Below are 41,012 nucleotides of genomic sequence, written 5' to 3' on the forward strand. Positions count from 1 at the left end.
GAAGCTATCGATCAGGATGCGGCCATCGGGCATCACATGCTCCGCGCCATGTGCGAACCGCGCCTTGGGCAACCGACCGCCGAGCATCTTCACCGCCGACTGATGCGCGATATGCCCCAGTGCCACGAACACCCGCGCGGTCGGCACCGCATCCGCCTGCGTCTCAAGGAACGGCCGGCAGGTGCGGATTTCTTCCGGCGTCGGCTTGTTCTCGGGCGGCAGGCACTTCACCGCGTTGAGCATGATCGCGCCGTCCAGCGCCAGCCCGTCCTCGGCTTTGGCGCCATACGTCCCCGTCGCAAGCCCGAACCGCCCGAGCGTCTCGTACAGGAACTGCCCCGAATAATCGCCGGTGAACGCGCGGCCCGTGCGGTTCGCGCCATGCTTCCCCGGCGCGAGGCCGATGATGCCGAGCCACGCCGCCGGATCGCCGAACGCGGGCACCGGCGCGTTCCACCAGGTCGGGAACTCGGTCCGCAACTGCTCGCGCACGGCGACGAGGCGAGGGCAGAGCGGGCAGTCATGCGGCGGCTCGGTCTCGGGCAGCGCGGAGACAGGCGCAAAGACCGTCGTGACGTCGACTTCGCCGGTCTCGTCGACGGTTTCGGGAAGCTCGGAGGTGTAAGGTGTGGAATCCATGGGATTGCGCTAGGCGGACCAAATGTCGCCTGCAACCCCGCTCCCGCCGATCGCGCAGGCCGCGACCACCTACGCGATCGCGCTCGGCTCCAACCGGCGCGGCCGCCACGGCGCCCCAGAACGCGAGATCGCCGCCGCTTTGAAAACCCTCGGCACTGTCGTCGCACGATCGTCGACCGTCGCCAGCGCACCATTAGGCCCCTCGAACCGCCGCTACGCCAACGCCGTCGCGCTGATCGAAACGCAGGAGGATCCCGCCGCGCTGCTCGTCCGCCTCAAACGAATCGAGCGCACGTTCGGCCGTCGCCCCGGCCGCCGCTGGGGAAGCCGCGTGCTCGACCTCGACATCGTACTTTGGTCGGGCGGCGCATGGTGGTCACGCGGGCTCACCGTTCCGCACGCCGCGTTCCGCACCCGCAGCTTCGTCCTCGGCCCCCTCGCAGGGTTGATCCCGAACTGGCGCGATCCGCTGACCGGGCGAACGATCCGGCAATTGGCGCAATCGGTTGACCGAAAGCGGCCACGCGATTAGGTGCGCGGTCCACGATGGCGGGGGTCCGTAGCTCAGTTGGTAGAGCAAGCGACTTTTAATCGAGAGGTCCCGGGTTCGAGCCCCGGCGGACCCACCATCGATGCCTCGGGCGATGCGCCGAGCAGGCGGAGGCATGTCCCGGCGATTCTCACGGGCGCATCGGTCGCAGCTATCGGGCTTGCCCTCATCCTCCTCGTCGGTCTCGCGGTCGATCACTGGCCGTTCGCGTTCGACCGGTCGATCATCCTCGGTCTGCGCGCGTGGGGCGGGCCGTCATGGCTGCCCAAGGTCGCGGCCGACGTCACCGCACTTGGCGGCGGCATCGTCCTGACGATCGTCGTGGTGGTCGCCGCTGGCCTGCTGATCGTCCAGCGCCTCTGGCTGACCGCCGCCGCCATGGTCGCGGCCAGCGTCACCGGCAATATCGTGGTCGAACTCGTCAAGCTGCAGGTCGCCCGCCCGCGCCCCGACATCGTCGCGCACCTCGTCACGGTTACGCATATGAGCTTCCCGAGTGGGCATTCCGCGAACAGCGCGATCGTCTATCTCACGCTCGCCGGCCTCGCCTCGCAGGTGACTCGAGATCGTGCGACCCGAGCGTATCTGCTGGTCGTCGCGATCCTGCTGGTCGGCGCGATCGGCTGCAGCCGCGTGTATCTGGGCGTCCACTGGCCGAGCGACGTGCTGGCCGGGTGGAGCTTCGGCACGCTCTGGGCGCTCGCCTGGTGGCTCGCTACCGCCCGCGTGCGCGAATCAATCGGCGGCGAGCGCTAGCAGGGCCTTCGCCGCCTTCAAATGCGGCGCGTCGACCATCCTGCCCTCCAACTGGAGCGCACCCGCACCCGGATTGGCGGCGAACAGGTCGACGATCGCTTGTGCCTTGCCACGCTCTTCAGCCGACAGCGTGAAGGCGGCGTTGATCACCGCGACCTGGCTCGGATGGATCGCCATCATCCCCGTAAACCCGTCACGCCGCCCGCGCGCGGCATAGGCGGTCAGCCCGTCCAGATCGCGAAAGTCGGGATAGACCGTCTCGATCGCCGCCACCCCCGCCGCATGCGCGCCGAACAAGGTCAGCGACCGGGCGAGCTGATACGGCGCGGTGTACGATCCGTCAGCCTCGCGCGAGGTCGCCGCGCCGATCGCCGCAGGCAGGTCCTCCGCACCCCAGGTCAGCCCGACCAGCCGGTCCGTCACGCTGCCATAGCTGCCGAGCGAGAAGATCGCCGCCGGCGTCTCGGTCGCGATCGGCAGGATCGCGATGTCGCCGCTCAGCCGAGCATCGAGCGAGGCTAGCGATGCGCCGCCCTCTGCCTTTGGCAGCATGATACCGTCGGGCTTGCCGGGGAGGATCGCCGCGAGATCATCGTCTGCGAGCCCGGAGTCGAGCGGATTGATCCGCACGAACAGCGGCACCGTCCGAGGCTCGGCGAGGAACGTCGCCACATGTCCGCGTGCCGCCACCTTGCCGGCAGGCGCCACCGAGTCCTCAAGGTCGAGGATCAGCGCGTCCGCCCCGAGCCCGAGCGCCTTGACCATTCGCTCGGGCCGGTCGCCCGGCACGAACAGCAGCGAGCGGAGTCTCATCGGCCCTTCTCGGCCAGCGCGCGCTCCCACGCCAGCGCATCGCGGACGATGCCGTCGAGATCGGCGTGGCGCGGGGTCCAGTCGAGCGTCTCGAGGATTGCGCGATTGTCCGAGATCAGCATCGCCGGATCGCCTGCGCGCCGCCCTTCCAAGCGACGCTCGATTGTCCGGTTGGTAACCTTGTCGACCGCATCGAGCACCTCGAGCACCGAGAAGCCCTTGCCATAGCCCGCGTTGAGCGTGTGGCTTTTGGCAGGGTCCGCGACCAGGACTTCCAGCGCGGCGACATGCGCGGCGGCGAGGTCGGTGACGTGGATGTAGTCGCGCACGCCGGTGCCGTCGGGGGTGTCGAAATCGGTGCCGTAGACGCCTACCGCGTCGCGCTTGCCGGTCGCGGCCTCGACCGCGATCTTGATCAGGTGCGTGGCGCCGACCGTCGATTGGCCGCTGCGTCCCTGCGGATCGGCGCCGGCGACGTTGAAGTAGCGCAGCGCCGCATAGTTCATCGGGTGCGCCGCGGCGACGTCGCGCAGCATCGCCTCGGTCATCAGCTTCGACATGCCGTACGGGTTGATCGGCACGGTCGGATCGCCCTCCGCGACGGGCACCTTCTCGGGCGTGCCATAGGTCGCGGCGGTCGACGAGAAGATGAAGTGGGCCACGCCCTCGACGACCGCGCTCTCGATCAGCGCACGGCTGGCGGCGGTGTTGTTGCGGTAATATTTGAGCGGGTCGCTAACCGATTCGGGGACCACCACCGAGCCCGCGAAATGCATGATAGCCTTGACGTTGTGCTCGCGTATCGCCGCGCGGACCTTCGCGTCGTCGGCGACGTTCGCCTCGACGAGTGCGGCGCGAGGATCGACCGCCCAGTCGAACCCGGTGACCAGATTGTCGAGCACGACGACGTCATACCCCGCATCGAGCAACGCCAGCACCGCGTGGCTGCCGATATAGCCGGCCCCGCCAGTCACCATAACCTTACCGTCAATCACGGGCGTCTCCTCTTTGTTGCGGGGTAGCGACTTCCTACATTGGCGGAAAGGAGATCGTTATGACAGATTATGTAACGCTGGCCGGCGGCTGCTTCTGGTGCACCGAGGCTGTGTTCAAGGACGTGATCGGCGTCGAGTCGGCCGAGAGCGGGTATATCGGCGGGCATGTCCCTGATCCGACGTACAAACAGGTGTGCGGCGGCGACACCGGCCATGCCGAGGCGATCCGCATCGGCTTCGATCCGGAGCAACTGAAGCTCGGCGACCTGCTCGACATCTTCTTCGCGACGCATGACGCGACGACGCTGAACCGGCAGGGCAACGACGTCGGCACGCAATACCGCTCGGCGATGTTCCCCGCGGACGATGCACAGAAGGCTGAGATGGAAGCGGCGTTGCAGCGCGCGCAGGCCGACTCGCCCAAGCCGATCGTCACCACCATCGAGCCGATGGATACTTGGTACGAGGCCGAGGGCTATCACCAGGATTACTGGGAAACGTCGGGCCGTTCGAACCCGTATTGCATGGCGGTGATCCCGCCGAAGCTGCAGAAGCTGCGCAAGAGCTTTGCGGCGCGGTCGAAGGCGGCGGTGAGCGCGTAAGACAGAATGGGTTCACGCGAAGGCGCGAAGGCGCAAAGATGATGAGCTTAGGTATGCCGGTCTTGGCTTATCGAAATGCTTGAACCTCTTCGCGCCTTTGCGCCTTCGCGTGAACCACTCTTCTTTCAACGATGTGCAGCGCGGCGGAGGCGGTCGTTGATCGCTTCGCCGATGCCGTCGAGCGGGATCGGCGCGATGGCGATCTTGGGACGGTCGTTCGCGTCTGCTGCGTGAAGCAGATCGAACAGCTTGGCGGCGGCCTCTATAGGATCGCCAGATGCAGAGAGCGTCACGTTGCCCGTCACTTCGTCAAACCCGATCAGCCACTCACCCGCAGCAGCCTCGGTCGCATTCAACCGAAGTGGTTTGCTTGGCGCATAATGGCTCTCAAGCTGCCCCGGTGCCGTCACCCCACTTCCAATCCCCCCCGGCGAAGGCCGGGGTCCAATTGGGGGACGGTCATGACGCACGTCGTGCCCGGCTACATCCGACGTTCCAATTGGGCCCCGGCCTTCGCCGGGGGGGTGTTGGAGGTGGGTTAGCAGCGCTTCTACGGTAATCGGCCCCGGCCGCAACACCGTCCGCCCGGCCACGATCGTCGACTCCAATCCCGCCTCGGTAGCCCCATCGTCGAGGATCAGCGGCACGTTCCCCCCCAAGCTCCCTGCAACATGCGAAGCGGTAGTCGGACTGATCCCCCCGCTCGCATTGGCCGAAGGCGCCGCCAACGGCCGCCCCGACGCCGCGATCAACCCCTGCATAGCTCGATGCCGCGGCACCCGGATCGCGATCGTATCCAACCCCGCCGTCACCAGCGCAGCGATCCCCGAATCCCCCCTTACCGGCAGCACGAGCGTCAAAGGCCCCGGCCAGAACGCCGCCGCCAACGCACGAGCATCCGCATCGAACACCGCAATCCGCTCCGCCGCCGCCAGATCCGCCACATGCACGATCAGCGGATTGAAACTCGGGCGGCCCTTCGCAGCGTAAATCCGCGCCACCGCCTCCGCATTCGTCGCGTCCGCCGCCAGCCCATACACCGTCTCGGTCGGCACCGCGACGATCCCGCCATCGCGAATCAGCGCGGCGGCTTCGGCGATCGCGGCTGTGCCGTAGGGTAAAATCCGAGGGTGTGGACGGGTCATTCCACAGGCGTATAGCGGGTCCAAACCGTAGCGATAAGAGGATGCGATGGCCTTCACTCCAGCAACCACCGAACAGCGTTTCGTGCTCGACCATGTCGTGCGGATCGGCGAGATCGCCGCGACCGAACGCTATGCCGCCGCCAGCGACGACGTCGTCGACGCAGTGCTCGAAGGCGTCGGGCAACTCGCGGCCGGCGAATGGGCCCCGCTCAATCGCACCGGCGACACCGTCGGCGCGAAATGGACCCCCGACGGCGTCGTCATGCCCGACGGCTTCGCGCAGGCGTACAAGGATTATGTCGAGGGCGGCTGGGGCGGAATCGGCGTCGAGGAGGAATGGGGCGGGCAGGGCCTGCCGTTCGCGATCCAGACCGCGGTGCTCGACACGCTCGGCTCGGCCAACATGGGCTTCGCGCTCTGTCCCACGCTGACCGTCGGCGCGATCGAGGCGCTCCAGCATCACGGCTCCCCCGAGCAGCAGGCGCTGTATCTCCCCCATCTCGCGACCGGCGAATGGACCGGGACGATGAACCTCACCGAGCCGCAGGCCGGCTCCGACGTCGGCGCATTGCGCGCGACGGCTACCCCGCTCGGCGACGGCAAATGGTCGATCAAGGGCACCAAGATCTACATCTCGTTCGGCGATCACGACATGGCGCCGAACATCGTCCACCTCGTCCTCGCGCGGACCCCCGGCGCACCGGCGGGCACGAAGGGCATCTCGCTGTTCCTCGTCCCCAAGTTCCGCCTCCAGGAAGACGGCACGCCGGGCGAGTTCAACGACGTCCGCGTCGTCTCGATCGAGCACAAGATGGGCCTCCACGCCTCGCCGACGTGCGTGCTGAGCTTCGGCGACAATGACGACTGCATCGGCGAGCTGATCGGCGCGGAGTTGGGCGGCATTCGCGCGATGTTCACGATGATGAACAACGCCCGTCTCAACGTCGGCCTCCAGGGCGTCCAGGTCGCCGAAGGCGCCACCCAAGGCGCCGTCGCCTATGCACTCGACCGCGTTCAGTCGGCCCGCGCAGGCTCGCCTAACAAGGACTCTGTCAAGATCGTCGAGCATCCCGACGTCCGCCGCATGCTGATGCGGATGAAGGCACAGACGCAGGCGGCACGCGCGCTGGTCTATTACGCAGCGGGGCAGGTCGATCGCGCCAACCTCGGCGACCGCGCCGCGCGCAACCGCCTCGAACTCGTCACGCCGCTTGCCAAGGCGCACGGCACCGATCTCGGCAACGAAGTCGCATCGCTCGGCATCCAGGTCCACGGCGGCATGGGTTACGTCGAGGAAACCGGCGCCGCACAGTATTTCCGCGATGCCCGCATCACGCCGATCTACGAGGGCACCAACGGCATCCAGGCGGCGGATCTGGTCGGGCGGAAACTCGGTCTCGACAATGGTGGCGCGTTCGCGACGCTAATCGCCGACATCCGCGCGGAGGCGAAGGACGAGCGCCTGCTAGCCCTGGTCGACGCCTGCGAAGCGGTCGGCCGTAAGCTCGCCACCGCGGACGCCGACGACAAGCTGGCGGCGAGCTACCCCTTCCTCACCATGCTATCGGTCGCCACCTGCGGCTGGCTGATGGAGCGGCAGGGCGGGGTGGCCGGCAGCGATGATTTCGGCCGGATGAAGGCGGCGGCAGTGCGTTTCTACCTCGACCAGATCGTCCCCGAGGCGATGGGCCTGAACGCGGCGGCGAATGCGAGCGCGGCGGTGCTCTACTCGATCGAAGCGGACCTGTTCGCGGCCTGAGCCCCCCGTCATCCTGACGAAAGTCAGGATCCAGAGCCAAGCACGTTAGCCCCTTTGGCTCTGGATCCTGGGTCGAGCCCAGGATGACGGGATGACAATGGCGACGTTCTCCCTCCCGTCCGTGTCGACAGGACGACCTTCGCAATCCTCCCCCGCAAGGGGGAGGTGGCACCGAAGGTGACGGAGGGGGAGGAACACGCAACGAAAGTGGCCCTTCCGCCCCCTCCGTCTGGCAAGCGCCAGCCACCTCCCCCTTGCGGGGGAGGATCGCGAGGGGCTCCCCCGGTCGCGACAGTCCCAAACCACATCGTCACGCCGGGCTCGTTCCGGCATCCACCGTTCCGCAGATCCGAGAGAAAGGAGAATGCGGAACGGTGGCCCCCGGAACAAGCCCGGGGTGACGAAGCGAGCAGGGGTGGCACCCCATATCCCGTCCGCCCTGAGCGCAGCAGAAGGGCATGCCCAACGCGCAGGTGCTTCGACTTCGCACAGCACGAACGGGGGAGGGAGCACTGCGTCACGTACAGCATCCGGTGCCCACTACTCGACGCCCCCGCCCAACGGACGGTATGGGGAAACAGAAAATCTCTGAAAGCCCGACCGATGTTCGACCTCGAAGCCTATCTCCTCCGTGTCGCGATGCCCGCGCGGCCCACGCTCGACTCGATCGGCCTCGGCCGCCTGCAGCACGCGCACCGTCTCTCGATCCCGTTCGAAGACCTCGACGTTGTCCTCGGCCGCGGCATCGCAATCGACACCGATTCAGTCTTCGCCAAGCTCGTGACCGCCCGCCGCGGCGGCTATTGCTTCGAGCATAACCAGCTGTTTCTCGACGCCCTCGCGGAACTCGGCTTCACCGTCCGCTCGTTGCTGGCCCGCGTGTGGATCGCCGCGACCGACGTACCGCCGCTCACCCACACCTTCGCGCTGGTGACGATCGACGGCCAGGACTGGATCGCCGACACCGGCTTCGGCGGCAGCTACACGCCGGTCCTCCCGCTGGCCGACGGCGCCCAGGCAACCGCTCCCGACGGCGCCCGCTTCCGCCTCGAAGCGACCGAACAAGGCTGGATGCTGCTCCGCGACGGCGATCCGATGACCACCGACGGACGTGGCGATACGGGAGGATTCCAGCCGCAATACAGCTTCACGCTCGCGCAAGTGTTCGATGCGGATCTCGCACTGTCGAACCACTGGACCTCGACCGCGCCGTCCAGTCGCTTCACACAGACCCCGATCGCCAGCATCGTCCTCCCGAACGGCTTCGCGTCGCTGATCGGCCGCAACTACCGCCGGCGTTCGGGCACCGACACCACGGTCGGCGAGATCACCGATCCGCGCGTGTACCGTATCCGCATGAGCCTGTTGTTCGGGATCGACCTGAGCGTCGAGGACGTCGCGGCGCTGGGATTGTTCTGAAGCAGCACCCCGCTTCCGTTCGTGCTGAGTAGCGACCGAGTAGCTGCGTCAGCAGCGTATCGAGGGCGCGTATCGAAGCATTGGTTCCCCGCGCCAACCTGTCCTTCGATACGTCCTCTCGATACGCCGCTTCGCGCCTACTCGATGACTACTCAGGACGAACGGGGGAGGGGGAGCACGAACGGGACAGGGTGCAGACAAACGCAAGGGGGCAGGGGAGGCGAAGGAAATCGCTCGCAGCGGCTCAGGCCCGCTCGCGCTCCAAAAGATCATGCGCATCCAACCCCAGCAGGTCGATATGCCCCAGAATCCGCGGCCACTGCGTCGTCACGAAGTTCTCGCGCTCCGCCACCCGCAAAGCCTCCGCCGCACCCGGCATCACGAACATCCCGACCCCGCGCCGCACCTCGACATACCCGTCGTCCTGGAAGCTCTGATACGCCTTGGCGACCGTCAGCGGGTTCGCACCCTGCTCGGCGGCAAACGCGCGCACCGACGGCAATTGGTCCCCCGCACGATAGTCGCCTCGCAAGATCCCCGCGGCGATCGTGCTGCGAAGGCGGATATATACCGGGCTGTCGTCGCTGCTGAGCGCTGTCATGCTGTTCTAATACAGCAATCTGGCGGAAAGTCGAGGCTCAGGATTCCCAATGGCTTACGAGCCGTGCCATATCCGAGCGAGGCCGTTCGTCGAGCGCGCGCGACGGCGTGCCGATGAACATGAACCCTGCGATCCGCTCCGCCGCCGTCCCGAACGCATCGCGCACCAAGTCCGAATAGGCCGGCCATCCCGTCAGCCAGCCGCCCGCAAACCCCTCCGCATGCACTGCGTGAAGCAGGTTCATGCACGCCGCCCCCGCCGAAAGCTCCTGTTCCCAAAGCGGGATCTTGCTCTCCTTAGGCGACGACAGCACGACCACCAGCGTCGGCGCCTGGTGCGCGAACTGGTCAAGCGATTCGAGTTCCGTCCGCGACGCCGAAGGCCGTTCCGCGAGGTACGCATCCGTAATCAGCGACGACAGCGCCGCGCGGTGGTCGTCACCCACGACGACGAACCGCCACGGCGCCAGCTTGCCGTGGTCGGGCGTCCGTGCCGCGATCTCGAGGATCGTCGCCAGCTGGTAGGAATCGGGGCCGGGCGCGATCAGGTCGCGCGGCTTTCCCGAGCGGCGGGTGGCGAGCAGCGAGAGCGGCGTGGAGCGGTCGTTGAGCATGTCCCGGAAGATAAGCCCTGATGTGCGATATTTACAGGCCGAGCTTTGCCGCTAGGTTGCGCGCCATAACGGCCCCGCGTTCGACGGCGGCCAAGACGAGTATCAGGGAGCGTAAGAATGGTGGACACCCCGACCGCGGATACCCCGCGAGAGCCGGATATCACCCATATCAACCCGGCCTCCGGCGAAACCTGGTTCGGGCACCCCCGCCAGCTCGCGCGGCTGTTCACCACCGAAGCGTGGGAACGGTTCGGCTATTACGGCATGCGCGCGCTGCTCACGCTGTACCTCACCAAGCATTTCGTGTTCGGCGATCGCGAGGCGACCGGCCTGTACGGCGGCTACACCGCATTGGTATATCTGACCCCGCTCGTCGGCGGCTATCTCGCGGACCAATATCTCGGCTCCAAGCGCGCGGTGAAGTTCGGCGCGATCATCATGGCGCTCGGCTATCTGCTGCTCTGCTTCGGCGGCGAGACCGCCAAGCCCTACGCGACGATCGCCAACCAGCGTTACGCGATCGAAGTCGTCGACCAGGCCGACAGCGAAGTCCGCTATCTCGTCGACGGCGCGAACAAGCTGAAGATCAAGGGCAACGACGACGGCACCGTCTCGCTGCTCGCCCCCGACGGCTCGACCGCACGCGCGGTCGAGAAGGGCGGCTTCGAATCGGGCGCGGAACGCAGCAGCTTCTACGTCACCATCATGCTGCTCGCGCTCTGCATGATCTCGGTCGGCAACGGCTTCTTCAAGCCCAACATCTCGACGATGGTCGGGGAGCTCTACGCGCAGGGCGACAAGCGCCGCGATGCCGGGTTCACGATCTTCTACATGGGGATCAATCTCGGCTCGCTGTTCTCGCAGCTGCTCTGTCCGTTCCTCGCGGTCGCAGTCGGCTGGTGGGCGGGCTTCGGTCTCGCCGCGATCGGCATGCTCGCGTCATGGACGCTGATCCAGTTCGATGGCGGTAAGCTCAACGGCTACGGCGAGCCCCCGGTCCGCTCCGGTCCCGACCGCGCGCTCGGCATCTACGCGCTCGCCCTGCTCGGCATCCCGATCTTCTACCTGCTGTTCGTCAACCTCATGAACGCCGTGCCGCCGGTGCCGGGCTCCGGGATCGTCGGCTACATCGCCTCGCTGTCGCTGATGGGCAAATTGCTGTTCGGCACGTTCCTGATCGCGGTGCCCGGCATCCTGATCTGGTCGTTCGTCAACGGCGAACGTCGCGAGTTCCAGATGATGCTCGCTGCCATGGTGCTGATCGTGTTCAACGTCGTGTTCTGGACGCTGTTCGAGCAGGCCGGCTCCTCGCTGACGCTGTTCGCGGATCGCAACACCGATCTCAGCGTGTTCGGGCTGTTCAGCATCTCGGCCGGCCAGACCCAGTTCTTCAACGCGTTCTTCATCGTCGCGCTGGCGCCGGTGATGTCGATCCTGTGGACCAAGCTCGCCGCCAAGGGCCTGGAGCCGTCGATCCCCGTCAAGTTCGGCATCGCGCTGATCGGCGTCGGCGTCGGTTTCCTGTTCCTCGTCTGGGGCGCGAGCATGGTCGGGCCTTCGTTCAAGGTCGCGATCTGGTGGCTCGCCGGGCTGTACTTCATCCACTCGTTCGCCGAGCTCTGCATCTCGCCGGTCGGCCTCAGCATGATCACGAAGCTGTCGATCGCGCGCGTCGTCGGGCTGATGATGGGCGTCTGGTTCCTGTCGATCTCGGTCGCGCAGTATGTCGCCGGCGTCGTCGCGCAGGTGGCAAGCGTCGAGACAGTCGGCGGCCAGGTGACCAATTTGAAGGTGAGTCTGGATACCTATGCCGGCGTGTTCTGGACCATCGGGCTCGTGTCCGCCGGCATCGGCGTCGTGCTGCTGCTGATCTCGCCGCTGATCAAGAAGTGGATGCACGGGGTTCAGTGAGCGGGCTAGTTCCCCTCCCGGTTGCGGGAGGGGCTAGGGGAGGGCGCGACGTACGTACTGGCGTCCGGTTTACCGGTCGACCCCTCCCGCAAGCGGGAGGGGAGTTAGGTGTCAGATCCGCGTCATCGACATCGCTTTCTCGCCGTAGCGCGGCCCAGCAGTCCCACCCCTCGGCGCCGCCGCATCCAGCTTCGCCAGATCGTCCGCGCTCAGCGCAATATCCGCCGCCTTCATGCTGTCTTCCAGCGTAACCCGACGCTTCGACCCCGGGATCGGCACGATGTCGTCCCCCTGCGCCAGCAACCAAGCCAGCGCGATCTGCGCCGGTGAAGCGCCATGCGCATCGGCGATGGTCTTCACCACCGCGACCATCTCCATGTTCTTGGCGAAGTTCTCTTCCGAATACCGCGGATCGTTCCGCCGGTAATCGCCCTCGGGCAGATCCGACCGCGCGGTAATCTGTCCAGTCAAAAACCCGCGCCCCAGCGGCGAATACGGCACGAACCCGATCCCGAGTTCACGACACAGTGGCAGGATTTCATCCTCCACGTCGCGCTCCCAAAGCGAATACTCACTCTGCAAAGCCGCGATCGGATGCGTCGCCGCAGCCCGCCGGATCGTGTCGAGCCCAGCCTCCGACAGCCCGAGATGCCGCACCTTGCCCTCGCGCACGAGGTCGCCCATCGCGCCGACCGTATCCTCGATAGGCACGCCCGGATCGACCCGGTGCTGGTACAACAGGTCGATCGTCTCGACCCCGAGCCGCTTCAGCGATCCCTCGCACGCCCGCCGTACATTGGCCGGCGTGGAATCGACCCCCGTCATCCCGTTCTCGTCGTAGCGAAACCCGAACTTGGTCGCGATCACGACGCCATCGCGCTTGCCCCGGATCGCCTTGCCGATCAGCTCCTCGTTGACCAGCGGACCATAAATCTCGGCGGTATCTAACAGCGTCACGCCCAGCTCGATCGCGCGGTGGATCGTCGCGATGCTCTCGTCGGCGTTCGCCTCGCCGTACATGCCCTTGCCGATGCCGGCCATCGGCATGCAGCCGAGACCCAGCGCGGAAACCTCGAAATCAGGGCCGAGCGTGCGATACTTCATGCGGAATCTCCTGTGAGCCACTGCGGGCTGAAACGGAGATGGTAACGGCGGTGTCCATCGTCACGTTCCCGACGGTACGAAACAGGTCGGGCACGGTCTCTACCGCGATGAACAGCCCCAGAGCCTCGATCGGCACCCCCATCGCGATCGCGACCGGCGCGACCGAGGCGATGAAGCTTATTGTGCCCGGCAGCGACACCGACCCCATCGTCGTGATCGCCGCGGTCGCGATCCCTGCCGCCAACTGCCCCGGCCCAATCGGCACGCCGACGAGATGGGCGACGTACAGCGCGACCGCGAGGTTCATCGCCGGGCTGGTCGCGCGGAATACCGCGACTGCCAGCGGCAGCACGATCCCGGCGGTGGCAGGAGAGGCGCCGAGCTCGACCGATCCCTTCAACATCGCCGGCAGCGAGGCGAGTGACGACTGCGTGCTGATCGCCACCGCCTGTGCGGGCGCGACCGCGCGCGCAAAGCGCCCGAACCGCACGCGTCCGCCGATCATCCCGACCGGATACGCCGCGATCAGCACAACGACGCCGATCGCCGAGACACAGACGATGTAATGCACCAGTGCACCGAACGCCGCGGTGCCGGTCCGCGCGCCGACCCCGTAGGCGAGCGCGAAGATGCCGATCGGCGCGAGCTTCAACACCCAGCCGATCACGATCAGCAAGGCGTCGACCACCGCCTGGAAAAACCCGGTCAGGATGCTGCGCTGCGCTTCGGGCAATTGCGTGACCGCAAACGCGAACGCCAGCGCGAACACGGTCAAAGGCAGGAACGCGTCCCCCGCCGCCGCCGCGACGACGTTGGTCGGCACGATCGTATCGAAGAACGCACCGATCCCCGGCACCGACCCGACCGGAGCGGTGGTCGTCAGCGCGGTGCGCAGTGCGGTCGCGAGTCCAGCGGGCAACGGCCACGCTTCGAGCAGCAACGGCGTCACTAGTGCGGACATGATCGTCACCGCCCACAGGATCGCGACCATCATGACCAGCGCGCGGATCGTGATCCGTCCCGCGCGTGCTGCCTCGGCCGTCGCGCCGATTCCCGTGACGAGCAGCGAGACGATCAACGGCACGATCACCATCTGCAGTCCGTGCAGCCACGCCGAGCCGATCGGCTGCGTCACCGCGGTGACCGCGATCGCCTGTGACGGCGCGAGTGCGGCGGCGAGGATGCCGATCGCGATGCCGCCGATGAGGGCGATCAGGATCCGTGTAGCCTGCGACATGCTCGCCCTTCGTGGTTTACCGCGCTATCAACGGTGCAAACCCCGATACCGGACGGAAAGCACGTGTGATGGCAAGGAAATATTTCGGCACCGATGGCATTCGTGGCGCCACCAACGTCTCGCCGATGACCGCAGAGATGGCGATGAAGGTCGGCATGGCCGCCGGCGCATACTTCCTGCGCGGCGATCACCGCCACCGCGTCGTGATCGGCAAGGACACGCGGTTGTCGGGCTATATGCTCGAATCGGCGTTGGTCGCGGGCTTCACCAGCGTCGGCATGGACGTCGTCATGGTCGGGCCGATGCCGACGCCCGCGGTGGCGATGCTCACCCATTCGATGCGCGCCGATATCGGTGTCATGATCTCCGCTAGTCATAACGCCTACGCGGACAACGGCATCAAGCTGTTCGGTCCAGACGGCTACAAGCTGTCGGACGAAGCGGAGGAAGCGATCGAGGCGCTGATCGACGGCGACATCCCGCTCGTGCCGTCCAGCCAGATCGGCCGCGCGCGCCGTATCGACGATGCGCAGGGTCGCTACATCCACTTCGCCAAGTCGACCTTCCCCGAGAATCTTCGCCTCGACGGCATGCGGGTCGTGATCGATTGCGCGAACGGCGCCGCCTACAAGGTCGCACCGTCGGCGCTTTGGGAACTCGGCGCGGACGTCGTCGCGATCGGCGTTACCCCCAACGGTACCAACATCAACGACGGCGTCGGCTCGACCGCCCCGCAGACGCTCGCCGAGACGGTGGTCGCGAGCGGCGCGGACATCGGCATCGCGCTCGACGGCGACGCGGATCGCCTGATCGTCGTCGATGAGACCGGCACCATCGTCGACGGCGACCAGCTGATGGCGACGATCGCGGCAAGCTGGGCGCGGCAGGGGCGGCTTGCGGGCGGTGGCCTCGTCGCGACGGTGATGTCGAACCTGGGCCTGGAGCGCCACCTTGCGGCGCAGGGCCTCGGCCTCGTCCGGACCAAGGTCGGCGACCGCCACGTGCTCGAGAAGATGCGCTCGAGCGGCTACAATGTCGGTGGCGAGCAGTCGGGCCACATCATCCTGTCGGACTATGCGACGACCGGTGACGGATTGGTCGCGGCGCTGCAGATCCTGGCGGAGGTCAAGCGTTCGGGCGCATTGGCGAGCGAAGTGCTGCACCGGTTCGAGCCGCTGCCGCAGTTGCTTAAGAACGTCCGCTTCGCCGGCGGCAAGCCACTCGATGACGATGCCGTAAAGGCGGTGATCGCGCAGGCCGAGGCCGAACTGGCCGGCAACGGACGTCTGGTCATTCGGCCATCGGGCACCGAACCGGTCATCCGTGTGATGGCGGAAGGCGACGACCCGGCACAGGTCGAGCGCGTCGTCAACCGCATCTGCGACGCCGTCCGGAAGGCCGCCGCCTGATGCTCGAGATGCGCCCCGCCTGCGAACGCTGCACCACCGACCTTCCCGCCGACGCGCCGGGCGCATTCATCTGCTCGTTCGAATGCACCTTCTGCGCGGAATGCGCGGACGCACTCGACGAGCGCTGCCCGAACTGCGGCGGCGAATTGCTGGATCGCCCGACGAGGCTAGGTGAAGCGCCGCCACAAAAGCCGGCCGACGCGCGGCGGCACTAGGGGCTGCTTCGTTCAGCCCGCCACCTATCCACTTCTACCACCCCGGCGAAGGCCGGGGCCCAATTGGGAAGGCCGAAGTAACGGAACGCAAACATCAGTCAGCGACGTCTCCCAATTGGGCCCCGGCCTCCGCCGGGGTGGTGAAGAGAGGCACACCCCTGTCCTACATCCGACCGATCATGCCATAGCCGATCCCATGACCGCCAACCGCGCCAAACCCAGTCCGCCATCCCCAGTCCAACCCCACCTCCGGCAAAGTACAGACCCGCGCCAGCGTCTGCACTTCGTGCACTTCGCCCCGATTTGGGACACTTTATGACAGCGCGGGTTCTCATAATAGCCGGCTCCGACTCGGGCGGCGGCGCAGGAATTCAGGCGGATATCAAGACGGTAACCATGCTCGGCGGCCACGCGATGACGGCCGTTACCGCGATCACCGCACAGAACACGCTCGGCGTGCAGGCGGTCCACCAGGTCCCCACCGAGATCGTCCTCGCGCAGATAGACTCCGTCGTCTCGGACATCGGCATAGACGCCGTAAAGATCGGCATGATCGGCTCGGCTGACACCGCGAATGCGGTCGCTGACCGGTTGGAGACGTTCGACGTGCCGATCGTTTTCGATCCTGTGATGATCGCGACAAGCGGTGCTGTTCTTGCCGATGCGCACACGATCAAGGCGTTCGAACGGCTAATGGCCATAGCGTCGGTCGTCACGCCGAACCTACCGGAACTAGCGGCATTGGGCGGCGCGGACGCAATCCTCAAATTCGGTTGCCATCTGCTCGTAAAAGGAGGGCACGGCGACGGTCCGTATATTACCGACAGGCTGTATTCGCCGACGGGGCTGATCCGAGAACTGAGCGGCAAACGAATCGATACGACCAGCACGCATGGTACGGGATGTACTCTTGCCAGCGCACTCTCTTGTGGACTGGGTGCAGGGTTGCCGATCGAAAAGGCGTTCGAACACGCCGCGTCGTTCGTACGCATCGCCTTGATCGAAGCGCCCGGTCTCGGGCAAGGACACGGTCCGATGGGTCAGCAGTTCGTGACCGATTTTCAAACTCAAGACGATGAAGACCTCTGATGCCCGGCATGAAACACGAAAAGCTTTGCGTCGGCCCCGTCGCCGGTGTCGACGAAGCCGGTCGCGGCCCCCTCGCCGGACCGGTCGTAGCCGCCGCCGTGATCCTCCCCGCAAAAGGCGTCCCTCGCGGCATTGATGATTCGAAGAAGCTCTCCGCGTCCGAGCGAGAACGGCTCTGCGCCCGCCTCAAAGGCTGCGCGATCGTCGGCATCGGCATCGTCCAGCCCGACGAGATCGACACGCTCAACATCTACTGGGCGACGATGAAGGCGATGACGCTCGCAGTGGACGCGCTGTCGGTCGAGCTCGGCCAGGCCCCCGGCCACGTCCTGGTCGACGGCAACCGCTTGCCCCGCTGGACCTACCCCGCAACCCCGCTCGTCGGCGGCGACGCGAAATCGCTGTCGATCGCCGCCGCTTCGATCGTCGCCAAGCACACGCGCGACCTCATCATGATCGCCGCCGCCGACGTGCATCCCGAATATAACTGGCATTCGAACAAGGGTTACGGCTGCGCCCACCACATGAAGGCGCTCCGCGATCACGGCCCCACGCCGATTCACCGCCGCAGTTTCGCCCCCGTCGCCGCCGCCTATCTGGCGCGCGAGGGACTTTTCGCACAGGAAACGACGAGCTGAGTCTTTCGCGCCACACCCCAAGGGCTTGAGCCGCGAGTCTCCCACGACTCAACATCTGGGCAACGGCGACTCGATTGGTCGCAGCCACGGAATCGCACCGAAACGCCGTTAACGAATGTTTGCTTGACGGAGTCGGACAATTCCGCCGCTATGGGCGTCGACAAGGGGCGGAAAACATGGGTTTGATCGATACGATCGCACGGCCGCGTGCGAAAAAGGCAGTGGAGCCGGCGGTTCAAGCCGTCCTTCCGCTCGACCAGATCCTGCGTGGCGACTGCATCGAGCACATGAAGGCGCTCCCGTCGAATTCCATCGACATGATCTTCGCCGACCCGCCTTACAACCTCCAGCTCGGCGGTGAACTCTATCGCCCCGACGGCAGCCATGTCGACGCGGTCACCGATGACTGGGACAAGTTCGACACCTTCGCCGCGTACGACCGCTTCACCCGCGCCTGGCTCAAGGAAGCGCGCCGCATCCTCAAGGACGACGGCGCGCTCTGGGTCATCGGCAGCTACCACAACATTTTTCGCGTCGGTGCCGCCGTCCAGGATCTCGGCTACTGGATCCTCAACGACATCGTCTGGCGCAAGACCAACCCGATGCCCAACTTCCGCGGCACCCGCTTCACCAACGCGCATGAAACGCTGATCTGGGCGTCGAAGGGCGAAAAGGCGAAATACCACTTCAACTATCGCGCGATGAAGACGCTCAACGACGAACTCCAGATGCGCAGCGACTGGGAATTCCCGACCTGCGGAGGCGCCGAGCGGCTCAAGAAAAACGGCACCAAGGTGCATCCGACGCAGAAGCCCGAGGCGCTGCTCTACCGCATCCTGCTGGCGTGCACGAAGCCCGGCGACGTGGTGCTCGATCCGTTCTTCGGCACCGGCACCACCGGCGCAGTGGCCAAGCGCCTCGGCCGCAGCTGGATCGGCATCGACCGCGAAGGCGACTACATCGAAGCCGCGCAGGAGCGGATCGAGGCCGCACTGCCGCTCGACGAATCGGCGCTCGCCACGATGATGAGCCCCCGCACGCAGCCCAAGGTCGCGTTCGGCGTGCTGGTCGAGAACGCGTACCTCGCTCCCGGCGCGCTGCTCACGGATTCCAAACGCCGCTGGCGCGCCACGGTCCGCGCCGACGGCTCGCTGCTCAGCGACTGCGGCACGATCGGCTCGATCCACAAACTCGGCTCGACCCTCCAGAACGCCCCCGCCTGCAACGGCTGGAGCTTCTGGCACTACGAAAGCGACAAGGGCCTGAAACCGATCGACGACCTCCGCCAGACGTATCTGCTGGCGACGACTGTCTGAGCAAAGTTCCGTTCGTGCCGAGTAGAGACCGAGCGTAGTCGAGGGCTCGTATCGAGGTACAGGTCCCTCGATACGCCATCTCGACAAGCTCGATGCCTACTCGGGACGAACGGGGTGGGTTTGAACGTACGGTGGATTTGAGGAAAAGAGGATCATGACCCGCCTCCATCTCCGCCCTGTACAATTCGTAGACACCCCGATCGGCCACGAAGACAACAGCGTCGCACGCCTGGCGGGCGGCCTGCAATGGTTCGCCGCCTACGAAGTGATCGAAGGCCGCACCCGCCGCACCATCCCCGTCGCCGATGTCGCGACGCTGGGCGAACGCGCCGCGCACCTCCACGCCGCCATCACCGCCGTTCGCCCCCCCCTCCAGCTCGGCGAACGCACGCTCCGCTTCGACCAGCCGATCGTCGCCGGCATCCTCAACGTCACCCCCGACAGCTTCTCCGACGGCGGCAAGCATGTCGACGACCTCGCCGCCGCTGCCGCGGCCGGCATCGACATGGCCGCAGCCGGCGCGACGGTGATCGACGTCGGCGGCGAATCGACTCGCCCCGGCGCGCCCGCGGTCTGGGAAGGCGACGAGATCGCGCGGCTCGTCCCCGTCGTCGAACGCCTCGCGCGCGCCGGTGCCATCGTCTCGGTCGACACCCGCAAGGCCGCCGTCATGGAGGCCGCGCTCGCCGCTGGCGCGCACATCGTCAACGACGTCGCCGCGCTCCTCTGGGACGACCGCGCGCTGGACGTCGTCGCAAAAAGCGGCTGCCCGGTCGTCCTGATGCATTCGCCCGACCCCAAGAAAGGCGGGCACGGCAACGGTGGCTACACCAACGTCCTGACCGACGTGTTCGACTGGCTCGAAACCCGCATCGCCGCTGTAGTCGCCGGCGGCGTCGAGTGGTCGCGGATCATGGTCGATCCAGGGATCGGCTTCGGCAAGACGCTCGCCGAGAACCTCGCGTTGCTCAACGGCCTCGCGATCTTCCACGGTCTCGGCTGCCCGATCATGCTCGGCGCCAGCCGCAAGCGTCTGATCGGCGCGCTCTCGAACGAGGCACCCGTCGACCAGCGCCTCGCCGGTTCGCTCGCGCTCGCACTCAAGGGCGCCGAGGCCGGCGTCCAGATCTTGCGCGTCCACGACGTCGCAGAGACGGTGCAGGCGGTAAAGATCTGGCGCGGTCTGCGCGATCAGTCGCTCGTTGGCAGCTAAGCGGGGCGGCTGATCGTCGCTGCATTGCAGCGAAACGTCTCTTCGCGCATTAAACGCCCAGTAAACAAGGGAGCTTTCGTTTGATCGTCACCGCAACACCACGCCTCAGTCAAATCTTGAGCGAGGTCTGGCGCCCGCTGCTGGGTCTTTTCGTCTGGGACGTCGTCGTCACGATCACCTATTATGTCCTGCCGTTTCATGCGCCGGCCCTGCCCCTGACGCTGTTCGGTACCGCGCTGGCGCTGTTCCTCGGCTTCCGCGACAACTCCGCGTATCAGCGCTGGTGGGAAAGCCGCGGGCTGTGGGGCCTGATGATCAACGCCTCGCGCAATTTGGCGCGAATGGCGCGCAACATGCTGCCAGAGCCCGAGGGCCACGATATGAAGCGGACGATCGTCCTCCGCCAGATCGCGTATGTGAACGCATTGCGCTGCCAGTTGCGCAAGCAGCCAGCGCCTCCCGAAGTGTTGCGCTTCCTGTCGAAGGAAGAGGCGTCGTTCGCGCTCGATCGCACCAATATCGCCAACGGCCTGCTCGACGGCACCGGCCGCCGAATCGACATCGCGCGGCGCAACGGCTGGATCGACACCATCCAGCAGACGCAGTTCGAGGCGATCCTCGTCGATATCGCCAATGCGCAGGGTGGCATGGAGCGCATCAAGAACACGCCGCTGCCAAACCAGTACCGGTTCTTCCCCAGCATCTTCACGCGGCTGTTCTGCATCCTGCTGCCAATCGGTCTGGTCGAGACGCTCGGGTTCGCGACGCCGATCGGCTCGACGATTGCCGGGTTGATGTTTCTCGCCGTGCTCCAGATCGGCGACGATCTGGTCGATCCGTTCGCGGATACGATTCACGATGTCCCGCTGAACGCAATGTGCCGGACGATTGAGATCGACCTGCTCCAGGCGATCGGTGACCAAGCGCCGGAGCCGCTGCAGCCGGTGCATGGTGTGCTGTGGTAGGTCTGCAAAGGCGGACGAAAGATAGAAAGAGCTAAACCGTTGTGGCGCTGCGGTTAGGAGGCGCTAAAGGATGTGATGATCCCTGCGATGCATCAGAAATTTGATTGGGCGCTTGTCGTAACCGCCCAAAATTTAGCCGTTCGGGTTAGTCGAAGCGGCTACTGATTGCGGTAAACGATCAATAATAGCATCTTCTCGCCATGACAGTTGAGCAGAGCCAAGCCAAGTAAAGCGAATGGCAGATGACATTGACTGAAACGTTGAGAAGCTACTCACCGAATCTACGCACGTAGCCAGACGAACTCATGGCCAAAACGGCCGGTGCTTGGAGAAGCGAATCACACTGGCCACCAAATTTCAAGATAGATGCTTTTACATGGTCGATATTACGTCGGCGCTGCAGCAGGCTGGAGCGAATTATGTCGCTATGCAGCGGGCAACAAGTTCGGCCATAAGCCAGCTTTTCCGGCTCTTCGCATCGACGCGGACAGACCGCTAACTTTCGGGAGTTCGACGCTCGAGTTAAGCCGCGTTGTCGATCCCGAGTTCGCCAAGCTTGCGGTACAGGGTCGAGCGGCCGATGCCGAGGCGGCGGGCGACTTCGGTCATGCGGCCGCGGTAGTGGCCGATCGCGAGGCGGATGACGTCGGCTTCGATCTCCTCGAGCGCGCGGAGGTTGCCGTCGGGGCGGAACAGCGTGACGCCGCCGCCGCCGACCGCTGCCGGCGCGGCTGGCCGCTCGCGCGTGCCGAGCGCGGCGATCTCGGGAAAATCCTCTTCGGTCAGCGCGGTGTCCTCGCACAGCACGGCGGCGCGGAAGAGCGCGTTCTGCAACTGGCGGACGTTGCCGGGCCAGTCGTACTGGACCAGCAGCGCGAGCGCGGAATCGGTGATGCCGAGCGGTCGCAATCCCGGCTGCTCGGCGATCCGCGCGAGCAGATGGCGGGCGAGCGCGGGAATGTCGCCGGTGCGTTCGCGTAAAGGGGGGATCGTCACCTGGACGGCGTTGAGGCGGTAATACAGGTCTTCGCGGAAACGCCCCGCTTCGACCTCGTCCAGCAGTTTGGTATTGGTCGCGGCGATCACGCGGACGTCGACTTCGCGCGGATGGCGGGCACCGATCGCGAGGACCTCGCCGGTTTGCAGGACGTGCAGGAGCTTCGCCTGCGCTTCGAGCGGCATCTCGCCGACCTCGTCGAGGAACAGCGTGCCGCCGTCCGCATCGTGGAACCGGCCGATCTTGCGCTCGAACGCGCCGGTGAACGCGCCCTTCTCGTGCCCGAACACTTCCGATTCGATCAGGTTCGCGGGGATCGCGCCGCAATTGACGCTGATCATCGGCTTCTTCGCGCGCGGGGAGGCGGCATGGATCGCCTCGGCGATGACGTCCTTGCCGACGCCGATCTCACCTTCGAGCAGGATCGCGACGCGGGCACGGGCGGCCTTCGCGGCGATCGCGAGGGCGGCGCGGAAATCGGGGGAGGAGCCGACGATCTCGTCGAAGGCGAGCAGGGCGGGGATCTTCTCGGTCAGCGGGCGGAGCTCGCCCGACGATTTGCCGACCACCGCCGAGTCCAGCGCGGCGAGCAGGCGATCGGGTGCGAGCGGCTTGACCAGGAAATCGGTGGCGCCGGCGCGCATCGCGCTGACCGCGTGCGCGACCGAACCGTTCGCCGTGATGACCAGGATCGGCAGCGCCGGACGCCGCTCGCGCAGCGTCGCGATCAGGGTGGTCGCATCCTCGTCGGGCGCCCAGTGATCGATCACGATCGCATCGAGCTGCATGCCGTCCTGCGTACCGAGCGTGGCGATCGCGGTCTCGTCGTCCGCCGCGAAGACCGCGCGCCAGCCGCCGCGCGCCGCGAGGGCAGCCACTAGCCGCCGCTGCGTGGGCTCGTCGTCGATCAGCAATAATAGGCGCTGGCCATTGCGCGTCATGGCGAATCCTGTCCCGTTCCGGCACGTGCAATAGCTAGCGCAAGTAAAGAGCGACTTAAATGTCCTGCTTGGCGATCCTGGATACGCGCGATAAGGTCTCGGCCATAGAGGATGGCACTGACAGGATTGGGGCACGAACCATGGCCGGCAACGGAGACATGAAGGCGCACGTCGCGACCTATTCGAGCGTGACGGGAATGATGAAATGGGGCGCGGTCGGGTGTGCGCTGGTCGTCGCGCTCGTCATCTGGCTGATCTCGTAACGCCATGAAGATCGCCGTCCTGAAAGAGCAAGCGGACGGCGAGCGGCGGGTTTCCGCGACGCCGGAAACGGTCAAGAAATTCATTGCGCTGGGGGCGACGCTGGCCGTGGAAGCGGGCGCGGGTGAGACCGCCTCGATCGCCAGTGCCGCATATTCGGATGCGGGCGCTTCGGTAGGCGACCGCGCGGCGACGTTGGCGGGGGCAGATATCGTGCTCGGCGTGCAGGGGCCTGATCCTGCTTCGCTGGAAGGCGTGACGCCGGGGGCGTGGATCGTCGCCAGCCTCAATCCCTTTGCGGAGCGTGCGCGAGTCGAGGCTTATGCTGCGGCGGGCTACGAAGCGCTCGCGATGGAGTTCATGCCGCGCATCACGCGCGCGCAGTCGATGGACATCCTGTCGTCGCAGTCGAACCTGTCGGGGTACAAGGCGGTGCTCGACGCGGCGGCCGAATATGGCCGCGCGTTTCCGATGATGATGACCGCGGCGGGGACGATCTCGGCGGCCAAGGCGTTCATGATGGGCGTCGGCGTGGCGGGGCTCCAGGCGATCGCGACCGCGCGGCGGCTTGGCGCGCAGGTGTCGGCGACCGACGTGCGCGCCGCGACTCGCGAGCAGATCCAGTCTCTGGGCGCGAAGCCGATCTTTGTTGAGAACGTCGCGGGAATCGAAGGCGAGGGGACGGGCGGGTACGCTGGCGAGATGTCGCCCGAATACCAGGCGGCGCAGGCCGAGCTCGTCTCGGGGCATATCGCCAAGCAGGATATCGTCATCACGACGGCGCTGATCCCGGGGCGTGCCGCACCGCGGCTGATCTCGGCGGCGCAGGTTGCGAGCATGAAGCCGGGGTCGGTGATCGTCGATCTCGCGGTCGAGCAGGGCGGCAACGTCGAGGGTTCGGTCGCGGGCGAAGTGGTCGTGGTGAACGGCGTGAAGATCGTCGGCCACCGCAACGTGCCGTCGCGGTTGGCGGCGGACGCCAGCGCGCTGTTCTCGCGCAACCTGTTCAATTTTCTCAACGCCTTCTGGGACAAGGATGCCGGGCGACCCGTGCTCGACGCGGAGATCGGCGACGCGATCCGCCTGACGCAGGGCGGCAAGATCGTGAATCCAAGGCTGCTGGCATGATCCGGGGAGCGTGACCCGTGGCGATCGGCTTCTTGATGCGATGCGGGCCAATCCGCGGGACTGGCGGATCCAGGATGTCGTCGCCGCGTGTACGGCGGCGGGGATATCTTGCAGCCCGCCTCGCAACGGCTCACACTACAAGGTGAAGCATGCAAGCCAGATCGAAATCCTGACGATCCCAGCGCACCGGCCGATCAAGCCGGTCTATATTCGCGATCTCGTCAGGTTCATCGATGCGGTGCGGAGAACGGAACGATGAACCCGCTAGATTATGAGGTCGTGATCCGGCCGCTGTCGCCTTCAGATGGTGGGGGATATCTTGCGATTGTCCCGGCACTCCCTGGCTGCAAGTCCGACGGCGACACGCCGCAGGACGCGCTGGCCAATGCCTATGATGCGATCGCCTGCTGGATTGAAGCCGCCGAAGACATGGGACGTACCGTCCCCGCCGCTGCGCGCGCGGCAGCCTGAGAGGATCGGAGACCGAACAATGGACTTTATCACGATCCTGTCGATCTTCGTGCTGGCGTGTTTCGTCGGGTATTTTGTCGTCTGGGCGGTGACGCCGGCGTTGCATACGCCGTTGATGGCGGTGACCAATGCGATCTCTTCGGTGATCATCGTCGGCGCGCTGATTGCTGCGGCTGCCGCTGGCATCGGCACCGGATCGGGCGTGGCCAAGGCGCTCGGGTTGCTGGCGGTGGTGCTGGCGAGCATCAATATCTTCGGCGGCTTCGCGGTCACCGCGCGGATGCTGGCGATGTACAAGAAAAAGGAACGGCCGGTCGCGCCTGCCACGAGCAAGTGAGCGATACGGACGTGAAGGGGACGCGCGATGCATGAACTGACGGTCAGCCCCTGGGCATCGCTCGCCTATCTGGTCGCGGGGGTGTGCTTCATCCTCGCCCTGCGTGGGCTGTCGAGCCCGGCGTCGAGCCAGCGCGGCAATCGGTTCGGCATCATCGGCATGACGATCGCGGTCGTGACGACGCTGGTGACGCATGTCCCCGTCATGGCGCATGTTGTCGAGTTCGACGTGCACGACCCCGCCGGCAAGCTTTTCCGATTTCCGATTATGGCGCGGTACATCGACTGGCTGACCGTCATCGAAATTCTCGCCGCGATCGGCGTCGGCGCCGTAATTGGTCTCGTCACAGCGCGGCGGATCGCGATGACCGCGATGCCGCAGCTCGTCGCCGCATTCCACTCACTAGTCGGGCTCGCCGCGGTACTGGTCGGCGTCGCGGCCTATCTCAACCCGCAGGCGTTCGGGATTTCCGACCTCGTCATCCCGCTGATCGGCCAGCCGTTCGCGGTGATCCACCCCGTCAGCCGGATCGAACTCGGGCTCGGCGTCGCGATCGGTGCGATCACCTTTTCGGGCTCGGTCATCGCGTTCCTGAAGCTCAACGGCAACATGGGCGGCAAGCCGATCATGCTGCCCGGCCGCCACGTCATCAACCTCGCGCTGCTCGCCGGCATCCTCGGCTTGATCGCGTATTTCGTCACCGACCAGGCCCCGTGGATCTTCTGGACGGTCGTGATCCTGAGCTTCGTCATCGGCTTCCTGCTGATCGTCCCGATCGGCGGCGCGGACATGCCGGTGGTGGTCAGCATGCTCAATTCCTATTCGGGCTGGGCGGCCGCGGCGATGGGCTTCACGCTGCACAACAGCGCGATGATCATCACCGGCGCGTTGGTCGGCAGCTCGGGCGCGATCCTCAGCTACATCATGTGCCGCGCGATGAATCGCAGCTTCATCAGCGTGATCGCCGGCGGCTTCGGTACGGTCGCGGACACCAGCGGCGGCGCGGTCGCGAGCGATCGGCCGTGGAAACGCGGCTCGGCGGAGGACGCCGCATTCCTCATGAGCCAGGCCGAACAGGTCATCATCGTCCCCGGCTACGGCATGGCGGTCGCGCAGGCGCAGCACGTCCTGCGCGAAATGGGCGACAAGCTGAAGGCCGAGGGCGTCCGCGTGAAATACGCGATCCACCCCGTCGCGGGGCGCATGCCGGGGCACATGAACGTGCTGCTAGCGGAGGCGAACGTGCCGTATGACGATGTGTTCGAGCTGGAGGACATCAACAGTGAGTTCGCGCAGACCGACGTCGCGTTCGTGATCGGCGCGAACGACGTGACCAACCCCGCCGCCAAGACTGACAAGTCCTCGCCGATCTACGGCATGCCCGTGCTCGATGTCGAGAAGGCCAAGACCGTGCTGTTCATCAAGCGATCGATGGGCGGCGTCGGCTATGCCGGTGTCGATAACGAGCTGTTCTACCGCGACAATACGATGATGCTGCTGGCCGACGCGAAGAAGATGGTCGAGGATATCGTCAAGGCGCTCGACTAAGTTGTTTGCATAGGGTTCCCAACTGCAACGGAACTCGATCCAGTTCGGGTGTAACTCCTCACCTGACGCAGGTTAGTCTCCCCATTACAGCGGAGACCTTGATGACCCGACCGGACGGACTGCCTGACGCGGCGAATTACGACACGGGGATCGACGCGGTCCTCATCGCCGCGCCCGGCGCGCCGGACCGGCTGACCGTTGCCCTCGCCGCGCTGAACGGTCGGATCGTTGCCCGACTCGATTGGCCGGCAGGCTTCGGCGATCATGCGACGCCGCAAGTCATCGTCGTCGAGGCCGGCGGAGTCGATCCAGCGATAATAGCCGAACACCTGCCAGGTATCGTCGATCAGGCCGTCAGAATGCAGGCGGGACTGGTCGTCGCCATGGGCGTCGACGAGATCGACGTCGTGGCCGCGGCGACGCTGGGTGGCAGCACGCGGCTGCTGGTCGATCCCACCGTCGGCGATTGCGTCGCGGCTATCGTGGTCGCTGCCGAGGCTGCGCGCATGCCGGCGGGCGTGTTCGATTTCCACCGCGAGACCGACGGCACGCGGCTCGAACGACTGAACACCGAGGTCGCGCGGATCGCCGAGGCGCTCGCCCGTCTGACGCGAGCCGAGATCGAGGGCGACGCACCCGCCGCGCCGATCGTCGGCGACCGCACCAATCGCTACGGCGCGCCGCCTGCCTTGGTAGAGCCCAGCGCGGCGGATGTCCGTCGGGCGATCCGCGCGCGGCGATTGCGCGACCAGTTCTTCGGCGCGACGCTGTTCGAGGATCCCGGCTGGGACATGCTGCTTGATCTCTACGCCGCCGAGCTGGAGCGAGGCCGCGTCTCGGTGTCGAGCCTGTGCATTGCCGCCGCGGTCGCACCGACGACCGCGCTGCGTTGGATCGCGCGAATGACCGACACCGGATTGTTCGAGCGCCGCCCCGACCTGCTCGACCGACGCCGCGCCTTCATGGTGCTGTCCGATCGCGCGAGCGAGGCGATGCGCGGGTATATCGTGGCCACCAGGGGCGCCGACCTCCGCATTCCGTGATTTTAGCTTGCCCCGGCCGCCCGGCTTTGGCATCGGACGTCCACCCGAGAGGGGCGATTAGCTCAGTTGGTAGAGCGTCTCGTTTACACCGAGAATGTCGGCGGTTCGAGCCCGTCATCGCCCACCAAATTATTGAGTAAAAACAATGATTTGGCGGGTATTGCGGGCTAGCTTGGGTTTAAGAAATTTGCTGGTGGACAGCAAGTGGTCAGCAAAACGGACCGGCGATTGAATGAGTCGCGTAGATCGCGAACTGGATTTCGCGTCCCGACGTCGCGAAGCTGCTAACCCTTTCTCGACATTTGGATAGCCGTCGGACCGCCTTCGGGAATGATTACGATGGCTGCTGGTCGATGACGTCCACAAGAATGACCGCCACCGGCTCGTTCCCGATCTTTACGACGCGATGTTCCGCGGACCAGCGCTGCGCACTCTTGTTCACCTCCATCAGCAGTGCCTGCAGCGCGGCGACTGCTTCAGCGAGGTAGTGTGGGTCGTACTTGGCGTAGACGGCAGTCATACGTTCCATACCGGCCGGTCGATGACCGAGAAGAACCGACATCTGTTCCGGCGGCACACCTCTGCGCCGCAGCTCTGTGGCCACGGTATGCCGTACCGTTTTCGGAATGTACTGGTCCGGCAGCTCCAATGCCCGTCGCATGGTCCGCCAAGCCCTGCCTCTCGATTTCGGCGGCGGCGTATTATCACGTTCGGCCAGACTCTGTTGGCGCCAGTCGTCGAGCATCTTTGCAAGTGCGGGCGCGGCGGCGACAACGGGATTCTGCTTCTTCGTTCGAGGTGCACCCTTTGGATGTGTATCTATGAGTCCGTCTTTCCACTGGACGAGTGGATCGAAAGCCAGTGCCGCCTGTGGACGGCAAGCGGTGCCGATCATGAGCCAGAGCCACCGGCCGAAGCCCTTGTCGTCGGAGTCCGACGACACCTGCGAAGCGTACCCGGCAATGGCGCCCAACTCATCGAGCGACATCGTTACGTCTCTCGGAGGCGAGCGATGTTCCTTCGCTACGCTGGGCACTTTTGGCGCGGACGGTATCCGCTCCATCTCCACGGCGTGGTTCAAGGCGGCTCGAACGTCGTCGATGTTTCGCTGAGCGCTCTCGCCCTTAACGCCCTCCGATACGAGTGGCATCTCTCGCCCCAGCCAGGGAACGGTGAAGGAGTGGGGCTTCATTCGCCAATCGATGAAGCGCCTGAAGACAGCGCGCGTGAGTTTCGAGAAGCGTACCCGCGCGCTTACCGGGTCCTGTAAAAGGAAACCGATAAATGCCCGAAGGCTTCCGGCGATTGTGGCCGGATTTCGTGTGTGTTGGCCGTGTTCCTTCCAGTACAGGAACAGGTGAGGTAGAACCTCGGCATCCTCGCCGCTCTGAAGCTTAAAGGCGCGTTTGTTCGCGACGAACGCGTCGATCGCTGCCTTGGCGGCCTCTAGGTCGCTCGTCCGAGTGCTTCTATATACGACCGATCGTCCATTACCGGACTTTGTGGCGATCTGCCAGATGCCGATGGCCTTACCGTCGCGGCGCTGGTCGAGCCAGTGTTCCCCGACGATGTATGGGCTAGTATCTCGTGCCACTTGGTAAGCTCCTCATTCTCTGCTCGGGTTACGGTATTCAGGACGTCCAGTTGCGCGAGCAACTGGAGTTCGGCGAGGGTCAGGTGAGCGCCGGTTCCGTTCTTCAGTGCGCGCCGATACTTGTTCGCTATCGTCGAGGCGGTTGCTTGACTGGACGCAGGCCCGGCTGACGCTTGCAGCGTGCCGGCCTCCTTGCTTCTCCGATCTTTCATCGATCCTGTTTCCATGCCCACACCTTCCAGACCACGCCTCGGCGGGTGCATCCTTCTAGCAACAAGGGTTGGCTTCCTCGGACCTTGTGTAAGAAAGTCCTGTCTGATATTTCGTTTTTTGGGGTTGAGCGATCTGCTCTAACCATCGACGGCAGGGCGCTATGATGCTGAAAGCGGAGAAGAGCGTATGTTCCGCGGTATCCAGCGGCACGGCAGTAGTTGATTCAAGGACCAATTTTGCCGACCGCGTAGCCGAGGCAAGATCGCGCCTCGGTCTGACAAAGAGCGAGCTAGCGTCGAAGGCTGGCTTGGCGCCCCGTACCGTGACGAGAGTCGAGGCGGGTTCTCCCCTATCGTCGGAAAGCAAGCTGGCGCTGGAGCATGCGCTGGGGCTTCTGCCGCCAACCGCCGAAGGCAGTGACGACGCAGGTCGCGACATGAGCGACGTCGCAATTGGCCGACGACTGCGCGATCTGCGTCGCGCCCGCGGATCGCTTCCTCTGACCCATCTGGGTCACGCCCGTGAGCCACTAAGTCTAGCCCGTCTGGCCTGGATGCTCGGGAATGTCACCGAAGCAACGCTCTCGCGTATCGAACGCGGCCTCTGCCGTCCCCGAGGAGGATGGCCCGACTTTATTACCGACGACTATGCGTTAGCTCTGGGGTTCGCCTGTGCGAAGGATCTTGGCGACGAAATCGGCGTCGAAACCTGAACGGCTGTGCAGAGAAAGTAACCTTCGACAGGCGGATATGCCCGTTGATGATAAGACTGTTTTACCACAGCAACCGGCGGCTTTCGCATGCCTAGGCCGCGGACCTTGACATTAGGCGTCTTAGGTTCGGCTCCGGCTAAATGCGCAATGACGCCCTGAGTGCTGCCATATAAACCATCGATGCCGACCCTGGACCAAGTGAGACGGAATATTGAGCGATGCCCAATCGCCCGCCCGCAGCGCGGTCATCTTGCGGGGCGGCGGGTACAATCCCTACGAGGCCGAGTTCATCTGGGGCTACGAAGATGCGGCGATCGGGTGGGCGCAGGCATCCTCCGACGAGGCCTTTGCCCGGATCTCATACGATGCCGGCTTCGCCGCGACTAAATGATCGCGACGGTGAAGCCGAAGCCGAAGCTTCGCCACCTGCCGTGTTACATCGAGGAGAAATGTATCAGAACTCGGTGGTCGGGCAAGATCAGCGCGAAGCCGGTCGAATACAGGTCGGACGCGAACGGCTTGCCGGTTGAGACGGCTTGGTCGAAGACATAATCCGATCCGTGCCGGAACCGGGCTAGGTCCACGTCAGCCAACACCCAGGCTGGCGGCGCACCTACCGTAATTGGTCGTGGCGCACCGTCTGCGGTTAGCGCGCGCGAAACCGCGATGAAATCGGCGTCGGAATAGCGCACCATCGCCCACAACGTCGTGTCCGATGGCCCGAGACCGCCGTCCGTGCCGATCTTGTCGACCGACCATTTCGCATCAACCGGTGAGGGTTGCAGCGTCACGAACTTGCGCAAGGTGGCGATGTCGGTCTGCGGTTCTTCGACAATGTCCGCCTTGCTTCCTGAACAGCTGATTGCACCTACCATCGCCAACGCGCCAATAACCACAGAACGCGCGAACGTGTTCACAGCCGGTTCCGCAAGCGGCGGTTATCGTCGGTATGTCGCTGCCGTGCCCACGGGACCATGGACACCGTGAACGACATCGCGGGCGGACCCGACCATGCAACACGCCGTGTGAGAGTGGCGTAGTTCATATATTGTTTCGCAAGTCCGGTTATCTCGAACACCCCATTCTCATCGTTGGGTATGCCGGTGGCGATGTCAGCGGCGCCAGGATTAAAGTTGTAGCGGTCCTCGGCGTGGATGACGAGTGTTAGCGTAAAATGCGGCGTTCCAGACTGCGCATCTGGCTTCTCCACGACATCGCCGCTGATCCAGATCGAATAGGCACCGATCGCCTTCTGCCAGTTCTCGGTCGCGGGGTAGGGAAAGCCGCCGGTCGTACTGCCGCAGCTGATCGCGCCTCCGGTGAAGCTGAAGCGGCCGCTGTCAGCTGGCACCGCGCTGCCGTGGAGAGCGTAGGCCGCGCGCGTTCGGTTCTCCGACGACCTCACGACCGGCGACATTCCCTGGCTATCCGCGAGGGCCGGGAACACGCGGATATGGTCGCCGCCCTTTATAAAACCATCGATACCGACCTCTGAGTCAGGTGAGACGGAAGCCATTGAGCATGGCGCGGAATACTGGTTCTGCCATGTCATAATCGGCACGTGCTGCGGTGCCAGTGGCGATCATCATGCTGCCGTCCGGAGCATTGGCATAGGTGATCCACTGCCGGATCGGGATACCATTCGATATCCAGTCGAGTCGAAGTTCGGGGGCTGAGCCGGGGATATCGGCTCGGCGTCGTTGGACATCGACCGGAGCAGGGAGCGTGTCGCGCATCTGTTCGGCCTGCGCGTCGGCAAAGGCTTCAAGCCGCGTCGCGGGATCGGCGGGCAAATCGCCGGGCGCGACCTCACGCGTCACAACGAAGCTCGGTGCGACGCCCAGCGTGCCCGGGCCAGCCGATAGGACGAGCATTGACTTGTCCTGCCATCCCTCCGGGCAGTCGATGGTCATACCTTGCACGCGGGTCATCGGCGCGCGTCCACAGGCGGCCACTTGCCCGCCTTGTCGAGCGCGAGCACGGTATCTGCGTCGGGCGGCGGGAACGGATATCCGCGTGCCTTGAGCTTCTCGATCACACGCAACCGTGCCTTGTCCTCGTCCGACCCGCGCAGGATGCGGCTGGTGATCGTGCGCTGTGCGGAGGTGATCCCGAACTCGTCATGCGCCCAGACATCCGCGCCATGATCGATCAGGATCTCTACTACCGGCCATTGATCCGTGTCCGAGGCGGCTATCATCGGAGTAGCTTGGTTTTCCGGGGCACGTTCGTTGAGGCCGATGCCTTTGGCGGCAAGCTCGCGGACTTTTTCGGTTCTGGAATTCATGACGGCACCCAGCACGGGAACGTCGGGATAGTTGCTCACTTTGCGTTCCTCTTGATTGCAGCCGGTAGCGGCTAGACAGAGGGTGAGCATCAGGACTGGAGCGCGCATCGGCCGCATCCACTTTCTGCGAGGGACTGTTCGATCTCGCACCTTCCCTGGCTCAGCGGCGCCTCGACATTGTCCATCAGATGCAGGACCGCATCGTTCAGCGTCACATCAGCGCCAATTCACAGCGAGCACAGCGGTCGCCATGCCGCCGAAACCTTCCCCCGCGGGTCGCTGGCCGCATTTCTCAAGCTCGGCAGTTCGAGGGACCAGGTCGGTGTTGCCACGGCATCGGGTGCAAGGGGCAGCGTATTCAATCCGTGCAATGGTTTGCCTTTCAGGGGCGGTCCCGGCTGAGGGTGAAAATGACACCCTAAGTGCTGCTATATAAAACCATTGATACCGATCCCCAGATCAGGTGAGACGGAAGCTATTGAGCATGGCGCGGAATACTGGCTCTGCCATGTCATAATCGGCACGTGCGGCGGTGCCAGTGGCGATCATCATGCTGCCGTCCGGAGCATTGGCATAGGTGATCCACTGCCGGATCGGGATACCATTCGATATCCAGTCGAGGCGAAGTTCGGGGGCTGAGCCGGGGATATCGGCTCGGCGTCGTTGGACATCGACCGGAGCAGGGAGCGTGTCGCGCATCTGTTCGGCCTGCCCGTCGGCAAAGGCTTCAAGCCGCGTCGCGGGATCGGCGGGCAGGTCGCCGGGCGCGACCTCACGCGTCACAACGAAGCTGGGCGCGATGCCCAGCGTGCCCGGGCCAGCCAATAGGACGAGCATTGACTTATCCTGCCATCCCTCCGGGCAGTCGATAGTCATACCTTGCACGCGGGTCACCGGCGCGCGTCCACAGGCGGCCACTTGCCCGCCTTGTCGAGCGCGAGAATTTCATCACGGCCGGGCGGCGGGAACGGATATCCGCGTGTCTTGAGCTTCTCGATCACACGCAACCGTGCCTTGTCCTCGTCCGACCCGCGCAGGATGCGGCTGGTGATCGTGCGCTGGGCGGTAGTGATCCCGAACTCGTCATGCGCCCATATATCTGCGCCATGATCGATCAGGATTTCCACCACCGGCCATTGATCTGTGTCCGAGGCGGCTATCATCGGAGTAGCTTGGTTTTCCGGGGCACGTTCGTTGAGGCCGATGCCTTTGGCTGCAAGCTCGCGGACTTTCTCGGTTCTGGAATTCATCACGGCACCCAGCATGGGCACATCGGGATAGTTGCTCACTTTGGGTTCCTTCCGGTTGCAACCGGTAGCGATAAGGCACAGGGCTAGCATCAGAGCGGCAGTACGCATCATCCGCATCCGTTCTTCGCGAGGGACTTTTCTATCTCTCGCCTCTGCTGGCTAAGCGACGCATCGACGTTGTCCATCATGTGTAATAACACATCGTTCAGCGCCACGTCGGCGCCGATCCATTGCGAGCGCAGCGGTCGCCATGCCGCCCAAACTTTCCACCGCGGGTCGCTGGCCGCACTTCTCAAGCTCGGCGGTTCAAGGGGCCAGGTCCGTGTTGCCGCGGCATCAGGCGCAAGGGGCAGCTTATTCAATCCGTGCAACGGTTCGCCTTTCACATAAATCGCATCGATGTTGCTGGCTACCGGATGAGGCACGGTCTTCGCGTTCAAGCCGGCTGCATTGAAGGTCGTCGCGGGTAATCCAGATGCCCTTGCCCCGGCAGATGCCATTCCGCCGCCCAGCGAATGACCGGTCAGGTGTGCGTTCTTGCCAGTAGGCGATTCCGCAACACGGGATGCGATCTGCTGCGCCTGATCATAATAGAATGTCCGGTTTCCCAAACCTTGACCGAGGTTCGTTTTCCAGTCCTCGCCGCTCGTTGTGCCCTTATAGGCTACGAGCGGCGCACCGGTTCGATCATCGATGAAGACGGCAGCGCGAAAGTCGGTCGGCTGCTTTGTCTCCGGATTTATCGGATGCTCCAGCATGTCGGGCTTTAAACCCAGCTTGCGCAAATCCTCCGTCGTGGCGTTACGATAGCCCTCTGGTGGCTTGCGGGTCTCCGGCGGATCATACGCTGCACTCGCAGCTTGAGCATCGATTCGAAAGCGCTCGAACGTTGCCTCTTCGCCACGAAGGGCGGCGCATACCGGCGACTGGCGCGGCCCACCGATGAACACGTTGCGTGACCCGGTTAGGATCACCGCTCCACAGTCCATTGTCTCCGAGACGCGGGCAGCAGGCTTTCCGTTGATAAGGACCGTGGACGATCCGGTCGCGACCCGACGCGGGCTGCCGGTATCCTTGTGGCAGTCGCCGCTCGCCAGCTCGACGATCGCAGCGGGCAGGGCGTTGATGACCACGTTGATCGAGCCTGCCGTTAGTATGCCCGTCGCAGGTCCCATCAGTTGTTTGCCGATTGCCGCTCCGGCGAATGCGGCAGTGCCGCCTGTGGCTAACGCTGCTCCGACCGCGATCGCGCCAAGGCCACCGGTCGCGATCACGCCTGCCGCGAGCAACGCGCCCACTGCGATCCCGACGGCAAGGCCTTCCAGCTTCGCATCGTGGCCGAACGGGTCGGTGACGCGTGCGGCAGGATGATCGCTCATGCGGTCGCTCCTTCCCGATTGGCCCGCGGCGAGCGGTTGGCCTTCATGCCTGACGCAGTTTCCCGAACCACCTCGACCACGTCATAGCTGCCACGCTCGGTCCAGACGCGGGCGTATATGGCGGCGCGTTGTTCCAATTGAACCTTCCTGAAATCGGGCATCGAAAACCCGTGATCTGCGTGTGGTCAGTGTTGTCCAAAACAGACTTCTGTTCAACCGGAACACTCGCTGATGCCGAGATGCCGTATTCTGGGCGTCCGGCAGCGGTTAGCGTTGATCGATCTGCCAACCGACGAGGCGTCGCGGCTGCGGTATTGCATCCTGACGGACGACCTGATCCATATCGACCGGCGACGTCGGCCGGAAAACCGGATCGGTTTCGCACACCTACTCGGCGCCTTGCCTCACGTTTCGATCCGGTGCCTGTACGGGGCTGGACCGGTTCGGTATCGTTCAAGCCAGCGGCGAGAAGCGGTGGCGGCGGAAGTGGTGTACGGCATCTTTGACGCCGACGGGGGATCGTCATCGCGGCATTCTGGCTCTGCGATGACAGGACGCTTGCGTATTCGGCCATGTTTCCCTAACCGCAGCGCTGTCGGGGAGTGGCGCAGGCTGGTAGCGCACCTGGTTTGGGACCAGGGGGTCGCAGGTTCGAATCCTGTCTCCCCGACCATCATTCGCTAAGGGATTGATTCCTCGTCGCCAACATGTCGATCGGGAATTGCTGTGCCCATGGCAGCGCCGCGGCCGCTCTCTCCGACCACGGCGACGGGTCGTTGTCGCGATGCCAGGATAGATATTCGACCGGGTTCGTTTCCCAAATGGGCGCCACGTTTTGCAGGAGGTTGTCGCTGTTGATGGCGAAGGTCATGTCGCCCTCGTCGCGGCCCGACGCCAGTATCCGCTTCGCCTCGTCTTCGCTGATGGGCGTATTGCTCCACACTGACTGGTGCGCGCCGTCATCGCCTTGCCGGAACAGCGATCCGCCTTCCCGGAATAGAAAAGACCCGTGGAAGGTGCCGAGATAGCGCACCGTCATTCGTGCGGCGCCTTGTCACCGGTTTGAAGCGCCGCCAGCGCGGCGGCCGCCCGTTCCGACCAGGGCGACGGATCATTGTTGCGGTGCCACATGAGATATTCCACAAAGTTTGTATCCCAGAAAGGATAGTCGACGACCGGTGGGATGTTGGCGTCGTTCAGCCCGAAGACCATGTCACCTTCGACCCGTTCCACGCTCATGATCTCCTGCGCGACCTTCTTCGTGATGCGGAATTCGCGCCATTTTGGCCCCAGCGCTCCGTCGTCGCTCTGTTGGAACCACGCGCTATCCCGGCGCAGCAGCAGTGCGCCGTGCCACGTGCCGAGATATTCCACTATGCTACGGCGGCCGTTGCTCGGCCGTTGCTCGTCAGTCGGGATCGCCATCTTCTAGCTTCTGCAACGCCTGCGCTGCCAGATCCGAAAAGGGCAGCGGATCATGGTCGCGGTGCCAGGTAAGATACTCGATCGAATGCGTCTCCCACACCGGTTTCACGCCGGGGGGGACGTTCCGGCTCGTCGTCTGCAGCGCCATGTCATACTGGTCGCGGCCGCGTGAGCGGATCTTGTCGGCCTCGGCGGGCGTGATCGACTGTTCGCGCCAGGTTTCCTGAAAGCCGTAATCGTTGAACTGCTTGTACAGCTGCCCGTCGCGCTCGAACAGGAACTTGCCCCGCCACGCCCCAAGATAGCGGACGGTCATCCGCGCGCCGGCTCGCCATACGGCGCCACTACCCTTGTCAGGTCTCTGCGATCCTCAATCCCGAAAACTATCCTGCTCCAGGTAATGGAGGCTCGCGGCGGCGATATCGTCGACGCTGGTCCGCGATGCTTCGCGCTCAGTCGCGATGACGGCGCGGAACGTGGGTATCTCGAGAAAGTTGGCATGCGTATCAAGCAGTTCGTCCTCTTCCTCCTCGTTATCGGCGACGATGAACGTCGCATCGGCAAGGCTGGCGGCATTGTCGAGGCTATCCCTGCTCTTGAGCAGGATCCAACCCTCAGCTTCCCTGTCGCTATACTGATCGATCAGCGGGGCAAGTCCATCATAGGTCTTCATACCGTCACCTCATACCCTGCAGAGCGTTCCGCCGAACCACTTGGCGTGCCCGCCCTTTCCGTCGGGAGAATAGATCTTGTGATAGCCATTGTCGTTGGCCCGATCAGTAAGCTGCAAGGACCCCGGCCTATCACCGTTGTGTCAGGTCATGTCCGACGGGGAGCGTCCGCTGAAGCGAGCGTTCCAGTTCGGTTGGACATGCTCCACGACGTTCGGATATTTGGTATGCATCGTGCATCGGAACTCGAGGTTGCTCTGCAGGCAAATATAGTCGGATTCGTTAGCTCGGCAGAAATGCTCCGCTTAGGTCATCTTAGATTCACTTCGCGCGAGACTATGGTCGTGGAAGACATGGTATTTGCCGAGATCACGGGTCCCTCGCCCTAGTACAGGGTTAGTTCATCCGCAACTTGTTGGGTCGGGCCCATAGGTGTGGGGTGGTTCCTCCTCCAGTCCGATCGGATCAGGCGCGGTGTAGCGGGCACAGGGGGATTATGATAGCGATGGTGGTTGTAGACGAGGCTGGTCAGCCATCCTCATACTGCCGAGGGGAACCGCAGCGGGTTCGCGATGTCCGCCTCCGCCGGAAGGACGACCGCCCCCCCAAGGCGGACAGGTCCGCGCAGCAGGTGACGAGGCCGTTGTCGTTGATCAGTTACTGCGGGGTGCCGAGCCGGTTCAGTTGGTAGTGTGCAGCATCCGGGCGCATCGCCGCGCTCGCGCTGGGCGACCGCTAGCGGACGGAAGCTGCCGGGCTCGTACAGGTATCTGCCGATAACGCTGCGCGGCTCGCCGTGGCTAGGCCGTCACAGCAGTAAACGCTCCGTGCTTCAGCTAAGGCCCTTCTCCTGATCGTAGCGCCGTAGCATGCGGTGCACGAGCCAGCTGCGCGTATGTTGGACCTCTTTTACACTTGGATATCGATGAATGCCGCTTGCCGGGCGTAACAGTCCGTCCGTAAGGCCTAGCTGATCTAGGGAGATACCTTATGCGCGTTCTCGTTACCGGCGCAGCCGGGTTTATTGGCTTTCACGTCAGTCGCTACCTACTGGATCGCGGTGATAATGTACTCGGCATAGATAGCCTGAATGCATATTACGATGTTACGCTGAAGCATGCACGACTGGCCGAGCTGGGCAAGCTTGGCAGTGAGTTCAGTTTCAAGCAGGTTGATTTCTCCGATCACCTTGCGCTCGATGCAGCGCTTGATGGAGAGCACTTCGACAGCATCGTCCATCTGGGCGCGCAGGCCGGCGTTCGCTATTCCATCCAGAACCCACGCGCCTACCTTCAGGCCAACCTTGCCGGTCATCTCAACGTGATCGAGATCGGACGGAATCGGCAGGTCGCGCACCTTGTCTATGCGTCCTCCTCCTCGGTCTATGGCGGCAACGAGACGCTACCCTTCCGCGTAGAAGATCGCGTCGATCAGCCTCTGTCGCTGTACGCTGCCACCAAGAAGGCCGACGAACTGATGAGCGAGACCTACGCGCATCTTTACCGCCTGCCACAGACTGGCCTACGATTCTTCACCGTCTATGGCCCTTGGGGGCGGCCCGATATGGCAATGTGGCTGTTTACCAAGGCGATTCTCGACGGCCAACCGATAGAGGTTTTTGGCGAGGGGCAGATGCGGCGTGACTTCACGTATATCGACGACATCGTTGCTGGTGTCATCGCGTGCCTGGACAATCCACCCGCCGACGACGGCGTTGTTAAGGCTGGCGGCAGTATCAGCCCGCACCGAATCTATAATATTGGCAATAGTCGCTCCGAAGAGCTCGGTGAAATGATATCTGTGATAGAGCATGCTTGCGGCCATGCTGCAAATCGTCGCCTATTACCAATGCAGCCGGGTGATGTACGGGAAACCTTCGCAGACATTGCGCCGATCCAGTATGACTTAGGTTTCGAGCCGCGAACAACCATGTCAGAAGGCGTGCCACGTTTCGTCAAATGGTATCGGAGCTACTATAACAAGTAATCGGCATAGTGAGGCAAATTAATATAAAACAGAGTAGGGAAGGCAAATAATTGCAGAACGCTATTGGTATAATTGTGTAAACGAGATGATGGTGACTATCGTGGGACTGATTAATATGGATGCAAGGACATTAAGCTGATCCAGTCAGTGATCCATCTACCTCGTAACAAAGCGCAGTATCAACTACGGCGCTACGCATCTTGGATTGGAAAGCTCTAGGCACCCCACTTAAAGCTTTTTCCCCTGGAACTGGTCTTTTCCAGATTGTATGTAGGGCGGCGGAATTGCTTTTTATCAATCGTCAGTACCTATTTAAGTTGTGTAAAATAGCGACGCTTGAGTGGTTCGTAGGCTAAAAATAGACGTTGCGGATAGACTAATTTGAAGCACCGCAATGTTTGAACTAATCGATATTGTTACATCCGTCGCTCCATTGTCGATTGCTACGCGTTCTATTCTGAAAACGCTAGCTCTACAACAGTGGGCGGATCGCCGCCAACAACGTCATAAGCGCGTAGCGAGAATCTGGTGGGTATCGATAAAATAAATTGATACCAAGGCTTCACTGCAGGTCTTTAATCATAAGGATGTTATCACGCGCCGTGAACTGCGTTCAAAATGGCACGACCATAGTTCGTTTTCTTAAAACGCTCGCCAGCTTCGCGCGCTTGATCGGCGGTGATGAAGCCCTGGTAAAATGCGATTTCTTCCAAGCACGCGACCTGGATGCCCTGCCGATGTTGGATCGTCCGGACGAATTCACTGGCCTCGAGCAGGCTGTCGTGCGTGCCGGTATCGAGCCAGGCGTAACCGCGGCCCATCTGTTCGACGAACAGGTCGCCAGCGTCCATGTAGAGCCGGTTGAGATCGGTGATCTCGAGCTCGCCGCGGGCCGACGGCTTGAGGTCGCGGGCGAGTTGCACGACGCGGTTGTCGTAGAAATACAAACCGGTGACCGCGTGGTTCGACTTGGGGACGTCGGGCTTTTCCTCGAGGCTGATCGCCTTGCCGCCTTCGCCGAACTCGACCACGCCGTAGCGCTCGGGGTCCTCGACGCGGTAGGAGAACACCGTCGCGCCGCTCTTGCGCTCGACCGCGCTCGCCAGCAGGTCGGTGAGGTGCGCGCCGAAGAAGATGTTGTCGCCGAGCACTAGCGCGACATTGTCGCCGCCGATGAAGTCCGCGCCGATCGTGAACGCCTGGGCGAGACCCTCGGGCTTGGGCTGTTCGGCATATGCGATCGTCAGGCCGAGCGCCGAGCCATCACCGAACAGGTTCTTGTAATTGCCGATATATTCGGGGCTCGAGATGATCAGGATGTCGCGGATGCCGGCAAGCATCAGCACCGACAGCGGGTAATAGATCATCGGCTTGTCGTAGACCGGCAGCAGCTGCTTGTTGACCGCCAGCGTTGCCGGATGGAGGCGCGTGCCCGAACCGCCTGCGAGAATGATGCCCTTCACGCGCGTGTCTCCTTGTTGGGTGCCCCGAGCAGTTCGTCGAGGATATTGCCGAGCGCAGTCTGCCACGCTGGCGGATGGATGCCGTAGTCGCGGGTGATCGCGTCATGGCTGAGCAGCGAATTGGCAGGCCGCGTCGCTGGCGTCGGGTATTCGGCGGTCGTGATGCCATGCACCTCGGCACTGGCCCCGCCACGTGCGGAGCTCTGCGCGAAGATCTCGCGGGCGAAGCCTGCCCAGGTCACCGCGCCGGCATTGCTGAAATGATAAGTGCCGGTCGGCGCCGCGGAATCCTCGACGAGGCGCATCGTGATCGTGGC

General features: G+C 64.1%; 46 protein-coding genes and 3 tRNA genes (1 of these 49 running past the window's edge). 26 read left to right on the top strand and 23 right to left on the bottom strand.

What is annotated here, in order from left to right:
* Positions 1-639: the 5' portion of a uracil-DNA glycosylase gene (locus tag O6X71_RS17290; protein WP_353466979.1), read on the bottom strand. 96 nt of this gene lie to the left of the window's left edge; the window shows 639 of its 735 coding nt (coding positions 1-639); the start codon lies at positions 637-639; its stop codon lies beyond the left edge, outside the window.
* Between the two features lie 22 nt (positions 640-661).
* Between O6X71_RS17290 and folK the strand changes: the two genes are divergently transcribed.
* The 3 genes from folK (at position 662) to O6X71_RS17305 (ending at position 1,945) form a co-directional block, all read left to right on the top strand.
* Positions 662-1,171, top strand: coding sequence for a 2-amino-4-hydroxy-6-hydroxymethyldihydropteridine diphosphokinase (gene folK / locus O6X71_RS17295; RefSeq protein ID WP_353466980.1), 510 nt, complete (start codon positions 662-664; stop codon positions 1,169-1,171).
* Between the two features lie 21 nt (positions 1,172-1,192).
* Positions 1,193-1,268: transfer RNA gene (locus O6X71_RS17300), tRNA-Lys, on the top strand.
* A 242-nt stretch (positions 1,269-1,510) separates the two neighbouring features.
* On the top strand, positions 1,511-1,945 hold the full coding sequence (locus tag O6X71_RS17305) for a phosphatase PAP2 family protein (protein WP_353466981.1): 435 nt from the start codon (positions 1,511-1,513) through the stop codon (positions 1,943-1,945).
* On the opposite strand, the gene O6X71_RS17310 is transcribed toward O6X71_RS17305, so the two are convergent.
* Both O6X71_RS17310 and galE read right to left on the bottom strand, forming a co-directional pair.
* A complete protein-coding gene (locus tag O6X71_RS17310; RefSeq protein WP_353466982.1) occupies positions 1,925-2,758 on the bottom strand; it encodes an HpcH/HpaI aldolase/citrate lyase family protein in 834 nt (277 codons plus the stop codon). The two genes, O6X71_RS17305 and O6X71_RS17310, sit on opposite strands and share 21 nt — an antisense overlap.
* Positions 2,755-3,753, bottom strand: a complete 999-nt coding sequence (gene galE / locus O6X71_RS17315) for a UDP-glucose 4-epimerase GalE (protein WP_353466983.1) — start codon at positions 3,751-3,753, stop codon at positions 2,755-2,757. Before galE ends, O6X71_RS17310 begins: the two co-directional genes overlap by 4 nt.
* A gap of 59 nt (positions 3,754-3,812) precedes the next feature.
* On the opposite strand from galE, the gene msrA reads away from it, so the two are divergent.
* Positions 3,813-4,355, top strand: coding sequence for a peptide-methionine (S)-S-oxide reductase MsrA (gene msrA / locus O6X71_RS17320; protein WP_353466984.1), 543 nt, complete (start codon positions 3,813-3,815; stop codon positions 4,353-4,355).
* Between the two features lie 125 nt (positions 4,356-4,480).
* On the opposite strand, the gene O6X71_RS17325 is transcribed toward msrA, so the two are convergent.
* Positions 4,481-5,500 carry an L-threonylcarbamoyladenylate synthase gene (locus O6X71_RS17325; RefSeq protein ID WP_353466985.1) on the bottom strand — a complete coding sequence of 340 codons (1,020 nt, stop codon included), beginning with the start codon at positions 5,498-5,500 and terminating at the stop codon, positions 4,481-4,483.
* 46 nt (positions 5,501-5,546) lie between these two features.
* Between O6X71_RS17325 and O6X71_RS17330 the strand changes: the two genes are divergently transcribed.
* The gene (locus O6X71_RS17330) at positions 5,547-7,259 is read left to right on the top strand and encodes an acyl-CoA dehydrogenase (RefSeq protein ID WP_353466986.1); all 1,713 of its coding nucleotides are present in this window, start codon (positions 5,547-5,549) and stop codon (positions 7,257-7,259) included.
* 603 nt (positions 7,260-7,862) lie between these two features.
* Positions 7,863-8,678, top strand: a complete 816-nt coding sequence (locus tag O6X71_RS17335) for an arylamine N-acetyltransferase family protein (protein WP_353466987.1) — start codon at positions 7,863-7,865, stop codon at positions 8,676-8,678.
* A 244-nt stretch (positions 8,679-8,922) separates the two neighbouring features.
* Here the strand turns inward: O6X71_RS17335 and O6X71_RS17340 are convergent, their stop codons facing one another.
* Positions 8,923-9,279 (bottom strand): GntR family transcriptional regulator, encoded by a 357-nt coding sequence (locus O6X71_RS17340; RefSeq protein ID WP_056053547.1) that lies wholly within the window; start codon positions 9,277-9,279, stop codon positions 8,923-8,925.
* A gap of 37 nt (positions 9,280-9,316) precedes the next feature.
* A complete protein-coding gene (locus tag O6X71_RS17345; RefSeq protein WP_353466988.1) occupies positions 9,317-9,892 on the bottom strand; it encodes a nitroreductase family protein in 576 nt (191 codons plus the stop codon).
* A 117-nt stretch (positions 9,893-10,009) separates the two neighbouring features.
* On the opposite strand from O6X71_RS17345, the gene O6X71_RS17350 reads away from it, so the two are divergent.
* Positions 10,010-11,803 (top strand): peptide MFS transporter, encoded by a 1,794-nt coding sequence (locus O6X71_RS17350; protein ID WP_353466989.1) that lies wholly within the window; start codon positions 10,010-10,012, stop codon positions 11,801-11,803.
* Between the two features lie 111 nt (positions 11,804-11,914).
* Here the strand turns inward: O6X71_RS17350 and O6X71_RS17355 are convergent, their stop codons facing one another.
* Positions 11,915-12,907: an aldo/keto reductase gene (locus O6X71_RS17355; protein ID WP_353466990.1), complete on the bottom strand. Its 993-nt coding sequence runs from the start codon at positions 12,905-12,907 to the stop codon at positions 11,915-11,917.
* On the bottom strand, positions 12,882-14,144 hold the full coding sequence (locus tag O6X71_RS17360; protein WP_353466991.1) for a dicarboxylate/amino acid:cation symporter: 1,263 nt from the start codon (positions 14,142-14,144) through the stop codon (positions 12,882-12,884). Before O6X71_RS17360 ends, O6X71_RS17355 begins: the two co-directional genes overlap by 26 nt.
* A 68-nt stretch (positions 14,145-14,212) precedes the next feature.
* Here O6X71_RS17360 and glmM point away from each other — a divergent pair, with 68 nt between their 5' ends.
* The 7 genes from glmM (at position 14,213) to O6X71_RS17395 (ending at position 20,989) form a co-directional block, all read left to right on the top strand.
* Complete coding sequence (gene glmM, locus O6X71_RS17365; RefSeq protein ID WP_353466992.1) at positions 14,213-15,553, top strand: phosphoglucosamine mutase; 1,341 nt, start codon at positions 14,213-14,215, stop codon at positions 15,551-15,553.
* Positions 15,553-15,768, top strand: a complete 216-nt coding sequence (locus O6X71_RS17370; RefSeq protein ID WP_136188828.1) for a DUF1272 domain-containing protein — start codon at positions 15,553-15,555, stop codon at positions 15,766-15,768. Before glmM ends, O6X71_RS17370 begins: the two co-directional genes overlap by 1 nt.
* Before the next feature lie 315 nt (positions 15,769-16,083).
* Positions 16,084-16,857 carry a bifunctional hydroxymethylpyrimidine kinase/phosphomethylpyrimidine kinase gene (gene thiD / locus O6X71_RS17375; RefSeq protein ID WP_353466993.1) on the top strand — a complete coding sequence of 258 codons (774 nt, stop codon included), beginning with the start codon at positions 16,084-16,086 and terminating at the stop codon, positions 16,855-16,857.
* Positions 16,857-17,495, top strand: a complete 639-nt coding sequence (locus O6X71_RS17380) for a ribonuclease HII (protein WP_353466995.1) — start codon at positions 16,857-16,859, stop codon at positions 17,493-17,495. Before thiD ends, O6X71_RS17380 begins: the two co-directional genes overlap by 1 nt.
* 176 nt (positions 17,496-17,671) lie before the next feature.
* Positions 17,672-18,811 carry a site-specific DNA-methyltransferase gene (locus O6X71_RS17385; RefSeq protein ID WP_353466996.1) on the top strand — a complete coding sequence of 380 codons (1,140 nt, stop codon included), beginning with the start codon at positions 17,672-17,674 and terminating at the stop codon, positions 18,809-18,811.
* Between the two features lie 154 nt (positions 18,812-18,965).
* A complete protein-coding gene (folP, locus tag O6X71_RS17390) occupies positions 18,966-20,024 on the top strand; it encodes a dihydropteroate synthase (protein ID WP_353466997.1) in 1,059 nt (352 codons plus the stop codon).
* An 80-nt stretch (positions 20,025-20,104) separates the two neighbouring features.
* Positions 20,105-20,989: a bestrophin family protein gene (locus O6X71_RS17395; RefSeq protein ID WP_353466998.1), complete on the top strand. Its 885-nt coding sequence runs from the start codon at positions 20,105-20,107 to the stop codon at positions 20,987-20,989.
* Between the two features lie 522 nt (positions 20,990-21,511).
* On the opposite strand, the gene O6X71_RS17400 is transcribed toward O6X71_RS17395, so the two are convergent.
* Complete coding sequence (locus O6X71_RS17400; protein WP_353466999.1) at positions 21,512-22,927, bottom strand: sigma-54-dependent transcriptional regulator; 1,416 nt, start codon at positions 22,925-22,927, stop codon at positions 21,512-21,514.
* A 140-nt stretch (positions 22,928-23,067) separates the two neighbouring features.
* Between O6X71_RS17400 and O6X71_RS17405 the strand changes: the two genes are divergently transcribed.
* The 8 genes from O6X71_RS17405 to O6X71_RS17440 all read left to right on the top strand — a co-directional run bounded on the left by O6X71_RS17405 (position 23,068) and on the right by O6X71_RS17440 (position 27,842).
* Positions 23,068-23,190, top strand: coding sequence for an aa3-type cytochrome c oxidase subunit IV (locus O6X71_RS17405; protein WP_082441508.1), 123 nt, complete (start codon positions 23,068-23,070; stop codon positions 23,188-23,190).
* A gap of 4 nt (positions 23,191-23,194) precedes the next feature.
* Positions 23,195-24,316 (top strand): NAD(P) transhydrogenase subunit alpha, encoded by a 1,122-nt coding sequence (locus O6X71_RS17410; protein WP_353467000.1) that lies wholly within the window; start codon positions 23,195-23,197, stop codon positions 24,314-24,316.
* A 10-nt stretch (positions 24,317-24,326) separates the two neighbouring features.
* Positions 24,327-24,575 carry a type II toxin-antitoxin system HicA family toxin gene (locus O6X71_RS17415; protein ID WP_353467001.1) on the top strand — a complete coding sequence of 83 codons (249 nt, stop codon included), beginning with the start codon at positions 24,327-24,329 and terminating at the stop codon, positions 24,573-24,575.
* A complete protein-coding gene (locus O6X71_RS17420) occupies positions 24,572-24,787 on the top strand; it encodes a type II toxin-antitoxin system HicB family antitoxin (RefSeq protein ID WP_353467002.1) in 216 nt (71 codons plus the stop codon). The genes O6X71_RS17415 and O6X71_RS17420 overlap by 4 nt, the downstream gene beginning before the upstream one ends.
* Before the next feature lie 19 nt (positions 24,788-24,806).
* Positions 24,807-25,124: an NAD(P) transhydrogenase subunit alpha gene (locus tag O6X71_RS17425; protein ID WP_353467003.1), complete on the top strand. Its 318-nt coding sequence runs from the start codon at positions 24,807-24,809 to the stop codon at positions 25,122-25,124.
* A gap of 27 nt (positions 25,125-25,151) precedes the next feature.
* Positions 25,152-26,672 carry an NAD(P)(+) transhydrogenase (Re/Si-specific) subunit beta gene (locus tag O6X71_RS17430; protein WP_353467004.1) on the top strand — a complete coding sequence of 507 codons (1,521 nt, stop codon included), beginning with the start codon at positions 25,152-25,154 and terminating at the stop codon, positions 26,670-26,672.
* Positions 26,673-26,773: 101 nt separating this feature from the next.
* Complete coding sequence (locus O6X71_RS17435) at positions 26,774-27,715, top strand: hypothetical protein (RefSeq protein WP_353467005.1); 942 nt, start codon at positions 26,774-26,776, stop codon at positions 27,713-27,715.
* A 51-nt stretch (positions 27,716-27,766) separates the two neighbouring features.
* Positions 27,767-27,842 (top strand) — tRNA-Val (locus O6X71_RS17440).
* A gap of 207 nt (positions 27,843-28,049) precedes the next feature.
* On the opposite strand, the gene O6X71_RS17445 is transcribed toward O6X71_RS17440, so the two are convergent.
* Complete coding sequence (locus tag O6X71_RS17445; protein WP_353467006.1) at positions 28,050-29,309, bottom strand: integrase; 1,260 nt, start codon at positions 29,307-29,309, stop codon at positions 28,050-28,052.
* A gap of 373 nt (positions 29,310-29,682) precedes the next feature.
* Here O6X71_RS17445 and O6X71_RS17450 point away from each other — a divergent pair, with 373 nt between their 5' ends.
* Entirely contained in the window at positions 29,683-30,234 is a 552-nt protein-coding gene (locus O6X71_RS17450) for a helix-turn-helix domain-containing protein (RefSeq protein ID WP_353467007.1), read from the top strand.
* Positions 30,235-30,445: 211 nt separating this feature from the next.
* Positions 30,446-30,625: a hypothetical protein gene (locus O6X71_RS17455; RefSeq protein WP_353467008.1), complete on the top strand. Its 180-nt coding sequence runs from the start codon at positions 30,446-30,448 to the stop codon at positions 30,623-30,625.
* A 43-nt stretch (positions 30,626-30,668) separates the two neighbouring features.
* On the opposite strand, the gene O6X71_RS17460 is transcribed toward O6X71_RS17455, so the two are convergent.
* From O6X71_RS17460 to O6X71_RS17490, 7 genes are all read right to left on the bottom strand, one after another.
* Positions 30,669-31,109 carry a hypothetical protein gene (locus O6X71_RS17460; RefSeq protein WP_353467009.1) on the bottom strand — a complete coding sequence of 147 codons (441 nt, stop codon included), beginning with the start codon at positions 31,107-31,109 and terminating at the stop codon, positions 30,669-30,671.
* A gap of 38 nt (positions 31,110-31,147) precedes the next feature.
* A complete protein-coding gene (locus O6X71_RS17465; RefSeq protein WP_353467010.1) occupies positions 31,148-31,786 on the bottom strand; it encodes a hypothetical protein in 639 nt (212 codons plus the stop codon).
* The gene (locus O6X71_RS17470) at positions 31,731-32,108 is read right to left on the bottom strand and encodes a DcrB-related protein (RefSeq protein WP_353467011.1); all 378 of its coding nucleotides are present in this window, start codon (positions 32,106-32,108) and stop codon (positions 31,731-31,733) included. Before O6X71_RS17470 ends, O6X71_RS17465 begins: the two co-directional genes overlap by 56 nt.
* A gap of 53 nt (positions 32,109-32,161) precedes the next feature.
* Positions 32,162-32,560 (bottom strand): hypothetical protein, encoded by a 399-nt coding sequence (locus O6X71_RS17475; RefSeq protein ID WP_353467012.1) that lies wholly within the window; start codon positions 32,558-32,560, stop codon positions 32,162-32,164.
* Positions 32,561-32,980: 420 nt separating this feature from the next.
* The gene (locus O6X71_RS17480; protein WP_353467013.1) at positions 32,981-33,397 is read right to left on the bottom strand and encodes a DcrB-related protein; all 417 of its coding nucleotides are present in this window, start codon (positions 33,395-33,397) and stop codon (positions 32,981-32,983) included.
* A 14-nt stretch (positions 33,398-33,411) separates the two neighbouring features.
* Positions 33,412-33,810 (bottom strand): hypothetical protein, encoded by a 399-nt coding sequence (locus O6X71_RS17485; protein WP_353467014.1) that lies wholly within the window; start codon positions 33,808-33,810, stop codon positions 33,412-33,414.
* 68 nt (positions 33,811-33,878) lie between these two features.
* Positions 33,879-35,150 (bottom strand): PAAR domain-containing protein, encoded by a 1,272-nt coding sequence (locus tag O6X71_RS17490; protein WP_353467015.1) that lies wholly within the window; start codon positions 35,148-35,150, stop codon positions 33,879-33,881.
* A gap of 596 nt (positions 35,151-35,746) precedes the next feature.
* Between O6X71_RS17490 and O6X71_RS17495 the strand changes: the two genes are divergently transcribed.
* A tRNA-Pro gene (locus O6X71_RS17495) sits at positions 35,747-35,823 on the top strand.
* On the opposite strand, the gene O6X71_RS17500 is transcribed toward O6X71_RS17495, so the two are convergent.
* From O6X71_RS17500 to O6X71_RS17515, 4 genes are read right to left on the bottom strand one after another with little or no spacing between them, the layout of a single operon-like run.
* On the bottom strand, positions 35,824-36,189 hold the full coding sequence (locus O6X71_RS17500) for a hypothetical protein (RefSeq protein ID WP_353467016.1): 366 nt from the start codon (positions 36,187-36,189) through the stop codon (positions 35,824-35,826).
* On the bottom strand, positions 36,186-36,575 hold the full coding sequence (locus O6X71_RS17505) for a hypothetical protein (RefSeq protein ID WP_353467017.1): 390 nt from the start codon (positions 36,573-36,575) through the stop codon (positions 36,186-36,188). Before O6X71_RS17505 ends, O6X71_RS17500 begins: the two co-directional genes overlap by 4 nt.
* Complete coding sequence (locus tag O6X71_RS17510; RefSeq protein ID WP_353467018.1) at positions 36,559-36,891, bottom strand: hypothetical protein; 333 nt, start codon at positions 36,889-36,891, stop codon at positions 36,559-36,561. The genes O6X71_RS17505 and O6X71_RS17510 overlap by 17 nt, the downstream gene beginning before the upstream one ends.
* 54 nt (positions 36,892-36,945) lie before the next feature.
* Positions 36,946-37,248 carry a hypothetical protein gene (locus tag O6X71_RS17515; protein ID WP_353467019.1) on the bottom strand — a complete coding sequence of 101 codons (303 nt, stop codon included), beginning with the start codon at positions 37,246-37,248 and terminating at the stop codon, positions 36,946-36,948.
* A 988-nt stretch (positions 37,249-38,236) separates the two neighbouring features.
* Here O6X71_RS17515 and O6X71_RS17520 point away from each other — a divergent pair.
* Positions 38,237-39,232 (top strand): NAD-dependent epimerase/dehydratase family protein, encoded by a 996-nt coding sequence (locus O6X71_RS17520; protein ID WP_353467020.1) that lies wholly within the window; start codon positions 38,237-38,239, stop codon positions 39,230-39,232.
* Between the two features lie 593 nt (positions 39,233-39,825).
* Here the strand turns inward: O6X71_RS17520 and rfbA are convergent.
* Together rfbA and O6X71_RS17530 are read right to left on the bottom strand one after the other, a co-directional pair.
* Complete coding sequence (gene rfbA, locus O6X71_RS17525; RefSeq protein WP_353467021.1) at positions 39,826-40,695, bottom strand: glucose-1-phosphate thymidylyltransferase RfbA; 870 nt, start codon at positions 40,693-40,695, stop codon at positions 39,826-39,828.
* Positions 40,692-41,012 (bottom strand): sugar nucleotide-binding protein (locus tag O6X71_RS17530; RefSeq protein ID WP_353467022.1); only part of this gene is annotated, 321 nt, incomplete at its 5' end. The genes O6X71_RS17530 and rfbA, both read right to left, overlap by 4 nt.

Source organism: Sphingomonas faeni (assembly GCF_040407505.1).
GTDB lineage: Bacteria > Pseudomonadota > Alphaproteobacteria > Sphingomonadales > Sphingomonadaceae > Sphingomonas > Sphingomonas faeni_E.

Bases quoted from the DNA above. Each gene is read 5' to 3' on its own strand.
- folK (WP_353466980.1), top strand. From the start codon at position 662: ATGTCGCCTGCAACCCCGCTCCCGCCGATCGCGCAGGCCGCGACCACC.
- O6X71_RS17310 (WP_353466982.1), bottom strand. From the start codon at position 2,758: ATGAGACTCCGCTCGCTGCTGTTCGTGCCGGGCGACCGGCCCGAGCGA.
- msrA (WP_353466984.1), top strand. From the start codon at position 3,813: ATGACAGATTATGTAACGCTGGCCGGCGGCTGCTTCTGGTGCACCGAG.
- O6X71_RS17325 (WP_353466985.1), bottom strand. From the start codon at position 5,500: ATGACCCGTCCACACCCTCGGATTTTACCCTACGGCACAGCCGCGATC.
- O6X71_RS17330 (WP_353466986.1), top strand. From the start codon at position 5,547: ATGGCCTTCACTCCAGCAACCACCGAACAGCGTTTCGTGCTCGACCAT.
- O6X71_RS17335 (WP_353466987.1), top strand. From the start codon at position 7,863: ATGTTCGACCTCGAAGCCTATCTCCTCCGTGTCGCGATGCCCGCGCGG.
- O6X71_RS17340 (WP_056053547.1), bottom strand. From the start codon at position 9,279: ATGACAGCGCTCAGCAGCGACGACAGCCCGGTATATATCCGCCTTCGC.
- O6X71_RS17345 (WP_353466988.1), bottom strand. From the start codon at position 9,892: ATGCTCAACGACCGCTCCACGCCGCTCTCGCTGCTCGCCACCCGCCGC.
- O6X71_RS17350 (WP_353466989.1), top strand. From the start codon at position 10,010: ATGGTGGACACCCCGACCGCGGATACCCCGCGAGAGCCGGATATCACC.
- O6X71_RS17355 (WP_353466990.1), bottom strand. From the start codon at position 12,907: ATGAAGTATCGCACGCTCGGCCCTGATTTCGAGGTTTCCGCGCTGGGT.
- O6X71_RS17360 (WP_353466991.1), bottom strand. From the start codon at position 14,144: ATGTCGCAGGCTACACGGATCCTGATCGCCCTCATCGGCGGCATCGCG.
- glmM (WP_353466992.1), top strand. From the start codon at position 14,213: ATGGCAAGGAAATATTTCGGCACCGATGGCATTCGTGGCGCCACCAAC.
- O6X71_RS17370 (WP_136188828.1), top strand. From the start codon at position 15,553: ATGCTCGAGATGCGCCCCGCCTGCGAACGCTGCACCACCGACCTTCCC.
- thiD (WP_353466993.1), top strand. From the start codon at position 16,084: ATGACAGCGCGGGTTCTCATAATAGCCGGCTCCGACTCGGGCGGCGGC.
- O6X71_RS17380 (WP_353466995.1), top strand. From the start codon at position 16,857: ATGCCCGGCATGAAACACGAAAAGCTTTGCGTCGGCCCCGTCGCCGGT.
- O6X71_RS17385 (WP_353466996.1), top strand. From the start codon at position 17,672: ATGGGTTTGATCGATACGATCGCACGGCCGCGTGCGAAAAAGGCAGTG.
- folP (WP_353466997.1), top strand. From the start codon at position 18,966: ATGACCCGCCTCCATCTCCGCCCTGTACAATTCGTAGACACCCCGATC.
- O6X71_RS17400 (WP_353466999.1), bottom strand. From the start codon at position 22,927: ATGACGCGCAATGGCCAGCGCCTATTATTGCTGATCGACGACGAGCCC.
- O6X71_RS17405 (WP_082441508.1), top strand. From the start codon at position 23,068: ATGGCCGGCAACGGAGACATGAAGGCGCACGTCGCGACCTATTCGAGC.
- O6X71_RS17410 (WP_353467000.1), top strand. From the start codon at position 23,195: ATGAAGATCGCCGTCCTGAAAGAGCAAGCGGACGGCGAGCGGCGGGTT.
- O6X71_RS17420 (WP_353467002.1), top strand. From the start codon at position 24,572: ATGAACCCGCTAGATTATGAGGTCGTGATCCGGCCGCTGTCGCCTTCA.
- O6X71_RS17425 (WP_353467003.1), top strand. From the start codon at position 24,807: ATGGACTTTATCACGATCCTGTCGATCTTCGTGCTGGCGTGTTTCGTC.
- O6X71_RS17430 (WP_353467004.1), top strand. From the start codon at position 25,152: ATGCATGAACTGACGGTCAGCCCCTGGGCATCGCTCGCCTATCTGGTC.
- O6X71_RS17435 (WP_353467005.1), top strand. From the start codon at position 26,774: ATGACCCGACCGGACGGACTGCCTGACGCGGCGAATTACGACACGGGG.
- O6X71_RS17450 (WP_353467007.1), top strand. From the start codon at position 29,683: ATGATGCTGAAAGCGGAGAAGAGCGTATGTTCCGCGGTATCCAGCGGC.
- O6X71_RS17460 (WP_353467009.1), bottom strand. From the start codon at position 31,109: ATGGTAGGTGCAATCAGCTGTTCAGGAAGCAAGGCGGACATTGTCGAA.
- O6X71_RS17465 (WP_353467010.1), bottom strand. From the start codon at position 31,786: ATGACATGGCAGAACCAGTATTCCGCGCCATGCTCAATGGCTTCCGTC.
- O6X71_RS17470 (WP_353467011.1), bottom strand. From the start codon at position 32,108: ATGCTCGTCCTATCGGCTGGCCCGGGCACGCTGGGCGTCGCACCGAGC.
- O6X71_RS17480 (WP_353467013.1), bottom strand. From the start codon at position 33,397: ATGACTATCGACTGCCCGGAGGGATGGCAGGATAAGTCAATGCTCGTC.
- O6X71_RS17490 (WP_353467015.1), bottom strand. From the start codon at position 35,150: ATGAGCGATCATCCTGCCGCACGCGTCACCGACCCGTTCGGCCACGAT.
- O6X71_RS17500 (WP_353467016.1), bottom strand. From the start codon at position 36,189: ATGACGGTGCGCTATCTCGGCACCTTCCACGGGTCTTTTCTATTCCGG.
- O6X71_RS17505 (WP_353467017.1), bottom strand. From the start codon at position 36,575: ATGGCGATCCCGACTGACGAGCAACGGCCGAGCAACGGCCGCCGTAGC.
- O6X71_RS17510 (WP_353467018.1), bottom strand. From the start codon at position 36,891: ATGACCGTCCGCTATCTTGGGGCGTGGCGGGGCAAGTTCCTGTTCGAG.
- O6X71_RS17515 (WP_353467019.1), bottom strand. From the start codon at position 37,248: ATGAAGACCTATGATGGACTTGCCCCGCTGATCGATCAGTATAGCGAC.
- O6X71_RS17520 (WP_353467020.1), top strand. From the start codon at position 38,237: ATGCGCGTTCTCGTTACCGGCGCAGCCGGGTTTATTGGCTTTCACGTC.